General features: G+C 70.4%; 51 protein-coding genes and 1 pseudogene (2 of these 52 cut by a window edge). 18 read left to right on the top strand and 34 right to left on the bottom strand.

Translation table 11 applies throughout. The features are described 5' to 3' along the window. Together U5C87_RS14285 and moaA are read right to left on the bottom strand one after the other, a co-directional pair. Nucleotides 1–672, bottom strand: partial view of a carboxylesterase/lipase family protein gene (locus U5C87_RS14285; RefSeq protein ID WP_330473203.1) — the start only. It extends 801 nt beyond the left edge of the window; 672 of the gene's 1,473 nt are visible here — the first part of the coding sequence; its start codon is at nt 670–672; its stop codon lies off the left edge, out of view. A gap of 89 nt (nt 673–761) precedes the next feature. Continuing rightward, entirely contained in the window at nt 762–1,784 is a 1,023-nt protein-coding gene (gene moaA / locus U5C87_RS14280; protein ID WP_330473202.1) for a GTP 3',8-cyclase MoaA, read from the bottom strand. Between the two features lie 597 nt (nt 1,785–2,381). On the opposite strand from moaA, the gene U5C87_RS14275 reads away from it, so the two are divergent. Beyond that, complete coding sequence (locus U5C87_RS14275) at nt 2,382–3,326, top strand: cold-shock protein (protein ID WP_330473201.1); 945 nt, start codon at nt 2,382–2,384, stop codon at nt 3,324–3,326. A gap of 189 nt (nt 3,327–3,515) precedes the next feature. Beyond that, nucleotides 3,516–4,316, top strand: a complete 801-nt coding sequence (locus U5C87_RS14270; protein ID WP_330473200.1) for an SURF1 family cytochrome oxidase biogenesis protein — start codon at nt 3,516–3,518, stop codon at nt 4,314–4,316. Nucleotides 4,317–4,406: 90 nt separating this feature from the next. Here the strand turns inward: U5C87_RS14270 and U5C87_RS14265 are convergent, their stop codons facing one another. Then, a complete protein-coding gene (locus U5C87_RS14265) occupies nt 4,407–5,810 on the bottom strand; it encodes a wax ester/triacylglycerol synthase family O-acyltransferase (protein ID WP_330473199.1) in 1,404 nt (467 codons plus the stop codon). 183 nt (nt 5,811–5,993) lie between these two features. Here U5C87_RS14265 and U5C87_RS14260 point away from each other — a divergent pair, with 183 nt between their 5' ends. Next, on the top strand, nt 5,994–6,359 hold the full coding sequence (locus tag U5C87_RS14260) for a VOC family protein (protein WP_330473198.1): 366 nt from the start codon (nt 5,994–5,996) through the stop codon (nt 6,357–6,359). After that, nucleotides 6,356–6,895: a hypothetical protein gene (locus U5C87_RS14255; protein ID WP_330473197.1), complete on the top strand. Its 540-nt coding sequence runs from the start codon at nt 6,356–6,358 to the stop codon at nt 6,893–6,895. The genes U5C87_RS14260 and U5C87_RS14255 overlap by 4 nt, the downstream gene beginning before the upstream one ends. 46 nt (nt 6,896–6,941) lie before the next feature. Here the strand turns inward: U5C87_RS14255 and U5C87_RS14250 are convergent, their stop codons facing one another. The 7 genes from U5C87_RS14250 to U5C87_RS14220 form a co-directional block, all read right to left on the bottom strand. After that, a complete protein-coding gene (locus U5C87_RS14250; RefSeq protein ID WP_330473196.1) occupies nt 6,942–8,846 on the bottom strand; it encodes an ABC transporter ATP-binding protein in 1,905 nt (634 codons plus the stop codon). Nucleotides 8,847–8,933: 87 nt separating this feature from the next. After that, entirely contained in the window at nt 8,934–9,707 is a 774-nt protein-coding gene (locus U5C87_RS14245) for an enoyl-CoA hydratase/isomerase family protein (RefSeq protein WP_330473195.1), read from the bottom strand. A 42-nt stretch (nt 9,708–9,749) separates the two neighbouring features. After that, nucleotides 9,750–9,950 (bottom strand): hypothetical protein, encoded by a 201-nt coding sequence (locus U5C87_RS14240; protein ID WP_330473194.1) that lies wholly within the window; start codon nt 9,948–9,950, stop codon nt 9,750–9,752. A 90-nt stretch (nt 9,951–10,040) separates the two neighbouring features. Beyond that, the gene (locus U5C87_RS14235; protein ID WP_330473193.1) at nt 10,041–10,754 is read right to left on the bottom strand and encodes a hypothetical protein; all 714 of its coding nucleotides are present in this window, start codon (nt 10,752–10,754) and stop codon (nt 10,041–10,043) included. Nucleotides 10,755–10,789: 35 nt separating this feature from the next. Beyond that, entirely contained in the window at nt 10,790–12,388 is a 1,599-nt protein-coding gene (locus U5C87_RS14230) for an ABC-F family ATP-binding cassette domain-containing protein (RefSeq protein ID WP_330473192.1), read from the bottom strand. Between the two features lie 29 nt (nt 12,389–12,417). Then, the gene (locus tag U5C87_RS14225; protein ID WP_330473191.1) at nt 12,418–12,738 is read right to left on the bottom strand and encodes a hypothetical protein; all 321 of its coding nucleotides are present in this window, start codon (nt 12,736–12,738) and stop codon (nt 12,418–12,420) included. Further along, on the bottom strand, nt 12,735–13,922 hold the full coding sequence (locus U5C87_RS14220; RefSeq protein ID WP_330473190.1) for a DNA polymerase III subunit beta family protein: 1,188 nt from the start codon (nt 13,920–13,922) through the stop codon (nt 12,735–12,737). The genes U5C87_RS14225 and U5C87_RS14220 overlap by 4 nt, the downstream gene beginning before the upstream one ends. Before the next feature lie 6 nt (nt 13,923–13,928). Here U5C87_RS14220 and U5C87_RS14215 point away from each other — a divergent pair, with 6 nt between their 5' ends. From U5C87_RS14215 to uvrA, 5 genes are all read left to right on the top strand, one after another. Next, entirely contained in the window at nt 13,929–16,622 is a 2,694-nt protein-coding gene (locus U5C87_RS14215; protein ID WP_330473189.1) for an MGH1-like glycoside hydrolase domain-containing protein, read from the top strand. 122 nt (nt 16,623–16,744) lie between these two features. Then, a complete protein-coding gene (locus U5C87_RS14210) occupies nt 16,745–17,863 on the top strand; it encodes a lipid II:glycine glycyltransferase FemX (protein ID WP_330473188.1) in 1,119 nt (372 codons plus the stop codon). Between the two features lie 6 nt (nt 17,864–17,869). Continuing rightward, nucleotides 17,870–18,886 (top strand): alanine racemase, encoded by a 1,017-nt coding sequence (locus U5C87_RS14205; RefSeq protein ID WP_330473187.1) that lies wholly within the window; start codon nt 17,870–17,872, stop codon nt 18,884–18,886. A gap of 148 nt (nt 18,887–19,034) precedes the next feature. Further along, nucleotides 19,035–19,799 carry a GNAT family N-acetyltransferase gene (locus U5C87_RS14200; protein WP_330473186.1) on the top strand — a complete coding sequence of 255 codons (765 nt, stop codon included), beginning with the start codon at nt 19,035–19,037 and terminating at the stop codon, nt 19,797–19,799. Nucleotides 19,800–19,808: 9 nt separating this feature from the next. Then, the gene (uvrA, locus tag U5C87_RS14195; protein WP_330473185.1) at nt 19,809–22,298 is read left to right on the top strand and encodes an excinuclease ABC subunit UvrA; all 2,490 of its coding nucleotides are present in this window, start codon (nt 19,809–19,811) and stop codon (nt 22,296–22,298) included. 25 nt (nt 22,299–22,323) lie between these two features. Here the strand turns inward: uvrA and U5C87_RS14190 are convergent, their stop codons facing one another. Beyond that, nucleotides 22,324–23,223 carry a universal stress protein gene (locus U5C87_RS14190; protein WP_330473184.1) on the bottom strand — a complete coding sequence of 300 codons (900 nt, stop codon included), beginning with the start codon at nt 23,221–23,223 and terminating at the stop codon, nt 22,324–22,326. Nucleotides 23,224–23,226: 3 nt separating this feature from the next. Then, nucleotides 23,227–25,044: an amino acid permease gene (locus U5C87_RS14185; protein WP_330473183.1), complete on the bottom strand. Its 1,818-nt coding sequence runs from the start codon at nt 25,042–25,044 to the stop codon at nt 23,227–23,229. 355 nt (nt 25,045–25,399) lie between these two features. Here U5C87_RS14185 and U5C87_RS14180 point away from each other — a divergent pair, with 355 nt between their 5' ends. Further along, the gene (locus U5C87_RS14180; RefSeq protein ID WP_330473182.1) at nt 25,400–25,951 is read left to right on the top strand and encodes a phosphoribosyltransferase family protein; all 552 of its coding nucleotides are present in this window, start codon (nt 25,400–25,402) and stop codon (nt 25,949–25,951) included. Between the two features lie 34 nt (nt 25,952–25,985). On the opposite strand, the gene U5C87_RS14175 is transcribed toward U5C87_RS14180, so the two are convergent. The 5 genes and pseudogenes from U5C87_RS14175 to U5C87_RS14155 form a co-directional block, all read right to left on the bottom strand. Beyond that, nucleotides 25,986–26,561: a hypothetical protein gene (locus U5C87_RS14175; RefSeq protein ID WP_330473181.1), complete on the bottom strand. Its 576-nt coding sequence runs from the start codon at nt 26,559–26,561 to the stop codon at nt 25,986–25,988. Nucleotides 26,562–26,716: 155 nt separating this feature from the next. Then, a complete protein-coding gene (locus tag U5C87_RS14170; RefSeq protein WP_330473180.1) occupies nt 26,717–27,595 on the bottom strand; it encodes a restriction endonuclease in 879 nt (292 codons plus the stop codon). Between the two features lie 272 nt (nt 27,596–27,867). Beyond that, a pseudogene (locus U5C87_RS14165) lies at nt 27,868–29,125 on the bottom strand (IS256 family transposase). Nucleotides 29,126–29,651: 526 nt separating this feature from the next. Continuing rightward, entirely contained in the window at nt 29,652–30,323 is a 672-nt protein-coding gene (locus tag U5C87_RS14160; protein ID WP_330473179.1) for an alpha/beta hydrolase, read from the bottom strand. A 2,268-nt stretch (nt 30,324–32,591) separates the two neighbouring features. Beyond that, nucleotides 32,592–33,611 carry a hypothetical protein gene (locus U5C87_RS14155; protein ID WP_330473178.1) on the bottom strand — a complete coding sequence of 340 codons (1,020 nt, stop codon included), beginning with the start codon at nt 33,609–33,611 and terminating at the stop codon, nt 32,592–32,594. A 303-nt stretch (nt 33,612–33,914) separates the two neighbouring features. On the opposite strand from U5C87_RS14155, the gene U5C87_RS14150 reads away from it, so the two are divergent. Beyond that, nucleotides 33,915–34,721, top strand: coding sequence for a hypothetical protein (locus U5C87_RS14150; protein WP_330473177.1), 807 nt, complete (start codon nt 33,915–33,917; stop codon nt 34,719–34,721). Nucleotides 34,722–35,000: 279 nt separating this feature from the next. Here U5C87_RS14150 and U5C87_RS14145 read toward each other — a convergent pair whose 3' ends face one another. Together U5C87_RS14145 and U5C87_RS14140 are read right to left on the bottom strand one after the other, a co-directional pair. After that, entirely contained in the window at nt 35,001–35,783 is a 783-nt protein-coding gene (locus tag U5C87_RS14145) for an alpha/beta fold hydrolase (RefSeq protein ID WP_330473176.1), read from the bottom strand. Between the two features lie 260 nt (nt 35,784–36,043). After that, complete coding sequence (locus U5C87_RS14140) at nt 36,044–36,517, bottom strand: pyridoxamine 5'-phosphate oxidase family protein (protein ID WP_330473175.1); 474 nt, start codon at nt 36,515–36,517, stop codon at nt 36,044–36,046. A gap of 234 nt (nt 36,518–36,751) precedes the next feature. On the opposite strand from U5C87_RS14140, the gene U5C87_RS14135 reads away from it, so the two are divergent. Next, entirely contained in the window at nt 36,752–37,831 is a 1,080-nt protein-coding gene (locus U5C87_RS14135) for a DUF3048 domain-containing protein (RefSeq protein WP_330473174.1), read from the top strand. Between the two features lie 143 nt (nt 37,832–37,974). Here the strand turns inward: U5C87_RS14135 and U5C87_RS14130 are convergent, their stop codons facing one another. The 3 genes from U5C87_RS14130 to U5C87_RS14120 all read right to left on the bottom strand — a co-directional run bounded on the left by U5C87_RS14130 (nt 37,975) and on the right by U5C87_RS14120 (nt 41,364). After that, complete coding sequence (locus U5C87_RS14130; protein WP_330473173.1) at nt 37,975–39,462, bottom strand: discoidin domain-containing protein; 1,488 nt, start codon at nt 39,460–39,462, stop codon at nt 37,975–37,977. A 313-nt stretch (nt 39,463–39,775) separates the two neighbouring features. Next, entirely contained in the window at nt 39,776–40,561 is a 786-nt protein-coding gene (locus U5C87_RS14125; RefSeq protein WP_330473172.1) for an oxidoreductase, read from the bottom strand. A 2-nt stretch (nt 40,562–40,563) separates the two neighbouring features. After that, a complete protein-coding gene (locus U5C87_RS14120; protein ID WP_330473171.1) occupies nt 40,564–41,364 on the bottom strand; it encodes an alpha/beta hydrolase in 801 nt (266 codons plus the stop codon). A gap of 228 nt (nt 41,365–41,592) precedes the next feature. Between U5C87_RS14120 and U5C87_RS14115 the strand changes: the two genes are divergently transcribed. After that, on the top strand, nt 41,593–42,636 hold the full coding sequence (locus tag U5C87_RS14115) for a LysR family transcriptional regulator (RefSeq protein ID WP_330473170.1): 1,044 nt from the start codon (nt 41,593–41,595) through the stop codon (nt 42,634–42,636). Between the two features lie 7 nt (nt 42,637–42,643). On the opposite strand, the gene U5C87_RS14110 is transcribed toward U5C87_RS14115, so the two are convergent. Both U5C87_RS14110 and U5C87_RS14105 read right to left on the bottom strand, forming a co-directional pair. Beyond that, nucleotides 42,644–43,579 (bottom strand): hypothetical protein, encoded by a 936-nt coding sequence (locus U5C87_RS14110; protein ID WP_330473169.1) that lies wholly within the window; start codon nt 43,577–43,579, stop codon nt 42,644–42,646. A 145-nt stretch (nt 43,580–43,724) separates the two neighbouring features. Further along, nucleotides 43,725–44,978 carry an amidohydrolase gene (locus U5C87_RS14105; protein ID WP_330473168.1) on the bottom strand — a complete coding sequence of 418 codons (1,254 nt, stop codon included), beginning with the start codon at nt 44,976–44,978 and terminating at the stop codon, nt 43,725–43,727. 99 nt (nt 44,979–45,077) lie between these two features. Between U5C87_RS14105 and U5C87_RS14100 the strand changes: the two genes are divergently transcribed. Both U5C87_RS14100 and ypfJ read left to right on the top strand, forming a co-directional pair. Continuing rightward, nucleotides 45,078–46,034, top strand: a complete 957-nt coding sequence (locus U5C87_RS14100) for a helix-turn-helix transcriptional regulator (RefSeq protein ID WP_330473167.1) — start codon at nt 45,078–45,080, stop codon at nt 46,032–46,034. 174 nt (nt 46,035–46,208) lie between these two features. Beyond that, entirely contained in the window at nt 46,209–47,162 is a 954-nt protein-coding gene (gene ypfJ, locus U5C87_RS14095) for a KPN_02809 family neutral zinc metallopeptidase (RefSeq protein WP_330473166.1), read from the top strand. On the opposite strand, the gene U5C87_RS14090 is transcribed toward ypfJ, so the two are convergent. The 10 genes from U5C87_RS14090 to U5C87_RS14045 are packed head-to-tail and all read right to left on the bottom strand — an operon-like array spanning nt 47,155 to nt 55,956. After that, entirely contained in the window at nt 47,155–47,787 is a 633-nt protein-coding gene (locus U5C87_RS14090) for an acVLRF1 family peptidyl-tRNA hydrolase (RefSeq protein ID WP_330473165.1), read from the bottom strand. The genes ypfJ and U5C87_RS14090 overlap by 8 nt on opposite strands. Nucleotides 47,788–47,806: 19 nt before the next feature. Further along, nucleotides 47,807–48,133 carry a metal-sulfur cluster assembly factor gene (locus tag U5C87_RS14085; protein ID WP_030202221.1) on the bottom strand — a complete coding sequence of 109 codons (327 nt, stop codon included), beginning with the start codon at nt 48,131–48,133 and terminating at the stop codon, nt 47,807–47,809. Further along, nucleotides 48,130–48,612: a Fe-S cluster assembly sulfur transfer protein SufU gene (gene sufU, locus U5C87_RS14080; protein ID WP_330473164.1), complete on the bottom strand. Its 483-nt coding sequence runs from the start codon at nt 48,610–48,612 to the stop codon at nt 48,130–48,132. Before sufU ends, U5C87_RS14085 begins: the two co-directional genes overlap by 4 nt. Further along, nucleotides 48,612–49,916: a SufS family cysteine desulfurase gene (locus tag U5C87_RS14075; protein ID WP_330473163.1), complete on the bottom strand. Its 1,305-nt coding sequence runs from the start codon at nt 49,914–49,916 to the stop codon at nt 48,612–48,614. The genes sufU and U5C87_RS14075 overlap by 1 nt, the downstream gene beginning before the upstream one ends. Before the next feature lie 5 nt (nt 49,917–49,921). Beyond that, complete coding sequence (gene sufC, locus U5C87_RS14070; RefSeq protein WP_330473162.1) at nt 49,922–50,701, bottom strand: Fe-S cluster assembly ATPase SufC; 780 nt, start codon at nt 50,699–50,701, stop codon at nt 49,922–49,924. Nucleotides 50,702–50,704: 3 nt separating this feature from the next. Continuing rightward, entirely contained in the window at nt 50,705–52,006 is a 1,302-nt protein-coding gene (sufD, locus tag U5C87_RS14065) for a Fe-S cluster assembly protein SufD (protein ID WP_443082062.1), read from the bottom strand. Further along, nucleotides 52,006–53,427 carry a Fe-S cluster assembly protein SufB gene (sufB, locus tag U5C87_RS14060; protein ID WP_330473161.1) on the bottom strand — a complete coding sequence of 474 codons (1,422 nt, stop codon included), beginning with the start codon at nt 53,425–53,427 and terminating at the stop codon, nt 52,006–52,008. Before sufB ends, sufD begins: the two co-directional genes overlap by 1 nt. Continuing rightward, on the bottom strand, nt 53,424–54,272 hold the full coding sequence (locus tag U5C87_RS14055) for a helix-turn-helix transcriptional regulator (RefSeq protein WP_443082061.1): 849 nt from the start codon (nt 54,270–54,272) through the stop codon (nt 53,424–53,426). Before U5C87_RS14055 ends, sufB begins: the two co-directional genes overlap by 4 nt. Nucleotides 54,273–54,316: 44 nt before the next feature. Continuing rightward, on the bottom strand, nt 54,317–55,294 hold the full coding sequence (locus U5C87_RS14050; protein WP_330473160.1) for a CDP-alcohol phosphatidyltransferase family protein: 978 nt from the start codon (nt 55,292–55,294) through the stop codon (nt 54,317–54,319). Then, complete coding sequence (locus tag U5C87_RS14045; protein WP_330473159.1) at nt 55,291–55,956, bottom strand: phosphatidylserine decarboxylase; 666 nt, start codon at nt 55,954–55,956, stop codon at nt 55,291–55,293. Before U5C87_RS14045 ends, U5C87_RS14050 begins: the two co-directional genes overlap by 4 nt. Before the next feature lie 126 nt (nt 55,957–56,082). Here U5C87_RS14045 and U5C87_RS14040 point away from each other — a divergent pair, with 126 nt between their 5' ends. The 3 genes in view from U5C87_RS14040 to U5C87_RS14030 are tightly spaced (at most 58 nt apart) and all read left to right on the top strand, a layout consistent with a single transcriptional unit that may run on beyond the window. After that, nucleotides 56,083–56,793: an ABC transporter ATP-binding protein gene (locus U5C87_RS14040; RefSeq protein ID WP_330473158.1), complete on the top strand. Its 711-nt coding sequence runs from the start codon at nt 56,083–56,085 to the stop codon at nt 56,791–56,793. Then, on the top strand, nt 56,790–57,569 hold the full coding sequence (locus U5C87_RS14035) for an ABC transporter permease (RefSeq protein ID WP_330473157.1): 780 nt from the start codon (nt 56,790–56,792) through the stop codon (nt 57,567–57,569). The genes U5C87_RS14040 and U5C87_RS14035 overlap by 4 nt, the downstream gene beginning before the upstream one ends. Nucleotides 57,570–57,627: 58 nt before the next feature. Beyond that, on the top strand, nt 57,628–57,671 hold the beginning of the coding sequence (locus tag U5C87_RS14030) for a DUF2231 domain-containing protein (protein ID WP_330473156.1). 439 nt of this gene lie beyond the right edge of the window; 44 of the gene's 483 nt are visible here — the first part of the coding sequence; its start codon is at nt 57,628–57,630; its stop codon lies beyond the right edge, outside the window.

The raw sequence follows: 57,671 nt of genomic DNA, 5'->3' as shown, positions 1-57,671 counted from the left end.
CAGACGGGCGTCGTCGAGCGTGCAGACCGCCGTGCCGCCGCCGCTCTGGATGACGGCGCGCCGGAAAAGGCCCTCGGCGGCAGGCGACGCCATGAGGGTCGCGACGCTCATGCCCCCGGCGGACTCGCCGAAGACCGTCACGTCGTCGGGCGCCCCGCCGAAGGCTTCGACGTTGTCACGCACCCACTCCAGCGCCGCGATCTGGTCCCTCAGCCCGAGGTTGGTCGGAGCCCCGTCGAGCACGCCGAAGCCGGGCACGCCGACCCGGTAGTTGACGCCGACGACGACGATGCCGTCGCGGGCGAACGCCGCTCCGTCGTAGGTGGGCACCGAGTTGGCGCCGCGCACGAACGCCCCGCCGGGGATCCACACCATGACGGGCAGGCCGTCGGCGTCCTCCGGTGCCCAGACGCTGACGTTGAGGTAGTCGTCGCCGGGCGCCACCGAGCTCGGCAGGACGGCGTCCATGGGAGCCGGGTAGGGCGCCTGCGCCGCGGTGGGGCCGTGCTCGTGCGCCGGCCGCTCCCCCGCCCACGGGACGACGGGTTGCGGCGCCCGGTAGCGGTCCGCTCCCACGGCCGGCGCGGCATACGGGATGCCGAGGAAGGAGCTGACGCCGTCGCGGTTCACACCGCGGACCAGGCCACCTGAGACACGCACCACGGGGTCCATGGGCTCATCAAACCAGCCGGTCCCGCTGCGGGCGCTCACCGGGGTCAGGTGGGCGTGGTGCGGCGTCGTGGGGTCGGGGCTCGACCGCGTCAACCGCCGATGGCCGACATCGGGCGGTCCGGCTGGACGAAGTCCGGGTCGCCGATGCCGTGCCCGCGGCGCTTGCGCCACATCTCGCCGCGCATGAGGCCGAGGAGCTCCTCGTCGGTCGCACCCTCGCGCATCGGCCCGCGCAGGTCGGTCTCGGTCGTCGAGAAGAGGCAGTTGCGCACCTGGCCATCGGCCGTGAGGCGGGTGCGGTCGCAAGCGGCACAGAAGGGCGCGCTGACGCTCGCGATGATGCCGACGGTCTCGGGGCCTCCGTCGACGAGGAAGCGCTCGGCCGGGGCGCTGCCGCGGTCGGCGGCCGGCAGCGGGGTGAGCTCCCAGCGCTCGGACAACCGCTCACGGATCTCGTCGGCCGAGATCATCCGGTCCCGGTCCCAGGCGTGCTGCGCGTCGAGCGGCATCTGCTCGATGAAGCGCAGCTCGTAGCCACGCTCGAGGCACCAGGCGAGGACGTCGGCCACCGAGTCGTCGTTGATGCCGCGCATGGCGACGGCGTTGACCTTGACGGGGGTCAGGCCCGCGTCGGCCGCGGCCTTGAGGCCCGCCTCGACGTCGGCGAGCCGGTCACGACGGGTCAGCTGCGTGAACGTCTCGGAGTCGATCGTGTCGAGGCTGACGTTGACGCGGTCGAGTCCGGCCTCCTTGAGCCCGATGGCGACCCGCTCGAGGCCGACGCCGTTGGTCGTCATCGCGATCCTCGGCCGGGGCTCGAGAGCCGCGATGCCTGCGACGAGGTCGACGAGCGAGCGCCGCAGCAACGGCTCACCGCCCGTCAGGCGCACCTGGGTGACGCCGTCGCGGACGAAGAGCCCGATGATGCGCAGCATCTCCTCGTCGGTCAGCATCTCCGCCTTGGGCATCCACGGCAGGCCCTCGGCAGGCATGCAGTAGGTGCAGCGCAGGTTGCAGCGGTCGGTCACAGACACGCGGAGGTCGCGTGCCACCCGACCGAACTGGTCGGCCAGGCCGGCCGGTCGCACGCTCGGGTCGGGAAGGTGGGTCATGGTCCCCACTCTAGGCCGGGTCCTGCTGCAACCCGGGCGCTGGTGCCGCCGAATGCCATCGGGCCGGTCGACCGCGGTGAGGTGACGATCGGTGGGTCGGTCAGGCCGAGAGGTCGCCCATCGCCCATCAGGTGGCGGATCCATCCCCCGGCGGCCCCGTAGTGCCGGGATGCGAGCATGCAGGACAGGACCCTGGACCGGCTGTGACGAGGAGGCCCTGTGGCTGACGCGCTGGAAGGCGTAGCCCGTCGTGGCGACCGAGCGGCACGGCGATCTCTTCTCGCCGGTGCGGCGGCGTCCTCCCCGTCGGGGGCGCCTACGCCGTGGGCGTCGGTGGGCTGACACCGTCGACGCGGCTGCTCGGCCTGGTCGGCGTCGTGTCGCTCGGGCTCCTCGGCGCGGCTGTTGCGGCGAACCGGAACGCGGACACCGACCAGGGCTCACGCGCCACGGGGTGACCTGGCGCAGCCTCGACGGGGCCGCGACGGGCTCTGCACTTCGAGGGGCCGGGCTGCGTGCACCGTGGCCGGACGCAGGCCGCAGTCCCGTCGGGGACACTGGACGGACACCGACCGTAGCTTCGACAAGGAGTCTTCCGTGACCGAGGGAACCGTCCGCTGGTTCGATGCCGACCGAGGGTTCGGCTTCATCGCCCTCGGGCAGGAGGAAGAGGACCTGTACGTGCATGCGTCCGAGATCGTCAGCGACGACGGGACGAGGCTGCTCAGGGAGGGGCAGCTGGTCGAGTTCGAGATCGGCGAGGGCGACCGCGGCCCGCAGGCACGCCGCGTACGGGTCACGGCCGACCACTCCGCCGACACACCGCTCGGTGTGCTCGGCACGGTCTCCTGGTACGAGCCTGCCAAGGGGTACGGCTTCATCACGCCTGATGGCGACGGTGCCGAGATCTTCGTGCACAGCTCGGCCATCGTGGGTGGCAACGTGGTCTCGGAGGGGCAGCGGGTGGCATTCCTCGTCGTCGACGGCGAGAAGGGACCCCAGGCTGACCACCTGCTGCCCTTGGGAGCCCAGGCCGCCACGCAGACTGGGGCGTCCGACGGGGCGGACGGCACCGTGTCCTGGTACGACGCGGACAAGGGCTTCGGGTTCATCACGCCCGAGTCGGGCGGCCCCGACGTGTTCGTCCACGTCCGGGAGCTGGCCGACGGGCTCCCCGAGCTGATCGAGGGAGACCGCGTGACGTACGACGTCGTCGTGAGCGAGAAGGGCCCGCAGGCTCGCGATGTGCGCCTCGCGCGCAGCTCGACACCGCGGCGCGCACCCGCGAGGTCGGCGACCCGCGCGCGGCCGGGACACCGGGAGACATCCGACGTCCCGGCCCGCGGCGGGGAGGGAGTGGTCGCGCGCTACGACGCGGAGCGGGGGTTCGGCTTCATCGCCCCCGATGCGGGCGGCGCGGACCTGTTCGTGCACGTGTCGGTCCTCAGAGGCGCCGAGGCACTGCACGAGGGCGATCGGGTCCGTTACCAGGTGCGGCAGAGCGATCGAGGACCCCAGGCGGACCGCGTCGAACGGCTGTGAGCGGATCGGACGGTCGGCGAAGCCAGGTGCTCAGGCATCCCGGTCTCGCCGGACGCTCCAGCCGCGCTGCGCGTACTCCTCAGCGGCTCCTCGCCGGACGCATGAGTCCCGGTTGAGCGCATCTCGAGCAGGCGACGGCACTGGCGGCCCCGTCGTCCAGCGCGCCACCGGGCCGGGTACCGTCGATGCGTGGTTCGACTCTGGCTGACGCGGCGCTGGCTGCTCTGGACCCTCGTCGCGGTCCTCTTCGGGGTCGCCTGCTTCTACCTCGGCCTGTGGCAGTGGCACCGCCACGTCGAGCAGCGCACCAAGGTCGACGCCATCGCGCGCAACTACGGCGCGGCGCCGGTGCCCTTCTCGCCCTCCCTCGTGGAGTCGCCGCTGCCCGCCGAAGCCCAGTGGACGCGGGTCTCCCTGACGGGCAGGTATGCCGGGGGCACCGACCTGCTCGTGCGCAACCGGACGCTGGACGCGACGGTCGGTTTCGAGGTGCTGACCCCCATGCAGACCGGCGGGCTGACGCTGCTCGTCGACCGCGGGTGGGTGCCCAACGCCGCCGACGCCGAGACCAGCCCTTCGGTCGACCCCGCCCCGTCGGGCCTGGTGCAGGTCACCGGCTGGCTGCGCACCGGCGAGGTGAGCCTCGGCCGGGACCTGCCGAAGCCGCAGCTCGCGAGCATCAGCGTCGACGACGCGCGGGCCCAGGTGCCCTCGCTCAGTCAGGTGGACGCGTACGTCGTCCTCGGCGCGCAGCAGCCTGCGGTGGTCGCGGGCGAGCACCCGCTGCGCCTGCTCCCCAAGCCGGAGGAGGACCTCGGACCGCACCAGGCCTACGCGTACCAGTGGTGGCTCTTCATGCCGGGTGGCCTGGCCTTCATCTTCTTCGCGATCCGGCGCGAGGCGGCCGCGGGCCTGGCCGAGAACGGCGGAGTCGATGACGCGCCGGTACGCGCCAAGAAGGTCCGGATCTGGGACGAGGAGGACGCCTGAGCCGCCGGCGCCCGGTGTCGTCCACGTTCGGCCTCGTCCACCGGTCCCACGACCGGTTGACCCGCGACTGACCCGCGACTGACCCGGGGCTCACCCGGCTGACAGGCCGACCAGGACCTGGAGCTCGTCGGCCACCGCCGCGACGAGGCGGTCGGAGTCCGGGAGCGCCGCGACGTCCGCGGTGACCGCGACGGTGAGCCTTCCGGCATACGACGTCATGGCGGTGCACGAGCGGACCTCCTGCGCTGTCGGCACGTACGGCAGCATCGCGAGGACCCGCCGGCCGGCGAGGTACTGCACCCGCTCCGGTCCGGGCACGTTGGACGCCACGACGTTGACGCGCCCTTGCCCCGACCTGCCGTAGCGACGCGCGCCCCACGCGAAGAGCGGCGCCGGGATGTGGTCGGCCGTCCGGACCACGGCAGCCGTCGCCGCCGGGATGCCCCGCGCCTTCTGCTCGGCGGTCCGGGCCGCGACCGCCCGCAGGCGCGATGCGGGGTCCGGGACGTCGACGGGGAGCTCGACGAACATCGCGGACGTCAGGTTGCCGTCGGGGGCGCGACCGGCCACCGGGCCCGAGCGCCTGCTCGAGGGCCCGCTCGACACCGGGACGATCGCCCTGAGCACAACGCCCTCGACCGGGTCGCCACGCTCGGTGAGGTAGCGACGGTAGGCGCCCGCCAGGGCAGCGAGGTAGACGTCGTTGACGGTGCAGTGCGCCGTCAGTGCAGTGCGTCGCACCTCGGCGAGGTCGGCGTCCGCCCAGCCCCACCGTCGAGCGGCACCCAGCGGGCCCGCGAGCACGCTCGGCGGCAGGTCGGGCCGGAGCACCTGGGCGAGGCCGAGCCTCAGCTCGCGCAGCCGACGTCGGGCCCGTCCGGGCGAGACGACGGCTCCCACGACCATCCGGACGGCGCGCACGGGGAGCATGGCCAGCCAGGTCACGACGTCGGTCAGCACCACGGCCGCCGTCGCGTCGGGTCGCCTCGCGACGGCCGGAGCGACCGGCACGCGGAGCACCGGCTCGTCCGTCAGCAGCATCCGCACCAGGTCGGCCCCGGTGCGCCCGTCGACCATCGTGTGGTGCGCCTTGAGCACCAGCGCCCAGCGCCCGCCGGAGAGGCCGCCCACCTGCCACATCTCCCACAGCGGGCGATGCGCGTCGAGGGGGGCGGCCATGACCCGGACCACGAGGGCCGCGAGCTGCTCGTCGTCGCCGGGGCGCTCGAGCACCGCGTCGTGCAGGTGGGCACCGAGGTCGACCTCACCCGCGTCCACCCAGACGGGCCGGCCGAGCTCGAGCGGCATCCGCAGCACCCGTCGGCGGTGCAGGGACCCCTGGGCGAGGTTCGCCTCGACCTGCCGCCACAGCTCGTGGGGCTCGGGACAGGGGCCCTCGAGGACGAGGACCGTGCCGACGTGGAGGGTCTGCGTCGCGGTGTCCATCGGCAGGAAGATCGCGTCGAGAGCGCTGAGCCGGTGCACCCGGTCCACGCCTCCAGTCTCGCAGGCGTGGCGGCAGACGTCCGCCCATCCACCGGCGCCCGACCCACCCGTTCGCGACCGTGTCGTCGCCACGGGGCCGACCGACAGGTGAGAGGGTCGAGGTGCTGCCCGTCACCGACCTGTCGGGCCGACCTCGATGACGGCACCATCACCCCGCAAGGAGCCCCTGCCATGGACATGCGCCTGGAACTCGTCCCCCTCCCGTCGACCGACGTCGACGCGAGCCTGGCGTTCTACACCGACGGCATGGGATTCGGTCTCGACCACGACGTCGAGCCGGGCAACGGCATGCGTGTCGTGCAGCTGACTCCCCCGGGCTCTGGCTGCTCGATCGTCATCGGCGTCGGCATGAGCGCCCCGGACGCCCCCCGCGTGCAGAACCTCCACCTCGTCGTCGACGACATCGAGGCGGCCCGCCGGCTGCTCGTCGGCAACGGCGTCGACGTGTCACCGGTGCAGGACATGGGCGGGGTCAAGTACGCCCACCTCAGCGACCCGGACGGCAACACGTGGGCGCTCCAGCAGATCCCTCGGTGAGCACCGGACGGCTGCTCGTGCGTCCGACGCGCGCCGAGGAGGAGGCAGTGCTGCCGGGCGACGACCTCGTCGACGCGGACGTCGTCATGGACCGGGCCTTCACCCTGAGCGCTGCCCCAGAGCGGGTCTGGCCGTGGCTCGTCCAGCTCGGCAAGGACCGAGCCGGGTGGTACCTCCCCCGGGCCGTCGAACGGGCCCTCCCCCGCTCGCGCCGTGCCCTGCGCCGCCTCGACCCGGCGCTGCAGGGTCTCGGCGTCGGGGACGTCATCCCGGACTGGGGCGGCGCGGACGCCACCTTCACCGTCGTGTCGCTCGAGCCCGCGTCCCACCTGCTCTTCGGCTCGACACGGGGGCGGATGCAGCTGACGTGGTGCCTGCGGCTCCAGCCGGTCGGCACGGACCGGACGCGCCTGCACCTGCGGCTGCGGCTGGGGCCGGTGCGCCACCGGCGCCTGGCCGCCGTGGTGGGCGGCTTCGTCGACCTCCTGACGGTGGCCGGACTCGCCGCAGGTCTCGAGGAGCGCCTGACGCGCTGAGCCGGGCCGGCCGCCCATCCGTGAGCGAGCCGCACCCTCGGCGACCTCAGGGCGCGGTGGTGGCCCCCACGGTGGTCGACTCGAGCTCGGGGCGCTGGGGACGCTCGGCGGCCTGCTCGTCGAACTGGGTCGCGTGCAGGTCGGCGTAGAGGCCGCCCCGGGCGAGCAGCTCCGAGTGCCGACCCGTCTCGACGACTCGGCCGTGGTCGAGCACGACGATGAGGTCGGCCTGGCGGATCGTCGACAGGCGGTGCGCGATGACGATGGACGTGCGGCCCTCGAGCGCCGCGTCGAGGGCGCGCTGCACGGCGACCTCGGACTCGGAGTCGAGGTGGGCCGTTGCCTCGTCGAGCACGACGACGTCGGGGGCCTTGAGCAGCAGGCGCGCGATGGCGAGCCGCTGCTTCTCACCGCCGCTGAGCCGGTGGCCACGGTCGCCGACGACGGTGTCAAGGCCCTCGGGGAGCTCCGCGACGAGGTCGCTGATCTGGGCCGCGCGAAGGGCAGCATGGATCTGCTCGTCGGTCGCGTCGGGGCGGGCATAGAGCAGGTTGGCGCGGATCGTGTCGTGGAAGAGGTGCGCCTCCTGGGTCACGACACCGACGCGGTCGCGGAGGGAGGTCATGGTCACGTCGCGCAGGTCGCGGCCGCCGATGCGCACCGTGCCCTCGCTGGGGTCGTAGAGCCGGGACACGAGCGAGGTCAGCGTCGTCTTGCCGGCGCCCGAGGGACCGACGAGGGCGACGAGGTGGCCGGCCGGGGCGGTGACGTTGATGTCGTGGAGCACGACGCCACTGCCGCGCCGGTCGCCCGAGGCGACGGACTCGAGGGAGGCCAGCGAGACCTCGTCGGCCGAGGGGTAGCGGAATGCCACGTGGTCGAGCTCGACACCGAGCGGACCGTCGGGCAGGGGCACGGCGCCGGGGCGCTCCTTGACGAGGGGCTCGAGGTCGAGCACCTCGAAGACGCGCTCGAAGGAGATGAGCGCCGTCATGATGTCGACGCGGACGTTGGACAGCGACGTCAGCGGGCCGTAGAGGCGGCCGAGCAGGGCCGCGAGCGCCAGCAGCGTGCCGACCGACAGCGTGCCGCTCACGGCCATGACGCCGCCGAAGCCGTAGACCATGGCCGTGGCGAGCGCTGCGACGAGGGTGAGGGCGGCCATGAAGACCGTGCGGTTGAGGGCGATCTGGATGCCGATGTCGCGGACGCGACCGGCACGCTCGGCGTACTCGGCCTCCTCGCGCGCGGGCGTGCCGAAGAGCTTGACGAGCAGGGCGCCGGCGACGTTGAAGCGCTCGGTCATCCGGGTGCCCATGTCGGCGTTGAGCGTCATCTGCCGGTGCGAGAGGCTCGCGAGTCGCTTGCCCATCACCTTGGCCGGGATGAGGAAGAGCGGGACGAGCAGGAGTGAGCCCAGCGTCAGCTGCCACGACAGGGCGAGCATCGCGCCGACGACGAGCACGACCGACACGACGTTGGAGACGACGTTGGACAGCACCGACGTGAAGGCCTGCTGGGCGCCGACGACGTCGTTGTTGAGGCGCGAGACGAGCGAGCCCGTCTGAGCCCGGGTGAAGAAGGCGATCGGCTGGCGCAGGACGTGCCCGAAGACCTGGGTGCGGAGGTCGTTGATGAGGCCCTCGCCGATGCGCGAGGAGTACCACCGCGAGACCACGGTGAGGCCGGCGTCGACGATCGCGATGGCCGCGACGACGAGCGAGAGGCGCACGACCACGGACGAGTCCTTGGGGATGACGCCGTCGTCGACGAGGCTCTTGAGCAGCAGGGGCACGGTGACGACGAGCACCGAGTCGAGGACCACGACCGCGAGGAAGGCGATGATCGCCTTCCGGTAGGGCCCGGCATACGTCAGGACCCGTCGACGGGTGCCCGGAGCGAGGCTCCGGTCGGCCACCGACGAGTCACGCGACATCGATCGCATCGCCATCCACGGCTGCATGCCCACTGCACAGACCTCCTGTAGTCCCTTGATCCAACCGCGCGGGACCGACAGCGATTCCCCGGGCCGCCGATGTCAGGCCCCGGAGCCCCCGAGCATCGCCTGGAGCAGACCGGTCTGCGCCTCCCGCTCGCGGGCGAGCTGGGCGTCGCGGTCACCGGCCATGGCGCCGCGCAGCAGGGGCTTGAGTGCGCGCAGGGCCGCGTCGGGCGCTGCGAGGAGCGCCTCGACCAGCGACTCGGTCGCCTCGTCGAGGTCCGCCGCGGGCGCGAGCGCGCCGACGAGCCCCATGCCGTGCGCCTCGGGGGCCGAGATCTTGCGCCCGGTCGCGCAGATCTCGAGGGCCCGGGCGTAGCCGACGAGGTGGACGAGGGGCCCGGTGCCGCCGAGGTCGGGCACGAGCCCGAGGCTCGTCTCGCGCATTGCGAACCACGCGTCGAGCGCCGCGATCCGCAGGTCGGCGGCCAGGGCGAGCTGGAAGCCGGCGCCGATCGCGTATCCGTGCACCTGGGCGACGACGACGGCCGGGCAGTCGGCCCACGCCGTGAACCCGTCCTGGTAGGCCGCGATGCCGCGCTGGATGGCCTCCGCGCCTCCACTTGCGAGGTCGACGACGCTCTCCTCGCCGGGCACGCCCTCGGGCGTGAACATGGCGGTGTCGATGCCGGCCGAGAACGCGTCACCCGCCCCGCGGAGGACGACGACGCGTACGTCCTCGGGGACGGAGCGCGCCTCGTCGGCCAGCGCGGCCCACAGCGACGGGGTCTGCGCGTTGCGCTTCTCCGGGTGGTCGAGCGTGAGGGTGCGGACGGGGCCGTCGGTCTCGACGAGGAGGTGCGGATGCGTCATGCCCGCAGGCTACCCGCGGGTCACTCCACCGTCCCGCGGGACTCAGGCTGCCGCGGACACGCCCGCGCGGGTGGGCACGACGACGCGCAGGACGCCCCAGCCGGTGACGCACGCCGGCTGCACGAGCTCCACCCGGAAGACGCGCGCACAGTCCAGGCACGACCAGGCGGCGGTCGGGTCGGGGAACGGCGTCACGTCGTCGCCCGAGCAGAACGGGCAGCTGAGGTGGTGGTCGGCGGGCATGTCGTCCAGTGTCCCGACGTGCCCCACCAAATACAATAACCGTCCATTATGTGAGTCAACAGCAATGCTTATGTATACCGTGGGCGCACCTCAATGCCCCAGGGCACCCACCGCGCGTGCGACGACGAGGAGCGAGGTGAGCAGGGCCGCGGTCGCCTCGAGGCCCATGAGCGCCTTGGCCCGTGGCGTCAGGGGCATCGTGTCGGTCGGGCTGAAGGCGCTCGAGTTGGTGAGCGACACGTAGAGGTAGTCGATGAACTCGGGTCGCCAGTTGCTGCGCTCGCTCGAGCCGGCCGCGACCTCGACGACGGTGTCCTGGTTCTCGTCCTGGGAGAAGCGCCAGTCCGCCGGGGGCATCCGGTCCCGGGAGACGGTGTGCCGCGCCACCGGCCCGCCGCGGTCCAGCTCCCAGAAGAGCAGGCCGAAACCGATGACGTTGGTCAGCCACACCTGCATGCCGGCGAGCAGCAAGGGCATGCCGCCCGGCTCGGAGGAGGTCAGGGACCGCACGAGCATCGCCAGGGCCACGAGGTTGGTGGCGATGACGACGCAGGCGAGGGCGATGGAGAGGCCCCGCGACCACCGGGTCTGGCGGACGATGCGCCGCGGGTTGGTGACGAGCAGCGCGGCGAGCAGGACGAGCTCGACGGCCGGGATGGCGAGACGCGGACCGACGAGCAGGCTCTCCGGGAGGACGGCATACGCGAGCGCCGCCACGACGACGGCGAGGGCCGGCCACAGGCGCTTCTCCCCCGCGCTCGACCGCGTCTCGTGCCGGCGCCGTCGCGGCCTGCTGTCCGCCATGCCGTCACCGTACCCAGCGCGGGCGCGACGGGGGCTCAGGCGAGGGAGATGAGGTCCTTGTAGTCCGGGCCCCAGAGGTCCTCGACACCGTCGGGGAGCAGCAGGATGCGCTCGGGCTCGAGCGCGTCGACGGCGCCCTCGTCGTGGGTGACGAGCACGACGGCGCCCTCGTAGGTCTTGAGCGCGCCGAGGATCTCCTCGCGCGAGGCGGGGTCGAGGTTGTTGGTGGGCTCGTCGAGGAGCAGCACGTTGGCGGCCGAGACGACGAGCAGCGCCAGCGACAGGCGCGTCTTCTCGCCGCCGGAGAGCACGCCCGCCGGCTTCAGCACGTCGTCGCCGGAGAAGAGGAACGAGCCGAGCACCTTGCGCACCTCGGTCTCGCCGAGCTCGGGCGCGGCCGACTTCATGTTCTCGAGGACCGAGCGCGTGACGTCGAGGTTCTCGTGCTCCTGGGCGTAGTAGCCGAGGCGCAGGCCGTGGCCGGGCTCGACCTCGCCCGTGTCGGGGGTGTCGACGCCGGCGAGCATGCGCAGCAGCGTCGTCTTGCCGGCGCCGTTGAGGCCGAGCACGACGACCTTGCTGCCGCGGTCGATGGCGAGGTCGACATCGGTGAAGACCTCGAGCGAGCCGTAGGAGCGGGACAGGCCGGAGGCACGCAGCGGGGTCTTGCCGCAGGGGGCCGGCTTGGGGAAGCGCAGCTTGGCGACCTTGTCCTGGACGCGCTCGCCCTCGACGCCGGCGAGCAGGCGCTCGGCACGCTTGGCCATGTTCTGCGCAGCCGTGGCCTTGGTGGCCTTGGCGCGCATCTTGTCGGCCTGGGCGAGCAGGGCGCCGGCCTTCTTCTGGGCGTTCTGCAGCTCGCGGCGGCGGCGCTTCTCGTCGGTCTCGCGCGACTGGAGGTAGGTCTTCCAGTTGACGTTGTAGACATCGAGCGCCGAGCGGTTGGCGTCGAGGTGGTAGACCTTGTTGACGACGGCGTCGAGCATCTCGGCGTCGTGGCTGATGATGATGAGCCCGCCCTTGTAGGCGCGGAGGTACTCCCGCAGCCAGACGATCGAGTCGGCGTCGAGGTGGTTGGTCGGCTCGTCGAGCAGCAGGGTCTCGTTGCCGGAGAAGAGGATCCGCGAGAGCTCGACGCGGCGGCGCTGGCCACCGGAGAGCGTCTTCAGCGGCTGGCCGAGGATGCGCTCGTCGAGGCCGAGGGCGCTCGCGATGGCCGCGGCCTCGGACTCGGCGGCGTAGCCGCCCTGCGCCTCGAACTCGACCTCGAGCCGGGCGTACTTGCGCATGGCCTTGTCGCGCGTCTTCTCGTCGTCGCTGCCCATCCGGGTCTCGGCCTCGGACCGCTCGCGGACGATGGTGTCGAGGCCGCGCGCCGACAGGATGCGGTCGCGGGCGAGGATCTCGAGGTCGCCGGTGCGCGGGTCCTGCGGGAGGTAGCCGACGGCGCCGGTGCGGGTCACGGTGCCCGCGGCGGGCTGGCCCTCGCCGGCGAGCACCTTGGTCAGGGTCGTCTTGCCGGCACCGTTGCGGCCGACGAGGCCGATGCGGTCGCCGGAGTCGATCCTGAAGCTGGCATCCTCGACGAGCAGGCGCGCTCCTGCACGCAGCTCGATCCCGGTGGCGACGATCACGGCATTCCTCCTATCGGTGCCGCACTACGTCAGCGGCCGGACAACCCCACCAGTCTAGGAGCCGCGGAGGGGTGCTCTCGACGCGTCATCGCTTCGGCGGCCTCGTGGCACTGCGCACAGCTGCACGTGCGGGACGCGTGCATCGTGCCCGCGTTGCGCTGGGTGCCCGGCGCCCACAACGGCTCTGGTATGCCGTGTGGCGAGCTGTACGTCGGCAGCAGGGTCGGCGCGGGGTCGGGGTCGGCGCTCCCGGCCCGGCAGCAGCGGCACGAGGTGTAGCCGCCGTTGCCGGCCTCGTGCCAGGCGGACTGGTGACCGCATCCGCGGCAGAGGTGGACGAGCACGCTCACGGGCGCAGGCCGTCGGGGGCCACGGGCATGAGCACGGAGAAGCCGGCGCCGTCGCCGCGGATGGCGAGCGGCCGGTGCGGCCCGTCGAGCACGAGCGTCGGCCGCGTCCCGGCGACGGCGAGCGCCTCGTGCAGGAACGTCGGGTCGACGAGCACGTCGGCGACGGCCGCGTCGTGCGGCGGAGCGAGCTGCACGCGGCCGCCCGAGACGACGAGGCCCACGGACTCCGTCCCGATCGGCAGCTGTGACCGGAGCCCTTCGGCGTCGGCCGCGCCCCGGTCGGGGCCGCCACCGACGACGGCCCGGTAGTCAGGGAAGGAACCCGGCACCACGGCGGTCGCGAAGAGGTCGCGACCCACGCTCGCACCGACCTGCTCGGCGTCCACGTCGAGCTCCGCCTCGGTGTCAGCGGCGCCGGCCCGGCACGCGGCTGCAACGCGGTCGGCCCAGTCCACGGGGACGACGGCCACGAGCCGTTCGGCCGCCACCGCGGGCCCGACCGCCGAGGACCCGACGACCGGAGCCCAGCCGACCGCGAGCCGGTAGCGGTCGGAGGCGACGCAGCGCACCTCCCCGTCGCCCACCTCGACGAGCATCCCGGTCAGCACGCTGAGGTCGGGACCGCCCGGTGCACCGGCGACCGGCTCCCCCGGCGCCACCGCGAAGCGGACCGACCCGATCGCGGCCGCGAGCTCACTCGCCCGCACGGTGACCCGTCGCGACGCGCCGCCGGCCCGGTCACGCTCGGCGAGCAGCGCCAGGGTCCGGCGGATCTCCGCCCGGGCGTCGGCGAGCCCGTCGACGAGCCGCTGCTCGTGGGCGGCGACGACGTCAGCGGCGGCGCCCGACGCACCGCGGGCGTCCTCGTCGAGCACGAGCGCGACCTCGGCGAGCGGCATGCCGACCCGGCGCAGCGACGCGAGGAGGCGGGCGGCGCGGACCTGCGACACGGCATACCTCCGGTAGCCCGTCAGGGCGTCGACGTCGGCGGGCACGAGCACGCCCTCACGGTCGTAGAAGCGCAGGGCGCTCGCGGTCAGCCCGCTGCGGCGGGCGACCTCTCCGATGGTCAGCAGGCGGTCCGGCTCGTACGGGGCGGGGGCGGGTATGAGGAGAAGACTGGGCCCTCGACCGGGTCGAAGGTCAAGACCCGTAACGACGTCGACACATCGATGCAGCACCATGTCCCCATGAACAGCCCTCTGCCCCCGGGTGAACCGCTCAGTGCGGAGCACGCGCGGCTCATCGACTCCCCCAGCCACGACGCCCCGTGGCGCCTCTGGGGGCCCTACCTCTCCGGCCGGCAGTGGGGCACGGTCCGCGAGGACTACTCGGCCGAGGGCAACGCGTGGTCCGAGTTCCCCTTCGACCAGGCCGTGTCGCGCGCCTACCGGTGGGGCGAGGACGGGCTGGGCGGCATCAGCGACCGGTTCGGCTTCCTCAACTTCTCGGTGGCCCTGTGGAACGGCAGGGACCCGATCCTCAAGGAGCGCCTCTTCGGTCTGACGAACGAGGAGGGCAACCACGGCGAGGACGCCAAGGAGTACTGGTGGGCCCTCGACGGCACGCCGACCCACTCGTGGATGCAGTGGCTCTACCGCTACCCGCAGGCGGAGTTCCCCTACGAGCAGCTGCGCCGCGAGAACCGCGAGCGCACCCGTGACGAGAGGGAGTTCGAGCTCGGCGACACCGGCATCCTCGACGCGAACGAGTTCTTCGACGTCACGATGACGTATGCCAAGGCCGGGCCGGACGACATGTGCATCCGCATCTCGGCGACCAACCACGGGCCGGCCGCCGCGCCCCTGCACGTGCTCCCGACCGTGTGGCTGCGCAACACGTGGAGCTGGGGCATCGACGACCGCGTCACCGAGCTGCGCGAGATCCGCCGCAACGGCAGGCCGCCCCGCGGCTACCGGGCCGCCGAGGTGACCCACGGCTTCCTCGGCCGCTACGTCCTCGCCGCGTCCGGCTCACCGACGGCACTCTTCTGCGACAACGAGACCAACGCTCGGGCCGTCTTCGGCGAGGCAGCCCGCGCGAGCCACTCGCTCTACCCGAAGGACTCGATCAACGAGCGCGTCGTCCACGGCCGCCGGCACGCCGTCAACCCCGGTGGCTACGGCAGCAAGTGCTCGTTCTGGTACCGCTGGGACTCCGTCGAGCCCGGCGAGACCGTGAGCGTCGACCTGCGCCTCGCCCCGGGCGACCCGTCGCTCGAGTGGTTCGGCGAGCCGTTCGATCAGGTGCTCGGCGCCCGTGCGGCCGAGGCCGACGAGTTCTACGGCCACGTCATCGACGCCTCCCTCGACGAGGCGGACCGGCACGTCGCCCGCCGGGCGTACGCGGGGCTCCTCTGGGGCAAGCAGCTCTACCGCTACGACGTGCGCCAGTGGATGGCGGGCGACCCGTCCGGGCCCGCCGTCGCGGAGTCGCGCAGGCACGGACGCAACGAGCACTGGAAGCACCTCGCGCTCGCCGACGTCATCTCGATGCCCGACGAGTGGGAGTACCCGTGGTTCGCCGCGTGGGACCTCGCCTTCCACACCATCCCGCTCGCCCACGTCGATCCCGAGTTCGCCAAGGAGCAGCTGCTCCTCATGTGCCGCGAGTGGGCGATGGCCCCCAACGGCCAGCTGCCCGCCTACGAGTGGGAGTTCGGCGACGTCAACCCGCCGGTCCACGCGTGGGCGGCGTGGCACGTCTACCGGATCGACGGCTACCGGGACCGGGAGTTCCTCACGCGCGTCTTCACCAAGCTGCTGCTCAACTTCGCCTGGTGGGTCAATCGCAAGGACGCCAACGGCTCCAACCTCTTCGAGGGCGGCTTCCTCGGGATGGACAACATCGGGCTGTTCAACCGCTCGGCGCCCCTGCCGCCCGGCTTCCGCCTCGAGCAGTCCGACGCGACGAGCTGGATGGCCTTCTACTGCCAGCAGATGCTGAAGATCGCGCTCGAGCTGGCCCGCACCGACAAGGCGTGGGACGACGTCGCGACGAAGTTCCTCGAGCACTTCCTCTCCATCGCCCAGGCGATGCGCCACTTCGGCTCGAGCGACAAGAGCCTGTGGCACGAGGAGGACGGCTTCTACTACGACGTCCTCGTCCAGCCCGACGGCCGCGCGCCGCACATGCGGGTGCGCTCGATGGTCGGCCTGCTGCCGATCCTCGGCGCCACCGAGATCCCGTCGTGGGTCGTCGACGAGTGCCCCGACGTCACGAGCCGCTTCCAGTGGCTCCAGCAGCGCCGGCCCGAGCTCGTCAAGCCGCTCCTGGCGCGCGACGACGGCAAGATGCTGCTGACCCTCGTCCCGCCGAAACGGCTGCGCCGCATCCTCGAGCGGATGTTCGACACCGACGAGTTCCTGTCCGACTACGGCATCCGCTCGCTGTCGGCGGCCACCCGCCAGGCCGTCACGGCCACGGTCGGGCACGAGACCGTCTCGATCGAGTACGAGCCGGGCGAGTCGCGCACCGGCATGTTCGGCGGCAACTCCAACTGGCGCGGGCCGGTCTGGTTCCCCACCAACGTGCTGCTCGCCGACAAGCTGCGCACCTACGGCCGCTACTTCGGCGACGACTTCCGCATCGAGATCCCGACCGGCTCCGGCGACTGGCGCACCCTCGACGAGGCGGCCGACGTCATCGACGGTGGGCTGACGGCGCTCTTCCGTCCCGTCGACGGCCGCCGCCCGTCCGACGGCAAACGCATCGAGTCCTCGCCCGACCCGCTGTGGTCGGCGCACCCGACATTCTCCGAGTTCTTCGACGGAGACACCGGGGAGGGCCTCGGCGCCACGCACCAGACGGGCTGGACCGCCCTCGTCGCGCACCTGCTCAACCCGCGGCTGCCGCCCGACCCACGCACGATGGGCTGGGCGTGAGCGACACGGCATACGCCCTCGGTGACGTGCTCGGTGGGGCGCTCACGTCACCCGACGGCGTATGCCGCGTGGCGGGCGAGGCGTGTCGGGCGACCCGTCGCGCTCGGGTAGCGTGAGCCAGCGTGACCGCGCCCATCTCCGTCCGTGACATCACCGCCGCCGAGCACCTCGCCTGGCTGCGCACCCAGCCCTCGGCGAGCTTCCTGCAGACGCCGGCGTGGGCCGACGTCAAGAAGGAGTGGCGCTCCGAGTCGGTCGGTTGGTTCGAGGGCGAGCAGATGGTCGGCGCCGCGCTCGTGCTGCACCGCTCGCTGCCGCGGATCAAGCGGTCGCTCGCCTACGTGCCCGAGGGACCGTGCATCGACTGGTCCTCGCCGCGGCTCGTCGAGCTGCTGCGCGCGCTGCGCGACCACCTCAAGGCCAGGGGCGCCTTCGCGCTGCGGATCGGACCCCCGGTCGCGACCCACCGCTGGCACACCGCGACGATCAAGAGCGCCATCGCCGACCCGACCGTGCGCCGCTACGACGAGGCGACGCCCGACGTCGTCGAGCCGGTGGGGACGGCCGTCGTCGCGCAGCTGCAGCGGCTCGGTTTCAAGCACCTCAGCCCCGACGACGGCTTCGCCGCCGGGCAGCCCGAGTACGTCTTCCAGGTGCCGCTCGCGGGACGCACCGAGGCCGACGTGCTCGCCGGGATGAACCAGCTGTGGCGGCGCAACATCAAGAAGACCGTCAAGAACGGCGTCACGGTCCGCGTCGGTGACGCCTCGGACCTGCCGGCCTTCCACCGCACCTACGTCGAGACCGCCGAGCGTGACCGCTTCACACCGCGCGGGCTCGCGTACTTCGAGCAGATGTATGCCGCGCTGTCGGCCGAGGACCCCGAGCGGATCCGCGTCTACCTCGCCGAGCACGAGGGCGACGTCCTCGCGGCAACGGTCTTCATCCGGGTGGGCGAGCACGCGTGGTACTCCTACGGCGCCTCGACGGCCGCGAAGCGGGAGCTGCAGGGATCGACCGCCATCCAGTGGCGGATGATGCAGGACTCGCTGGCTGCGGGCGCGAGCGTCTACGACCTGCGCGGCATCACCAACACCGTCGACGAGGCCAACCCCCACATCGGCCTGATCCGCTTCAAGGTGGGCACCGGCGGTGAGGCCGTGCGGCTCGCCGGCGAGTGGGACCTGCCCCTGAATCGCTTGCTCTACAAGGCTTTCGACCTCTACATGAAGCGGCGGTGACCGATCGTGTCGTTCGTGCTCCACGTCGACGGTGAGCGCTGGCGCGCCGGTCACGACCGGTTCGTCGCCGACCACCCGGGCATCGTGCCCGTCATCAAGGGCAACGGCTACGGCTTCGGTCGTGACCTGCTCTGCGCGGAGGCCGCCCGTCTGGGCGTGCCGATGGTGGCGATCGGCGCCTACGCCGAGCTGCCCTCTGCCCTGGCGGCCTTCGGCGGCGACGTGCTCGTCATGGAGCCCTACCGCGCCGCGATCCACGCAGGACTGCCCGACCTCGCGAACCGGCGCGTCGTGCACACCGTGACGACCGAGTCCGACCTCTCGAGCCTGCGCGGCGTGCTGTCCGATGCGCGCGTCGTCGTCGAGGGGCTCACGTCGATGAACCGCTACGGCACGCCCGTCGCCGACGTGGCCACGCTCGCCGGAGCCGCGGACGCCGTCGGGGTGACGCTGCACCTGCCCCTCGGGACCGGTCACGTCGAGGAGATCACGCGCTTCATCGCCGCCGTGCCGGGAGAGCTGACCTGGTACGTCTCGCACGTGTCCGCGTCCGAGCTGTCCACTCTCGCAGCACGATTCCCCGAGCACGAGTTCCAGCCCCGCATCGGCACCGACCTCTGGTACGCCGACAAGGGCTCCTACGAGGTGCGGGCCCACGTCCTCGACGTGCGGCCCGTGGCCAAGGGCACCCGGGTCGGCTACCGCCAGCGCGCCGTCGCGGCCGGCCACATCGTCGTCGTCAGCGGTGGCACGTCCCACGGCGTCGCCATGGAGAGCCCGTCGTCGGCCGCGACCGCCCGCACGCGCGCCATCGCCGTCACCGAGGGGGTGCTTGAGGCCGCGCACCGCGTGCGGTCGCCCTACACCGTCTCGGGCGTCATGCCGCGCTTCGCCGAGCCCCCGCACATGCAGTGCAGCCTGCTCGTGCTGCCCGCCGGCGTCGCTCCACCGCGGGTGGGCGACGAGGTGCCGGTGCGCATGCGCCTGACCACGACGACCCCCGACGCCGTCGTCGTCGCTTGACCCGGCTCACCCGGACTGCTCGACCTGTGGACCGGCCTGGGCGGAGCGACCGGAGCGAACCGCCCGAACAGCCCGCCAGGCGCACCTCAGGCACCTGACTCCGGCCGATCCGACCGCACGGCATCGCCGAGCCGGGCACCATGGCGGGGTGCAGCTCACGACCTCGCGCCTAGCCGACCGCCCGGACCTCGCCGACGCCATGTGGGCCATGCCGAGCTCGTGGCCGGAGTTCATGCGGCACGACCCGATCGGCGGGCTCTACTACGGCAACGTCGAGACGCGCTTCGCCGAGTTCGTCGTCGTCGCGCAGGACGACGCGGGTGAGGTCGTCGCGGTCGCGCACTCGATCCTCTTCGTCCTCGGCGACGACGACCTGCCCGAGAACGGCTGGGACTTCGTCATCCGCAACGGCCTGCTGACGAGCCTCGAGGGCCGCGAGCCCGACACGGTCTCGGCGGTCGAGATCGCCGTGCGTCCCGACCACCAGGGGCGGGGCCTGTCCGGGCAGATGCTCGCGGCGATGCGCGAGAACGCGGCCCGGCTCGGATTCGCCACGCTCGTCGCGCCCGTGCGCCCCAACGGCAAGGTCGACGCGCACGAGCCGATGAGCACGTATGCCGTCCGGCTGCGTGACGACGGCCTGCCCGTCGACCCGTGGCTGAGGGTGCACGTCCGGGCGGGCGGGCGCGTCCACGCGGTGGCCCCGCGCTCGATGGTCGTGCCCGGCACCGTCGAGGAGTGGCGCGAGTGGACCGGGCTGCCGTTCGACCGCACCGGGCCGGTCGTCGTGCCGCGGGCGCTCACGCCGGTGCACTGCGACGTCGAGCACGGGGTCGCCGTCTACGTCGAGCCGAACGTCTGGGTCGTGCACGCGACCGGGGCCGATAGTGCTCACAGGCCCGGGAGCGACTAGACAGGTCAGGTGCACAGCGACCCGATCGACCACTTCGTCCACGTCCGCGGCGCCGCGGAGCACAACCTCAAGACGGTGGACGTCGACCTGCCGCGAGATGCGATGGTCGCGTTCACCGGCGTCTCCGGCTCGGGCAAGTCCTCGCTCGCCTTCGGGACCCTCTACGCCGAGGCGCAGCGCCGCTACTTCGAGTCGGTCGCGCCCTACGCCCGACGGCTGCTCCAGCAGGTCGGCGCGCCGCACGTGCAGGAGGTGACCGGGCTGCCCCCGGCCGTGGCCCTCCAGCAGCGTCGCGGCGCCCCGAGCTCGCGCTCGACCGTCGGCACCCTGACGACCCTGTCGAACCTGCTGCGCATGCTCTACTCCCGGGCCGGGAGCTATCCCGACGGCATGCAACGGCTCGAGGCGGAAGCCTTCTCCCCCAACACTGCTGCCGGTGCGTGCCCCGAGTGCCACGGCCTCGGCGAGGCGCACGACGTGGCCGAGGACCTCATGGTGCCGGACCCGTCGCTCACCGTCCGCGAGGGCGCCATCGCGGCGTGGCCGGGTGCCTGGCAGGGCAAGAACCTCGTGCTGGTCGCGCGCACGGTCGGGATCGACATCGACGTGCCGTGGCGCGACCTGCCGAAGAAGGACCGCGACTGGCTGCTCTACACAGACGAGCAGCCGCGCGTGCTCATCGACCGCAAGGGCGAGCCCGACGACTCGACGGGCCGCGACTACTACGGCACCTTCTGGAGCGCCCGCAAGCACATCCGCCACACGCTCGCCGACACCAAGAGCCAGATGATGCGCGACAAGGCGCTGCGCTTCGTCCGCACCACGCGGTGCCCGGCGTGCGGCGGCACGGGGCTGCGCGCGGACGCGCTCACCGTCACCTTCCGGGGGCTCAGCATCGCCGAGGCGAACGCGCTGTCGTTCACCGACCTGTCGGCGCACCTGCGTCCGGTCGCGGAGCTCACCGAGGCCGGCGCGGCGACGTCGTCGGCCACGTCGGGCGAGGCCACAGAGGTGGCGGTGCGCCTCTGTGCCGACCTCGTCGAGCGCATCGCGGTGCTGCTCGACCTCGGTCTCGGCTACCTCGCGCTGGGGCGCCGGTCGACGACGCTCTCCCCCGGCGAGGCGCAGCGCCTGCGCATCGCCACGCAGCTGCGCTCGGGGCTCTTCGGCGTCGTCTACGTGCTCGACGAGCCGTCGGCAGGCCTGCACCCGGCCGACGCCGAGCCGCTGCTCGACGTCCTCGATGCGTTGAAGCGCTCGGGCAACTCGCTCTTCGTCGTCGAGCACGACCTCGACATCGTGCGCCGCGCCGACTGGGTCGTCGACATCGGTCCGGGCGCCGGCGAGCAGGGCGGCGACGTGCTCTACTCCGGCCCGGTCGAGGGCCTGGAGCAGGTCGCGGAGTCGGTCACCAGCGCTCACCTCTTCGGCCGCGCCGAGGTGATGCAGCCGCACGGGCGCACGCCGCAGGGCTGGCTGCACCTGCGTGGCGTGAGCCGGCACAACCTCGACGGGCTCTCGGTCGACGTGCCGCTGTGCGTCCTCACCGCCGTGACCGGCGTCTCCGGGTCGGGCAAGTCGACGCTCGTGACGCAGGTGCTCGCGGAGCTCGTGCGCCGCCACCTCGGCCAGGCACCCGACGACGCCGAGGAGACCGAGCTCGAGATCGACGTGGACGACGCGACCGGGCTCGAGTCGTTCGACCGGCTCGTGCGGGTCGACCAGCGCCCGATCGGGCGCACGCCGCGCTCGAACCTCGCGACCTACACCGGCCTGTTCGACGCGGTGCGGAGGCTGTATGCCGCCACGCCCGAGGCGCGTGAGCGCGGCTACGGACCTGGGCGCTTCTCCTTCAACGTCGCCGAGGGCCGCTGCGAGACGTGCCAGGGCGAGGGGTTCGTCTCGGTCGAGCTGCTCTTCCTGCCCGGCACCTACGCGCCGTGCCCGACGTGCCACGGCGCGCGCTACAACGCCGAGACGCTCGAGATCACCTACGACGGCAAGTCGATCGCCGACGTGCTCGGCCTCACCGTCGACGAGGCGGCCGACTTCCTCGCGGACGTGCCGGCCGCCTCGCGCAGCCTGCTGACGCTGCGCGAGGTCGGCCTCGGCTACCTGCGCCTCGGCCAGCCCGCGACGGAGCTGAGCGGCGGTGAGGCGCAGCGGATCAAGCTCGCGACCGAGCTGCAGCGGGCCCGGCGCGGGCACGCGCTCTACCTCCTCGACGAGCCGACGTCGGGACTGCACGCGGCCGACGTCGCGCTGCTGCTCCGGCAGCTCCATGCGCTCGTCGACGCCGGCAACACCGTCGTGCTCGTCGAGCACCACCTCGACACGATCGCCAGCGCCGACTGGGTCATCGACCTGGGCCCGGGCGGCGACGACGAGGGCGGCCGCGTCGTCGCGGCAGGCACGCCCGAGCAGGTCGCCGCAGCCGAGGGCAGCGTGACCGCGCCGCACCTCGCCAAGCGTCTGGCGGCGCGGGCCGGAGGTCGGTGACGGCCGGAGTGCGCGGCGACGAGGGTCAGTGACGGCGGGGCGCCGGCACGAGGTAGACCGGCACGGGCGCCGACCGGACGATCTTCGAGGCGCGTGACCCGAGGAAGATCCGAGCGGCAGGTGCCGACGAGCTCGGGCCCACGACGAGCAGGTCGCCGTCGACCCACTCTACGTCCCAGATCGCGTGCGCCCACGACACGCCGTCGCCGACGACGAGCGAGCGCGACAGGCGGTCGGCGAGCCGGCCGGGGTCGAGCTGCTGCACCTGCTTCGTCAGGGCGTCCTTCATCCGCGTCACCCAGCGGTCGATGACGAGCTCGTCGGCGGACTCCTCGACGCCGCCGAAGAAGCGCTTCGGCGGACGCACCGCGAAGGTGACGACCCGCGTCGCGGCGCCGAGCGACTCGGCCAGTCGCGCGCCGGCGACCGCGACGTGGCCCCCGTCCTTCGAGCCGCCGTAGCCGATGCTGACCCGGCGGATCCGCGCCGACGGTCCTGCGCGGAAGCCGAGCGGGGCGAGCACGACGGGCAGCGGCGCGGAGTGGACGAGCCGGTCGGTGACGCTGCCGAGCGAGATCCGACCGAGCGGGCCCTTGCTCGACGAGCCGATGACGAGCGCGGACGCCTTGACGCGGGAGGCGAGCTCGAGGAGTCCCCCGGGGATGGACGACGCGCGGTGGACCTCGTACGACGCGACGACACCGGACGGCATACGTTCTCGGGCGGAGTCGAGCACCGTCTCGGCCCACTGCGTCAGCGGCGCGAGGTAGTCGCCGTCGACGAACTCGGGCGCGCCGGCGGCGTGCGGGGTCGTGACGACGACGGCGACGACGAGCGGCTCACCGGTCGAGCGGGAAAGCACGCTCGCGAGCTCGAGCGCGGAGGTGCCGCTGTCCCCCTCCGTGTAGGCGACGACGATCGGCATGGCTCAGACCGCACCGACGAGCGAGGCCGCCTCGACGTGGGTCACCGGGAGGCCGAGCTCCGCGGCGCGGTCCACCACCTCGAACCTCTGCCAGATCGACTCTGCCGCAGGGAGGGTCACGATGACGATCTGGTCGGGGTCGAACTCCTGCACCGCGGCACGTAGGGCCCGCAGCGGCCGCTGGTCGCCGACGGTGCCGGTGGCGTCGAGCTGGTGGGCGGTCAGTGTCTCGAGCGTGCGCTCGAGCCGGCGTTGCGCGGCCTCGGTCGTCGCGTCCTTGACGGACACGGCTCCGTGGGTCGCGGCGGTGCCGGTCTCGACCGGACTGGCCGGCACGCAGACGTAGTAGGTCGCCGCGCCCTGGGCGTCGATGCGCTGCAGCTCGGAGATGAGCTCGTCGGACTCGAGGGTCTGGTTGGCGAGGACGAGCACGCGGCGGGCCTCGCCGGTGTGCTCGGGAGCGACGCGGGCGGGCAGGCGCGCGATGCGGGCCCGGTTGATGAAGAAGAGGATCAGCACGATGCCGAACGAGACGAGGCTCAGCACGAGCTGGATGCGGACGTCGGCCGTCAGGCCCATCTGGATGAGCACGAGCACGATGCCGAGGGTCGTGATGACCGACAGCGTCGGGAAGAGCCACATCTTCACCTTGAGCGTCGAGGGGTCGGCGCGACGGCGCAGGATGATCTGCGAGATGGCGATGAGCAGGTAGACGAAGAGGATGACGGCGCCGGAGGAGTTGAGCAGGAACGAGAACACCGTGTCGGGCGAGACCGCCGCCATGATGACGGCCAGGAAGCCGACGACCGACGACGCGAGGATCGCGACCATCGGCACGCCACGCGAGTTGACCGACACCATCGAGGCCGGAGCCTCGCGGCGGGCGGCGAGGACGAAGAGCATGCGCGAGGCCGTGTAGAGGCCGGAGTTGAGGCACGACAGGACGGCGGTCAGGACGACGGCGTTCATCACGTGGTCGGCGTACGGGATCCCCATCTCCTGGAACGCCGCGACGTAGGGCGAGGCCTCGAGCGTCGAGGAGTTCCACGGCAGGATGACGGCGAGGAGGAAGATCGAGCCGACGAAGAAGATCGCGATGCGGGTGATGACCGAGTTGGCGGCCTTGCTCACGGCGCGCTCGGGGTCGTTCGACTCGGCGGCCGCGATCGTCGCGATCTCGGCGCCGACCATGGAGAAGATGACCGTGACCACGCCTGCGGTGACGGCGAGTCCGCCGTTCGGGAAGAAGCCGCCGTGCGCCGTGAGGTTGCTGAAGTCGAGGTCGGCGTTGGGCCAGATGCCGAAGACGAAGAGGCCGCCGCAGACGAGGAAGACGATGATCGCGCCGACCTTGATGCCGGCGAACCAGAACTCGAACTCGCCGAACGACGACACCGAGATGAGGTTGGTGCCGGTCATGAGGAGCATGAGCACGAGGCTCAGCACCCAGGTCGGCACGTCGGGCAGCCAGAAGTTGAGGACCTTGGCCCCCGCCACGGCCTCGAAGCCGACGACGATGACCCAGAAGTACCAGTAGAGCCAACCGACCGAGAAGCCCGCCCAGTCGCCCAGAGCCTTGCGGGAGTAGTCGGCGAACGAGCCGGTCGACGGGTTGGCCACCGCCATCTCGGCAAGCATCCGCATCACCATGATGATGAGGACGCCGCAGAGCGCGTAGGTGAGGAAGGCTCCCGGACCGGTGGCCTTGATGACGGTCCCCGACCCGACGAACAGGCCCGCGCCGATCACACCGCCCATGGCGATCATCGTCAGCTGGCGCTGGTTGAGGGCCTTCTTCAGCTCCGGACCGCCGCCAGACATCTCAGGCCTCCCCGTGGGAGGTGGACGGGCTCTGGGTCGGCACTTGACGAGACATAACGCATCCCTCTCGATCGGCTCGAAAGGGGTGAACTCCCTCCCGACGATCCTCCGAAAGTAGTAGCGGTCGGGTCCCCTGTCCACGCAGGGGTCGCGTCGGCTCGGCCCTCCCTCAGCCCGACAAGCACGGAGCAAAGGTGCGCGCCCACCACGCACCTGGTCGTTCACCCATCGAAGCGGGACGAGCCAATCCCGCTACGCGAAGACGCGTCACACCGCCGCCAAGCGTGCGGCAGATGTGTGACCGCCACAGTCACAAATGCAGGAACCATGACGGCCAACTCGGCATGCTGTCCCAGTGGACGATCTCCGGCGCGAACTCATCACGGCGTTCCGCTGGCGCTCGGACCCGCCCGTGTGGCCCGAGTCGCGCGCTTACTACGCCGACGACTCTGGATGGTTCGCATCCGCGACCATCGTCGCGCACCTCGGACCGGCACTGGCCGCTCTGCATGACGCTCAGCCGACAGTGGTGATGGGCACCGAGTCGAAGGGAATGGCGCTCGCAGCCTTGACGGCGGTACATCTTGGGATCGGCACCGCGCAGGTCCGCAAAGAGCCGGACCGAACCAGTCATACGGACGAGTGGTTTACACAGCGAACGATTCCGGACTACCGCGATCGAAACATGCTGATGGCGGTCCGGAAGTCCCAGGTCCGCGGCAGCGACCGCGTCCTGTTCGTCGATGACTGGGTTGACACTGGCGGGCAGATGATTGCCTGCCATCAACTAACCGTGCAGGCTGGCGCCTCGTGGCTCGGCGCCGCGGTCATCGTCGACGGCCTCGAGGACTCCGCGCACCGGCGCAAGTACGACGTTCGCAGCCTTCTCCACCTGCGAGATCTCTAGCGTCTATCCGCCGCGTGCCGGACGCAGTGGCGAGTTAGCCCTCATGCGATGCATGGTCGCCTGAACCAGACCTATTCTGTCCGAACGGCTCCCGGCGTTCTGTTTGCACCAGCCACACGTCGTAGTTCGCCACCACTTTGGGCACATCTCGAGCCGTGTCCCCCCAGTTCAAGATGCACCTTGCTACGTAGCCGAGGTAGTCGTCGGCATAGTCCTGCCACATGGCGTCAGGCTCGCCAAGATCCATGCGGTTGCTCTCCGGACGGATGTGGACAAGCGAGATACCACCGAAAACGGTTCCCGCTGCAGCCCTGACGCTGCGATCCACGTGCTGCCATTGACGGGGAAGACGATGCCCGTGTTTGTCGAAGGCAGCTGACCACGCCAGAAATGCGCTGGCCACCTCGTCCTTACTCGTCTTCTCGCGCCCGAACCAGCGGAGCAGCCGCTGTAGCTCCCTTAAGGGAGCGACCAGCTCGGTGGCGACAGTCAAGTCCCGTGCTCGCCGCTCTTTGTGTCGCTCCTGGCGGCCACCGAAGAGGTACCCCTGCCACCCAGTCAGAACCGCTAGGGCCGCTGCCCCCACCCACTCAATGGCCATTCCGTCCATAGGCAGATGATTACTTGGCGCACCGACAGACCTCCCACGCCGGGCGCAACAGCGTGCGTCACACCGCCGCCAAGCGTGTGACTTGGGCCTACCGTCGTCCCCACCGCTTAAGCTCGCCGCTTGGTAGCGGATGGAGCATTCTCTTCAAGCTCCAGCTAATGAGGGCCGACGTCAAAAACCCAATCTCGGTTGGCGCGAGCGGCGTCCTCATCGTCAGAGCCGAGTCGCAGCCAGGGTGTGACCGACTCAAAGTCTCCTCCACGTCTAGTCCACGCGAGTTGGAGCATGTCGATTATGTCTTGATAAACGAGCGCGTCGATTTGAAGCTTGCCGAGCCCCAACACCTCCCGTTGACCAACCACGCTCATCTCTGCCTGGGCTGGTTTTGACATCCAGTTTCTCGTTGTCACCAAGAGGGCCGACGGCTCTCCGCGCGCGATCATCGTTCCGGCCAACTCCCGCACGACCGACACAGACTCACCCCTGTTGCCTGTCTCCCGCCACTTGACCTGGACGATGGTTCGCGTGCCGTCGCTGGCCAGAACATATCCGTCTACGCCCCCGTCACGACGACCCCCGACGGGCCTAACCTCGCAATCGAAGGTTTCGCTAAGTAGGTCCATCATGAGCTTCTCCGCCCTGAACGGGTTCAGACCGCGCAGTCGATCCGGCATGGACGCCATGCTGCGCACGAGTTGATTGAGGGTCGCTTCATCTGGATCGATGAAATCTACGACGCCCCGGACGACCCGATTGCCCGCTGGACCCCCCACGCGCGTACCTCTGCCTGCCCAATAGCCGCACTCTCGACATAGAAGCAAAGTGCCGTCGTACCAGTGTTCGAGTTGGTCGAGCTCACCTCGACAGAACCGGCACTTCCGCGTGGCGATCGCCGTGATCGCCTCGGCCGTGAGGGTCCGGGCGGGTCCTCCGATTTGCTGCAGCGCCTGGCCGAGGTCTCCATCGGGGATCTCGCCGTCATCGTAATTCGAAAGTTCGCGCTCCTCGAAGATGGCGATCCGGTCGCTGCTCATCGGCCTAAGCTATCGAACCAACTTCCATCGAGCACTAGTTGTTGCGGCTCATGAGGTTGGTGACACGGTCGTGACATGAGGGCGGGTGGAATCGGCACATTCAACCCGGGCAGCAAGACAGGTGAGCAGCGCCGTGCCGAGATTGCCGATGGGCGTGCGCAGCTGAGTGGAAGCGAGGCCGCAGTCTTGAGGGTCGCTTCATGGTTGAGGGCGCACATTGCGGTCAAGTCCCGATGGGTGGTGTACGACGGTGATCCGTCGGGGTTGTTCGGTTAGAGGTTGATCGTGCCGGCGATCAGTTCGGCCTCCACCTCCTTCGGCTGGTCCCTTGTGGTGCGGTCGGTCACGACGGTGCGGGCGTTCTTGAGCGCGTCGATGCCGAGGTAGCGGCGTTGCTCGGCCCACTCGTCGTGCTGCTCGGCCAGGACGGCCCGACGAGCCGGATGACCGCTTCGCGGTTGGGGAAGATGCCCACGACGTCGGTGCGGCGGCGGATCTCCCGGTTGAGCCGCTCGTTCGGGTTGTTCGACCAGATCTGACGCCAGATCTCCTTCGGGAAGACGGTGAACGCGAGGATGTCGGCGCGGGCCAGCTCGAGGTGCTCGGCCACGGCGGGGAGCTTCTCGTACAGGCCCTCCAGGACCCGGTCGAACTGGGCGTGGACGGCCTCGGCGTCGGGTTGGTCGTACACGCTGTGCAGCAGCGCCCGGACCCACCCCCACTGGGACTTCGGGGTCACCGACATCAGGTTCGCGGCGTAGTGGGTGCGGCACCGTTGCCAGGACGCGGAGGGCAGGGTCGCCCCGATCGCCTCGACGAGGCCAGCGTGCGCATCCGAGGTGACGAGGGCGACCCCGGACAGCCCGCGGGCGGTCAGGTCAGGAAGAAGCCCAGCCAGCCGGGGCCGGATTCTGTTGTAGCGGTGTGGATCCCGAGGACCTCACGGTAACCGTCGGCGTTCACCCCGGTCGCCACCATCACCGCGACCTTGACCACCCGGCCGGCCTCGCGGACCTTCATCGTCAACGCGTCGGCCGCGACGAAGGTGTACGGCCCGTCATTCAACGGGCGGGTGCGGAACGCGGCGACCTGCTCGTCGAGGTCCTTGGCCATCACCGACACCTGCGACTTGGACAGGCCCGTGATCCCCAAGGACCGCACCAGCTTGTCCATCCGGCGGGTCGACACCCCGAGCAGGTAACAGGTCGCGACCACCGTCGTCAGGGCCGCCTCGGCGCGGCGGTGCCGCTCGAGCAGCCACTCCGGGAAGAAGGACCCCTCGCGCAGCTTCGGCACGGCGATGTCGAGGGTGCCGGCGCGGGTGTCGAGGTCGCGGTGGCGGTACCCGTTGCGGCTGTTGACCCGGTCCGCCGAGCGGGTGCCGTAGTCGGCGCCGCACACGCTGTCGGCCTGCGCGGACAGCAGGGCGTTGATGAACGTGGTCAGCAGCTCCCGCATCAAGTCAGGGCCGGCCTGGGCGAGCTGCTCGTGCAGGAAGCCGTCGGGGTCAATAATGGGGTTCGCGGTCATCGTCGTGTCCTTCTTCGAGTCGGTTGTGAGAGATCACTCGAAGGATCACAGCGGTGACCGCACCTACATCAGCAGGACACGCTCACCGGGATCGTCGTACACCAACGCTATGGACTCAACTCGCACAAAGGCTAGCCGTGGTGAGCGATAAGCAGTCGGCGAATTCCTCGCCGGACGACCTGCGCTGACAGCAGCCCACTCGCCTGCGTCCTTCCGCCGCGTCATGGGCGCGCAGCGCCTCAGCCTCTAGAGAACGTGCAAGTAAGCGTCCGGTTCTGCAGCCTGAACTAGCTCGCCGTCCAACCCTGCGTCAATGATCGCGCCCGCCACAGGGGTGCCCTCATAGCTCTGCCAGCACCACGTGCTGACGGCACGAGGGTGAAAGTGGGAACCCAGAACTTCCTCAACCCACCAAAGTGACCGACAGCGAATTCTCCCCGTGGGCACACAGCCATCTGCGAAGCGGCTACTTACCGGCCCACGTTCCCGCCACCTGATGGACCCAACTTCCGGAAGATCTCGTTGCTTACAGCCCCTGGGTCGCAGCCAGGATGGCGGTCGCGAGCTCACCGGGGTAACTCAGCGCGACAAGATGGCCGCCGGGGACGATGACAGGTTCGAGCCCAAGTCGTTCTCGGGCCAATTGCTGCTGGAACTCCACCGGAAAGAAGCGGTCGTCTCGTCCCGCGATGACAGTGACGTCCTCGGGCCAGGACGAGAAAGCGCACGGGTCCCGGAAGGGCCGCTGCGACTGCTCGCCTTTGGGTGTGACGCTGGCCAGAACCTGCGGCGGCACATCATGGAACAGGTAGCTTCCGGGATCGAACTCAGCCGGGTAGCCCAGCCGTGAGGCGTTGAGGGTCCGAGCTTCGACAGCGCCGGTATTCGCCCACCAGGCGCCCGGCGTCTCGCCGGGTCGAGGGATCATCGGGTTGACGAGAACGACCGCAACCGCCCGCAGTGCGTCCACCACCAATGGCGCGGTGAAGGCTCCAAGCGAGGCCGCGACGATAACGACATGCCGCACCGGGCCAACGACGTCAACGACCGCCTGCGCATAGTCCGACAGACCCTTGGTGTCGTCGTCGGCGGGCAGCTCGACGGGAATCGCTTCTTCCCCATCGGCGGTGAGCCGGGCCGCGACAAGGTGCCAGTACCACGCGCGGCCGCCGGCGCCTGGAATAAGAACGTATGCCATCCTGACTCCTCTGTCGTTGCCCAACCCACGATGGCACTCAGCCAAGGACAGGTCGACGCCTTCGCCTCATCGACCCCCGCACTCGTCATCGGCATGAACGCCAGTTGCTGGGCCCTGCGGCCGCCGGGATCACCGGCGGAAGATCAAGCGGGTGAACGTCGACTCGCGTTCACCAAGCAGCGATCACCGTATGCCGCTGTTCGGCACCTCCGGAGGTGATGCGTCTCTCCGCCGCGAGTGCAGGAAAGGCGGGACAACTTTTCGTTCGCTCCTCGGCGACTGCTGTTGCCCAACGGTGAGCCAGTCGGGTCGCCCCCTAGCTTGCGGGGAGGCGGAGCTACTGCCGAAGACAGGGCGAGACTCGAGACAGCAGTGCGATAATGCGTCGGTGAACCGGCGGCCAGAAGGTCGCCGGTCGCTCACAGGCTAGGGGGCATCCATGCGGTACTGGCTGTACAAGTGCAATATCGAGGGTGGCCCCGCCGGATACTGGGGCGACTGGCGAGGGATGGTTTTCAACAAGAAGGGTCCGGTGCAGTGGGGAGGGGACAAATCCACCCGATCGCCCGAAGTGTCCACCTACTTGGCAAGTGAAGTCTCCCCGGGGGATGTCGTCATCGCGTACCAGACGAATTTGCAGGCGGTCGTCGGATACTGCGTGATCTCCAGAGTCACAGGACCCCCCGGAGACCGGGAGCTGTGGCTCCAGCCTTTCGAGGTCGTAGACCCACCGTTCCGCATTCACGACCACAAGGGCGGTAGCCCCCTTGAGCGATCAGGGGCCGTGAACGGACGCGTAATGCTGCGCGAACTCGATCGAACTGAGATGGAGGCCCTCCTGGTCCTAGCTGGCAGCCCTCAACGGGTACTTCGGGGCCAACCTCGAGCCAACGGATGGAGGCCTCGCACTGCTCCCGCCGATGCCTACACCGATTAAGCACCGAGAGAAGACAAGTGGCGCATTGTGACTGGCCGTGTTCAGATCGGTTCGGGCGCGTCCCTCCGCCGCGTTGCGGCGCGATCGCATTGGACTTCCCATCGCGGCGGCGAGGACTCAGCGCACGCGCCTCTCTGACGAGGGCTACGCGGCGTCAGATGGCTGCACCCTGGAAGGCTCCAGTGGATGTGAGCATGGCCCCCCTCGTTTGCACAGCAGGCAGTTCGACCGGGAAACGAGTATGAGACTCGTCCACGCCCATTGTTAGCCAAGCAGTGCAATCGGCGTGCGGGAGGCGGCTCACAAGTTCTTCCTCGGCCAAGAGGATGCTAAAAGGCGGGAAGTGAACCGCAGCGGAGATGGTCGGCTCGGTACTCCCGTTCGTCAACACGGTGACACCTTGATGGCCGCCTTCCAGCCCGGGGCGTTGCACGCTTGGAGTAACCCCCAACAGGAAACGCATTGAGCCGACGGGCGACCAAGGCTGCCCGGTCCGCACAGCATCGACGAACTCGCGATGAGTCGTCAACAAGCCCTCAGCGAGTGCGGTCATGCCCGCAGCCGCGGCCCTGATGAATCGACCCGGCCGAACGTCCTGGAGTTCGCCCGCCAGGCCGCTACGCAATCCGAGATGATCTGAGCGCAGGATGGGGTGGACCACCTGGACAACCCACTTGAGGTACTCGTCGTCCCACGGGGAGGTCTGGCGCCGACAGGACTCGCAATGGCCCCAGAGCCTGAAGCCACCGTCTCGAGCACGATCAAAGACGAGACGATCGTCCTCCGACAAGACGCCGCGCTGAGCAGGTCGGTCGTTGAACGCTGACTTGGGCGGGACGTGGGTATCGGTCAATTCAGTAACTAGCCCACAAAGAGAACACGCCCCGTGGCGCTCGTGCGTGCGCCTACTTGTGGGCCTAAAACCTCTCATACAGACTCCCTACCATCCGCGTGGACCGGCCGCGACTGTACACAGTGACGCTCGTCTGGTGTCGGGAGGTCCAGCCCATTCCGGCTTGGGTTGCAGAGCGCGCCGGATACGTCATTCCGCCGCGTACTTCCCGTCAAGATCGGAGGGTCTGGTTTCCGACGCCCAAGACCGCGCGTGAGTTGGTGCAAGTAGCGCTGGGCGAGCGGACAAGTCTTGACGGCTAGCCGCATGCAGAGCACATTTATGGGGTGACTGACGATCGGACCCCGGGGGAAGTGACGAGCATGGCGTCAGCGCACTGCCCGGTCTGCGGTAAGGGGTACAACCGAGAGTTGCCATCCAAGTGCCCCGACTGCCGCGTCGAGCTCGTACGTGGGGCACCGGGGGACGGAAGCCGCTACTAGTTCGCGGCAATCTGGTCAGACTGATCCATGACTCGCAAGATTGTGCAGTACCCCCGTGCACTCGCTATCGCGGCACGATAAGCCGCGAACGCGAGCAGCAGGTTAGCCACCGGTGCGATCAGCCAGAGCGCCAACTCAGCGGCGAAGCCATGGGGCACGTTCCACGTAAGCGCCGGCCAGGCCGCAGCGAGCGCCATGGCTACGAAGACCAGAGTGCAGTACATGTCCAGCCGTGTTCGGAATTGGTCATGCTGCAGCTGAATACGAGAGTCGACGAACCTTCTTCTCCGCATTGCGAATGTGCCAACGTCCCCGCTGGCATTCTGGAGTCTGCTCTCAGTCGCGCGGAGTACATTGCCGAGCTTCGTCGGCATCACGAGTCCGTCCTCGGGGTACTCAAGAAGTGCAACTCGCAGCCGGTCGAACTTCGAGACGAGCACGGGGTCTCCGTAGTTCCTCCATGCGGTGTTGGCTCGAATCCGCTCGGATTTGGCATCTAGGTCGTCACGCTTAAGTTCGAGTAGGTCTGCTTCGATGGCGTCTACGACCTCTCTTGGTCGCTGGTCGAGGAGCATAGGGCCGCGGGCAGAGGCGAAGGCTGCCTCGCGAGCGGAGCGGAATCGAGTGCGAAGTGAGTTCTTGTGCTTCGTCCTGCAGCGGATCAACCCATGGTGAAGCCACCCCAGTAGCCAGCGACGCTGCCAGTAGCCCTCGAGTGCGCGGATCGCCTCAAAGGAAAACGACTGGGTCACCAAGGTAGCCAGGACGACAATGGGAATGGTAACGACGAGCAGGGTCACCGGGTCTGAGGTCAGAGCGACGACTGCCGTACCCACATCGAGGTCTGCTTGCCGCCCCAGCTCATACATCACAGCAAGCGACACAGTGAGGTACGCCGCGGGAAGCCAAGCGCTCAAGGAGAGCTGCTCCAAAATTCTCGCCAAGAAGGCCGACAGCTTTTCCGGCGGCGCAGTCAATCCTGGGCTCCCACCAGTTCCCTGCACTTCGTCAGGCACCCGCCAAGGCTCCAACATCCGCTGGACGCTGGCCACAAGGCGCGCCGGGCCACTACCTGTTCTCGCGCGGCAGGCAGTCTCCACCGACCGCCATCGCCATCGAGAATCCGCCCATCGTGCCCATCTACGGACCGGGCTCATTGTGTGCAGCCGACATGGAAATCGACGAACCGCCGCAGCTCGATAGGTAGGCCCCGATGCAAGTGCGTCTCTTCGCCGCCAGCGTCCTTGGTAGGAACGGGCTTCTAGGACCGTGCCAGAGGCACGCACGGCTTTCCCTACGCATCCTCTACCCTCGAGCGCATGCTCTTGCTTGACACCAACCTGCTGTCACCAGATTGGGTCCAGGAGCACGCTGCAAGTCATCTTGGCCCACTGTTCACTTCCTCGGTATCAGCGCAGGAACTTCTCGGGATGCAGAAGCCGGACAGCGAAGGGGCCTACCGGTACGCGCTGCCGGCACTCGACGAACGGGTGCATGGTCCTGGCCGCGGTATGCCCCCGGAACTGCTTGTGCGTTGGATGTCCGAACACGCAAAAAAGCGGCCAGTCTCCAAGCAGACCGATCGCTTGGTCGTGCCGAGATCCCGTCTTCAGCCTGAGTCGCTCGAACTTGGACACGTTGCGGTGGCAGCCGCGCACGAATGTGGTTACGACGGATTGCTCCGTGTCTACGCCTCCCGTGGGCTCCATCGACGGATGTTGAAGCCAGTCCTCGGCAAGTGGGAGTTCCTTCGCCGGGAGATCAACGGTGTGATTCCGCTGGATGACGAAATCGCTGCGCAAGCGGCAGCTCTCGCTGATCGCTTCGTCGACGCGAAGCTCCACGTCAAGGGGACGAAGCGAAACACCATGAACGACATGTTGGTGGCAGCAACGTCCCACATCACAGGGGTGCCCTTGGCAACGGACGACGCTCAATTGGGCCGGTTCTATCGGAGTCTCGGCTGGTCGGTGCAGGAGCGGGACTCCCTCATCTTGGCGACTCCGAGCCCGCTGGACCTTGCACCTGCAGAACCTCGGGCGCCGCGTGGGGAGTCGCGCGGGTTCATTAATCGCCCTGCGAATCTCCGAAAGCGCATTGACTATAACCGGCTTCCGTTGCGCTGAGCACTCGCGCTGCAGGCAAGCGATGTCGAGCATGCTGGCGCCCGGATCAGCGCCCAGGATGAGGCACCGCTCTAGCCGAAATCAGAACCTGCTCCCCCCGCTTGGCGATGCGTTGCACCATTGCTCCGGCAGGGTCGAGGTGAGTCATATCGCCGCCAGTCGGCGCACCCGAGCTGCGGGCCATGGATTCTCGCGAACGTCGCCGCGATCGCAGCCCGACGCAGTCTCGACCCTTCAGGGCGAGACCTGTGCTGCTGTCGGTCGGGGCAGGCGCGAACCTCAGTCGGTGTTCTCCAGGATCAGTCGGGTCGCTTCGTCCGGTGCATCCCATTGCGGAAAGTGACCGCACCGCTCGAACCAGTGCAACTCGGCATCGGGAAACAGCTCCGTGGCACGTGCGGCCTGTTTCGGGAGAGTCACCAGATCACGCCGCCCCCATCCGATCGTGACCCGGCCAGGCACGGTGCCCGCAGGGGCGCCTTGTTGCTTAGGCCCTTTCGTCAGGGCGTCCATCGCGGCGCCCGTCGACGGGGCGTCGGCCAGCCCGGCCACGTCCGGCGAGCAGGTCTCGCGCGAAAGCGCCCACGGTCGCGCCGACAACTGTGCCAACAGCAACGTCCGCCCCGCGGGCGTGCCGAGCAATGAGGGCAACATGCCGCGGAGCGCTCGGACCAAAGCGATCGAAGGCCGCAGCGTGGCGCCGAACACGGCAAGTTCGCGGTCGCTCCAGAAACCTCCTGGGTCCAATGCCACGGTGTCGCCGCCGACTCCCCGCCGAGCAAGCTCGAGCACAATCCGTCCGCCCATTGACTGGCCGGCCGTCGCGACCCCGTCCAAGCCCTGTTCGCGGATGAAGTCCGCGACGGAGTCGGACAGGGATGCGATAGAGACCTCACCGGTCGACGGCGGCGTGTCACCAAATCCCGGCAGGTCGACAGCGAAGACCTCCCGGTGCTCCGCAAGTTGCTCGATGATCGGAGCCCACGACCTCCATCCCGCGCCCAGACCGTGCACGAGCAACAGCGGTCGGCCGCGTCCCCGACGAATGCAATTGAGCGTCATTCCAACGACGCTATCTCAGGCGGATCCCGGCGTTGTTGAGGCAGTCGCGCCCATGGTGAGGACCGCTGGCATCGAGGCGCAGCCCACCACCCCGGCCGGACCGGCCGGAGCCGTCCCAAGCGCGCGGCCGGTACATCAGTCAAACCGTCATCCGAGCTGTGTCACATCGCCGCCTGCGGACGCAGCGGCAACGACAGGTCTAGCGTGCATGACGTTCCGAGGGAGACCAACGCGTTGCCGGGCTGCCTGAACGCGGTTTCTCACGGAAGAGGAATCTCGACCCTGGCCCCGTTGCCGAGGAGGTACGCCGATTCAGTCCGCGCGAGGTAGAGGCGTGGAAGTGCTGGCTCTTCGACTTGGGCGCGAGTCCAGGCCCCGCCACCGGCCGCCAAGGAAGCCTCGGAGAACACGTCAGCGACTTCGTCCAAGAGCGCTGACGGGACAGGCTCGGCACGAGCTGCGAACTGGAGCCCGTCACCGGTCCCAGCAGGCTGGGCGCTGTTGAAGATGCTGATGCCTACCTCGGGTCGCTGCAGCAGATTCCGCGAGTGCAGCGCCTCTGGCCTCGACAGCCAGATGAACTCGACCGCCAGCATCTCCCCTGACCGGGACCGCTGCCACGCGGTGTACCAGACGGTCGAGGACCAAGGCCTGCCGCTCGTGTCTGAAGTCGCAAGCGTGAGGTACTGGTTCTCCTCGAGCAACTTCCGAGCGCGCACGACGATTTCGTTCACCCAGAGATGGTCACACGAGATCGACCGCTACGCCGGCGAGGCGCACACAGAACGTGCGTCATAACGCAGCGAAGCGGCAGTGACTTTACGCGCAACAGGGCACAGTCCCAGCGCGGCGCACAAACACAAGGTATGTACGCCGGGTGCGCACCGAAGCCGGGTCCTTCGGCCCTGTCCGACCCGCGTTTCGCTTGCCGACACTGGTGGCGCAGGCAGCCGGCGGGAAGGTGCGCGATGGTCGGGAGTCAGAAGCGCCGCGTGATGGTCGGCGCCATCGTCGTGCTGGTCGCGCTGGTCGCTGCCGCCGTCGCCATCTTCGTCGCCGGCCGAGGCCAGGGCCCGACCCCCGCCGCTACGCCGATCCCGACGACCACCTCGCCCTCGCCCACCACGACGACGCTCCCGACGGCGCCTCTCACCGGCCTCCCGGTGACCAGAGGGATGAGCCTCGACCACCCCGCGGTGGCGATCAAGATCTCGGACGTGCGTCAGGCTCACCCCCAGATCGGTGTCGACAAGGCCGACATCGTCTTCACGGAGCCGATCGGTGTCGCCTACACCCGACTTCTCGCCGTCTTCCACTCCCAGCTCCCGGACCTGGTAGGACCCGTGCGCTCGGTGCGGCCTCCGGACGCGCCCCTGCTCTCGCCCCTGGAGCCCGTGTTCGGCAACACGATGGGCGCCCCATGGGTCGTCCGCTACGTCGACTCGGTCGGCCACCTGGACGACCTCGGCACGCTGCGCGTCCCCGGCTCAGGCGCCTACGTCCTGAACCGCAGCCGGCCACAACCCGATCACGTCTTCGCGAAGCCCCGGATCCTCCTGGCGCTCTCGAAGCTCACCGAGCCGCCAGCTCCGTACTTCTCGTATGCCGCTGACCTGGCCTCGGCCTCCGCGTCGAGTGCCGTCGGGGCGGGGACCTCGGCGGTGGTGCCGTACGGCGCTGACTTCACCATGACCTGGACGTACGACGCCGCGCGCAAGCGGTACCTGAGGTCCGAGCCCTGGGGTCCTCACGTGACGCTGGACGGCGTCCGGGTCAGCGCGACCAACGTGCTGGTGCTGAAGGTCCCCTCGTCGGTGGGAAAGATCGGCACCGGCTCGGGGGCCCCCGTGCCGATCCTCGAGCTCACCAACGGATCAGGCCGACTCGTGGCACTTGCCGGCGGGCACTCCGTCGCGGGCACCTGGTCGAAGGGGCCCGTCGACGGCACGTTCGTGCTGCGCACCGACAGTGGCCAGCCGCTGCTCCTCCCCCCGGGCAACACGTGGGTCGAGATGCCCGCTGCCGGAGCCAGCGTGACGATCCGCTGAGCCTGCGCCCAGCTCAGGTGAGCGGCCTGGGAACTGGATGGGCCGGCATACCTGCCCGTTCTCAACGCCAAGGCTGCGAGCCGCGCGTGCAGAACCTGCGTCGCACCACGATGCGGGTCTGACGCAAGGTCGCCCGATCGCACTCAGGGCTTCCAGGTTGCCACTCCCAGGACTGAGTCAGCCATCCCGAAGTACAGGAAGTAGGTGCCGCGGAACTCGACGAGACCCTCGCTGAAGACGACGTTGTTGACCTGACCGTTCTGCTCGTCGCCCGTCGACGGCGCGATGAAGGGCCGTTCGAGACGGGCGAGCGCGACCTTCGGGTTCGCAGGATCGATGAGCATCTGGCCACTCGAGTACGAGTTCTTCGCATAGCCACCGGCCCCGGTCGTCTGGCCGTTGTAGACGAGCAGGATCTTGCCGTCTCGGGTGAGGATGGGCGGCGGGCCCGGCTCCAGCCGCTGGTCCTCGAAGTCGAAGACCGGCCGCGCGACCACACCGTCGTCCTGGGTGGAGACGTCATACGTCGCGACATCGGTCCACCGCGTGCCGTCCGAGGAGGTCTGCACCCGGTAGACCAGAGCCGTGGCTGCCTCCCAGTAGACGGCTACCCGGTCCACGGTCGTGCTCTGTCCGAGGTCCACCGACAGCCACGAGTCCGCACGACCGCGGTCGCCCGCGGACACCGCCCAGCGAGTGGAGTAGTCACCGTCGACGGCATTCGTGGCCGGCAGGCTCTGCGACGACGCGGTGGCCGACTTCCCTCGTGCGAGGTTGGCGCCCGACGCTCCGTTACGGACCTCCATCTCGTAGACGGAGTAGCCGTATGCCGTCAGCGGAGTGACGCCGAGCAGGCGCACGTATCGTGCGGTGATCGGGTCGAACGTGACGTCGTCGACTCGAGCCACGGGGCCAGGCGGAGTCGGGCCGGTGTCGGCGATCTCCCAGTTGATGAGGTCTCGGGAGCGCGCCCAGTAGATCCAGGACTCGCCGAAGTACATCCAGTACCAGCCGTCGATGGGTGTCGCGAGGATGGCGCCCGACTTGCTCCAAGGAGCACGGGAGAGGTGGCCGAAGTCGCGGAAGTCCGGGAACAGCGGGCCGTGCTTGGTCCAGTTGACGAGGTCCTTGGACGTGGCCAGGCACAGCAGCGCGTGCTTGCCGTCGTAGCCGGTGTAGGTCAGGTAGTACGTGTCGCCGACGTGGACCACGCGTGGGTCCTCGCAGCCGCCGGGAGTCTCGTACGGCTCGGTGGGGACGAGCACCGGCTCGGGGCGCCGTTCGAAGGTGTAGCCGTCGCGGCTCCAGGCGAGGCCGATGCTCGAGACCTTGGCGGCGTTCTGCGCGCGGTAGAGCATGGCGACGCGGCCGCCGACGACCGTGGCGCACGGGTTGTAGAGGAACGCCGACTCCCAGTCGTGCGTGGGGTCGGGGCGCAGGATGGGATTGCCCGAGTACTTCTCGAACGGGCCTATCGGGAAGCTGACGTCCGTCTGGGGCCACTGACCCGGGGTGCGCCCCGACGAACGGCTGTCACCAGAGGTCGCGGCACGGGCATCCGGCGCGGCAAGGACGGCAGGTGCAGTGGCGGCTGCCGCTGCCGCTCCCGTGAGGAAACGGCGTCTGTCCACCGTGGATCCAGGCGTCCGATCTCTTTCGTCAGGCATGAGCACGGCCCTTCCTTGGTTGCAGGGAGCCACTTCCGAAAAGCCATGCAGCGAGAGGCTGTTCGGGACGGCCTACGTCAAGCACCGTCACGTGAGCGACGTGACGCGGTGACCTGCGCGACTCTGCTCGCGACACCACGAGGCGTCAATGAGCGCCCCAGATCATGTCTCGCCAGGACAAGGACCCGGACAAGCCCGGACCTGACCGATCGGCGGGCGTCGTTCATCGCGTATGCCGTGTCGCCGACTGGGTGGGCACGCCCAGCGCGTGCCTGGCTCAGGTCGTCGGGATGAGCCCACCGTCGATGGTGACGTCGGTCCCGGTGATGTTGCCGGCGACGTCGCTGGCGAGGAAGGCGACGAGCCTGGCCACCTCGTCAGGATGGGTGAAGCGGCCCGTCACCGAGTCGCGTGCCGCGGCTGCCGCCACCGACGACGGGTCACTCCCCTGCCGCGCCGCCACCGCGGCCGCGACCCCGTCGCTGCCGAGCCACAGGTCGGTCGAGACCGGACCCGGGCTGACGGTGTTGACGCGGATGCCCTGCGGACCGAGCTCCTTGGAGAGCGACTTGGAGAAGCTGCGCAGCGCCGCCTTGGCCGCGCTGTAGTCGATGACCGAGGGGTCGGCCAGCGTCGCGTTGACCGAGCACGTCGACACGATGGCGCCACGACCGCGAGCGAGCATGAGCGGCAAAGCAGCTCGCGTCGTGCGGACCGCCGCCATGAGGTTCAGCGTGTACGACGCGGTCCACTGCTCGTCCGTCACCGCCAGGAAGCCGTCCAGCCGCGGCGACACGGCCCCGACGTTGTTGACGAGGATGTCGAGGCGTCCCAGACCGGCAGCCGCGTCGACGACGTGCGCCGCGCCGTCCGGGTCGCCGAGGTCGGCGGCCACGAAGGTCACACTGCCCGAACGACTGAGTGCGTCGAGCTCGGCCGACGCGTCACGTGCGCCGGCGACGACCGACGCCCCCTCGTCGACGAGCACCCGTGTGATCGCGAGCCCGATGCCCTTGCTCGCTCCGGTGACGATGGCGACCTTCCCGGCCAGACCGAGGTCCATGGTCAGAGCCCGTGCTCGTCGAGCCAGCCCAGCACGGCCTTGGCGACCTCGGTCCACCCGGCGTCGATGGTGAGCGAGTGCCCCCTGCCCTCGAACTGGTGCAGCTCCGTCACGGCTGTCGAGCCGCGGTACTGCTTGAGGGTCGAGCGCGTCACGACGTCCGGGACCGTGTGGTCCTCGAGCCCGGAGACGAGCAGCAGCGGACCGCGAGTGCTGTTGTCGGTGTCGACCGCGGCCTCGGAGTGCAGCGAGAAGTTGGCGGCAGCCGCCTGGAAGAGGGGCTTGGCCGGCGACGGGATGGTCCACCTCTCGAAGAGCGCGTCGGACTCCTCCTCGCTGACCGCGTTGCCGAACCCGAAGCGGAACTCCTTGGCGGTCAAGGAGACCGCCCGGTTGCGGTTGGCCGGGTTCCCGAGGGCGGGCAGCCCGGCACGGAGCTGCGCGAGCGGCAGGGGCAGGACTCCCTTGATCTGCGCCGGGTCGATGGCGACGGCCGCGGCGGCCTTGCCCTGACCGAGCAGCTTCTCGGCGATGAGCCCTCCGAACGAGTGCCCGACGAGGACCGGCGCGTCGGGAAGTCCGTCGATGATTGCCGCGTAGTGGTCCGTGACGTCGTCGATGCCGAGGCCGGCGACGTCGTCCGCCCGCTCGCGGGCCGCCTGGACGGTGTCGGCCTCCCCCGGCCATCCCGGAGCGCTCGGCGCATAGCCTGCCTGGCGGAAGAGCTCGACCCACGGGTCCCAGCTCGTGGCGTGGAGCCAGAGACCGTGGATGAAGACGACGGGACGCTGCTGTGTGCTCATGGGGTGGCCTTTCTCCGGGGCCCGCGGGTGGAGCGGACCGTGGTGTCGCGGATGTCGCAGGGGGGGCGACCTCCCAAGGCTGGCGGTCCTGCCGACGCGGCGTCCAAGACCGTTTGGGCACCGATCGATAACCACGAGGAGTTCCGCTCGAGGGGCCGGGTCACTAGCGTGGAGAGCCCAGGCGGGCGACGGTCCCGACTGACCCACGACGCGCCGCAGGGAGACCTGATGGAGCTGGACCTTCGCCTGGTGCGCTACTTCGTCGCGGTCGCCGACGAGCTGCACTTCGGTCGGGCCGCCGCGCAGCTCTACCTGAGCCAGCCGGCCCTCTCACGGCAGATCCGCAAGCTCGAGGACCAGCTCGGCGAGACCCTCCTCGTGCGCGACAGCCGTCACGTCACCCTGACGGCTCGAGGCCAGCAGTTCCTCGAGGACTCCCGACGCCTGCTCGCGCTCGCCGAGAGCATGACCCAGCGCACGGCACAGCCAGGTGTCAGCACCGCGCACGTCTTCGAGCTCTCCACGAGCCGGATCGTCGCCGACGCCTTCACCCGCGCCGAGCCGGACATCCCCCTCCGAGAGCACGCGATGGACAGCATCACGCAGCTCAACGCCCTCCTGCACGGCCGGCTGGACGTCGCCATCCTCCGGGTCACGCCGCGGATGCTGCTCGCCCACCCTGCAGGCTGGCGCCACCGGCTGCTCCGGCTGGAGCCACTCGTCCTCATCGAGTCACCGGGTCACGTGCCCGACTCGGTCGGCACGGCCCCGACGGACGACCCCGCGACGAGCGACGCCCGGCACGGCGACGCCCCGGCCGCCTCGCTGCACGAGCGACCCCTGCACGTCTTCGCCGACCCACCGGACTCCGGGACCTACAGCGCCCACGGCCAGTACGTCACCGCTCTGGAGCACCGACTCGGTCTGCAGATGCAGTGGCTCGGCACCCCCGGGGCCTTCAGCCTCTGTGTCGGGCACGTGCAGCGCGGTCCGGTCGACGTGCGCTACCTCGAGTTCCTCAGCTACGCCGAGAAGTACGTCGCGGTCGGGATGAGGATGTCGTGGCCGCTGGAGATCCAGCCCTACTACCCGTGGTCCCTGGCGTGGCGCACCGACGACACGGCCCCCGCGACGACCCGCCTCATCGAGGTCGCCCTCGGCGTGGCCGACGAGCACGCCTGGCTCGACACCTCTCGCGACCCGGCTCGGGCTCCGGCGTGGATGCCGGACGACGACCCCGCCTGGCGCGAGCACGCCCCAGGGGGCGGATGACCGGCTCTCAGGGAGCCATGGCGGCATACCCCGCCGCGCTGTGGATCGCGATGCCGGCGTACGACGCATACGACGACGCTCCGACACTCACCGCGGCGAGCTGGGTCTCCATGGCGGCGCGCGACCACCCGAAGAAGGTCTGCTTCACGTCGACGGCCGTGTCGCCGAGGTAGGTCGTCTCCTGCCCGATGCGCACCGGCTTGCCGAGCGACGTGCCCGCGGCCAGCGCCGCAGCCGCGATGTCGAGCGTGCCGTCGGTGCCGGTGGCCGTGTTGCGGTAGGCCATCACCGTCACGCCTGCGGTGCGGCGCATGATCTCGCGGTCCAGGGTGGAGGCCCCGCCGCCGCTCGCCTGGGCGGGGATCTCGTTGAACCAGAAGGGGATGTCGGCCTCGATGGGCGACGTGCCGGCGTTGGCCTTGAGCTTGTCGAGGAGGGTCAGGTACTTTGCCACGACCGTCGACTGGCTCGTGGTCCACGCCGAGGTCGTGTAGGGCTCGACGTCGACGTGGATGCCGGTGAAGAGCCCGGTGTTGCGAGCGGGCTTGAGCCAGTAGGTGACGACCCAGCTCGGGTTGTCGACCCAGCCGGGGTCGCCGCCGAGGGCGTCGACGCGGATGCCGGCCGCCCGGGCCAGCTGCGAGAGCGTGCGCAGGTCGGGCAGCTGGGGCGAGCTCGCGACGTTCGGCGGCACGGCGACGAAGAGCTGGTCCACACCGGAGGCGACCGCGAGGTCGACGGTGGCCGCCGGGGTGCTCGTGTCCCACACCCACATCGCGCGGGTGTCCGCACCCGCTGTCGTCGAGGTCGACGCGGGCGCCGCTGCGGCTTTGGTCGAAGCGGCTGCGGCCGCCCCGGGCGCGAGGGCAAGGGCCACCGCGGTGGCCCCGGTCAGGGCGAGCAGCGAGGCGAGGACGCGGGCGCTGCGGGTGCTGGGGCGCATGAGGGACTCCGGGGCAGAGGACGGCTTGCGGTGCAATTGTCCGGAAGGCGCCAGTTGTCCGCAGGCTTTCCGCAAGATTGCCGCAAGCCCGACGTGTCACCTCGCCTGTGAAAGATGGCCGGGCGGTGCGCCTCGGCCGCTGCCGCTACCCGTGCCGGAGCCAGGACCGTGCCGCGCCGACGAGCGCCCGCACACCGATCTCGAGCGTCGGGTCGATGACCGGCGCGTAGAGCGGCGAGTGGTTGGACGGCAGCGACGCCAGCACAGCGCGGATGCCCTCGAGGTCGTGCGCCCCGGCGAAGGCGGTCGCGTCGGCGCCGCCGAGCAGCCAGAAGATGCACGGCGCCCCGGCCGCCTCGGCCAGCACCCCGACGTCCTCGCTCCCGGTGATCGGTCCGGGGTCCACGACGCGGCCCGGCCCGACGATCGCCTCGAGCGCCGGCCGGGTGCGCTCGACCCCTGCGGCGTCGTTGACGACGGCGGGCGCCTGCTCGATGGGCTCGATGAGCGGCGCCCGACGCGCTCCGGCCGTGGCGGCCTCGCCCTCGACGATCCGGCGGATGGCGGCGAGTGCCGTGTCGCGCACCCTCACGTCGTAGGTGCGCAGGTTGAGCAGCAGGACCGCCTCGTCGGGGATGATGTTCGACTTCCTGCCCGCCTGGACCGACCCCACGGTGAGCACCGCCGTCTCGGTGCCGGCGATCTCGCGCGAGACGACGGTCTGCAGCCGCAGCACCGTCGCGGCGGCCAGGACGACCGGGTCGACCGTGGCCTCCGGCCTCGACCCGTGGCCGCCCTCGCCGAAGAGCGTGATGCGCAGGCTGTCGGTGGCCGCGAAAGACGGGCTGGCCCGCAGGCCGATGGTGCCGGCGGGCAGCGGCGCGACGTGCTGCCCCAGCACGACGTCGGGGCGCGGCACCGTCCCGTAGAGGCCGTCCTCGACCATCGCCGCGGCGCCGCGGGCCACCTCCTCGGCCGGCTGGAGGACCGCGACGACGGTGCCCGTCCACGAGTCGTCGGCCGCGAGCACCGACAGCGCACCAAGGAGGCAGGTGACGTGCACGTCGTGACCACAGGCGTGCATGACGGGCACGTCGCGACCGTCGGGGTCGACGCCCCGGGCCGTCGACGCATACGCCAGTCCCGTCGCCTCGGCCACGGGCAGCCCGTCCATGTCGGCCCGCAGCAGCACGACGGGGCCCTCGCCGCGGCGCAGCACTCCCGTCACTCCCGTGCGGCCCACGCCCTCGGTCACGGTGAGCCCGAGCTCACGCAGCCAGGCAGCCGCGATGCCGGCCGTGCGGTGCTCCGCGAAGGACAGCTCGGGATGCGCGTGCAGGTCGCGGTAGACGTCCCGGAGCCGGGGCAGGAGGGTCTCTAGGCCGCTCGCGGTGTCCATGCGCTCGACAGTACCGACGCCGCACGCAGTCGCGCTCTCCGGACGTGTGCCGTCACCTCCGGGCGGTACGGTCGTGCCGTACGTCGTCCGGGGAGGTCAATGGTGCGCTACGACACGAGCCCGACCGCGCGGGCGCTGCTCGCTCTCGAGGCGATCCAGGACTCCCCCGGCATCACGGCCCAGCGCCTCGGTGACCACCTCGGGGTCACCGAGCGGGCAGCCCGGCGCTACGTCGCCATCCTGCGCGAGGCCGAGCTGCCCATCGAGTCGGTCACGGGCCCGCACGGGGGCTATCGCGTCGGCCGGGGCCTGCGTCTGCCGCCCCTGATGTTCACGGCCCCGGAGGCGCTCGGACTCGTCATGGCCGTCCTCGAGGGACACCGCGGAGCGGCCGACCCGACCGAGCTCGTCGGTGCCGCCCTGTCCAAGATCCTGCGGGCCCTCCCCCACCAGGTGGCCGAGCCGGTCCGGGCCGTCCGGCGCGTCACCGGCCCACCGCCGGACCCGAGCCTGCGGGTCGACCCGGCCCTCACCGCCCGGCTCGTCGAGGCCTGGACGTCGTCCCGGCGCGTGCGCCTCGACTACCGCCTCGAGGACGGCCGCGAGCGGCCCATGGACGTGGACCCGTGGGCGGTCGTCCTGCGCCACGGCCGCTGGTACCTCCTGTGCTGGTCGCACACGAGCGACGCGCAGCGGGCCCTCCGCATCGACCGGGTGCTGTCCGTCTTCGTCACCTCGCAGTCCTTCACGGCGCCCGAGGACCTCGACGCGCTGCGCACGCTCGAGGAGCACCTCTCGCAGGGTTGGCGACACGCGGTCGACGTGCTCCTGCGCGCCGACCTCGACGAGGCGTCCCGGTGGCTCCCGCGCAGCCTCGGGCGCCTCGAGGTGGTCGACGGCGGCATCCGGCTGCTCGCCACCACCGACGACCCCGACTGGTACGCCCGCCAGCTCGCCGTCACGCCGCTGTCCTTCGAGGTGGTCGGCTCGCCCGCCCTCGTCCAGGCCACCGAGGACCTCGCCGCCCGCCTCGTCAAGGCCGCCGGCAGATCCTGACCCGATCCGGAACGGCCGGCCATCGCTCGAGCGCCCCGAGCGGCCCGAGCGGGTACGTCACCGCCGGACCGCGAGGTCCGGCAGGTCCAGCAGCAGACGAACCGAGGTCCCCGCGCACTAGGGTGATCCCGACCGGACCGGGCAGTCCCCGGTCCCGACCCGAGGAGCGGCACGATGAGCTTCAACGACAACGCCCAGCTCGACACCTCGCAGGTGCAGAGCGGCGGCAGCGGTGGGGGCGGCGGAGGCGGAGGCTTCCCCGGCGGCATCCAGGTCGGTGGCGGCATCGGCGGCCTCATCCTGCTCGTGCTGATGCTCATCTTCGGCGGCGGCAAGATCCTCGGCGGCGGCGACTCCGGCAGCACCACCGGAGGTCTGCCCTCGCAGCAGCTCCAGAGCGACCAGGTCGCCGCGGCCGGCCAGGTCGACGAGAACCAGTTCTCCCAGTGCAAGACCGGGGCCGACGCCAACAAGAACGACGTGTGCCTCATCGTCGCGACGGTCAACAGCGTGCAGGACTACTGGTCCAAGACCCTGCCGAAGTACCAGATGAACTACGAGCCGGTGAAAACCGTGATCTACCAGGGCCAGACGCCCTCGGGCTGCGGCACCGCCAACTCGCAGGTGGGCCCGTTCTACTGCCCCCTCGACAAGAAGGTCTACGTCGACGCGAGCTTCTTCCAGGAGCTCCAGAGCAAGTTCGGCGCCGACGGCGGCCAGCTCGCCAAGGAGTACGTCATCGCCCACGAGTACGGCCACCACGTGCAGGACCTCCTCGGCCTGCTCAACCGGGCGCAGCAGGACCCCCAGGGTGCCAACTCCGGCGCCGTGCGCGTCGAGCTCATGGCCGACTGCCTCGCCGGCACGTGGGTCAAGCACGCGACCGAGACGACCGATGCCAACGGCACGCCGCTGCTCAAGGCCATCACCGAGAGCGACATCAAGTCGGCGCTCTCGGCCGCCTCGGCGGTGGGCGACGACCGCATCCAGGAGAAGATGCAGGGCCGGGTCACGCCGGAGAACTGGACCCACGGCTCGGCGCAGGCACGGATGAACTGGTTCTCGCAGGGCTACGAGACCGGTGACATCAACCAGTGCAACACCTTCGGCGTCGACACCGTCAGCTGAGCGCCCCCGAGCCTGACTCCGTCTCCGTGAGCTCGAGGCGGACGGCACGGCCACGCCGCAGCGCGGTCTCCAGCACGTCCCGCTTCGGGTCGGGCAGGTCGTAGAGCTCGCGCAGCGGCAGCCCGGCGAGCGCGCGCAACGCGCTCGCGTCGAGGACCTCACGCACGAGGGTGCGGTCACCGCCGACGACCAACGCGAGGGGTATGCCGTCCGCACCGGCCCGTGGGCTCTCGTCGTCCCCGAGCAGCACCCGCCGGGCGTGCCCGACGACGGCGTCGACGAGCTCGTCGGCCTGCTTGCCCCGGCGACGCGCGAAACGCTGCTGCGACCAGCCGCCGGCGGCCGTGCGGGACTGCACGTGGCGGGTGCCGACCTTGGACGCGTTGAACGAGCCCCCGAGAGCCAGGCCTACGGCATACCCACCCCGTCGCACGAGGATCACCCCGAGCGGCTCGTGGGCGAACGGCGTTGCCACGACGGTGGATCCGTCCGCGGCGCGTGCGGACACGACGACGCCGCCGGGAGTGGACTCCTCGGCGGCGTCGTAGGGGCCGTGTCGCTCGGCGAAGCCGGCCATCCAGCGGTCGAACCGCTCCGGGTCGACCTCGATGACGCGCGTCGTCACGAGCGCAAGTGCGGCTGGCTCAGAGGTTGAAGCCGAGGGCACGCAGCTGCTCGCGGCCGTCCTCGGTGATCTTGTCGGGGCCCCACGGCGGCATCCACACCCAGTTGATGCGGTGCGTCGTGACGAGGCCCTCGAGCGCCTGGGCGGTCTGGTCCTCGATGACGTCGGTGAGCGGGCAGGCCGCCGATGTCAGCGTCATGTCGATGACGGCGTGGGCCTGGGCGTCGACGGTGATGCCGTAGACGAGGCCGAGGTCGACGACGTTGATGCCGAGCTCGGGGTCGACCACGTCGCGCATGGCCTCCTCGACGTCGGCCACGTTGGGCGGGGTGGCGGTCTGGCTCATGACGAAGCTCCTTGCGGGGAGGGCGAACTCGTGGAAGAGATGTCGACGCCGGCTCGGGCGAGGGCGTCGGTGAAGGCGGTCCAGCCGAGGAGCGCGCACTTGACGCGCGCAGGGTACTTGGACACGCCGGCGAAGGCGACGCCGTCGCCGATGACGGTCTCGTCACCGGTGACCGTGCCGCGCGAGGTCAGCATGGCGCGCATGGCCTCGAAGGTCTCGAGGGCTTCGGACACCGGGTGGCCGATGACCTCCTCGGCGAGGACGGACGAGCTCGCGACGGAGATCGAGCAGCCCTGCGCCTCGTAGGAGATGTCGGTGACGACGGCGTCCGGACCCGTGCCGGTGACGTCGACCCGCAGGGTCACCTCGTCGCCGCACGTGGGGTTGATGTGGTGCACCTCGGCGTCGAACGGCTCACGCAGACCTGCGTGGTGGGGCCGCTTGGAGTGCTCGAGGATCAGCTCCTGGTAGAGGTCCATCAGCTCGCCTCCCGGTGGGTGTCGAGCCCGAAGATCGCGGGCACGCGGTCGAGGGCCGCGAGCAGCGCCTCGACGTCGGCGGGCGTGTTGTGGACGGCGAAGGACGCGCGGGTCGTCGCAGCGGCGCCGAGGGCGCGGTGCAGCGGCCACGCGCAGTGGTGGCCCACGCGCACGGCCACGCCGGCGTCGTCGAGCACCTGGCCGACGTCGTGGGCGTGCACGCCGTCCACGACGAACGCGACGGCGCCGCCCCGGGGCGCGCCGACCGCAGGGCCGACGACGCGGACCCACGGACGCTCGGCGAGGCTGCGCTGGAGCAGGTCGACGAGCGATGCCTCGTGGGCGTGGATGCGCTCGATGCCGATCGCCTCGATCCACCGCACCGCGGCCGCGAGGCCCACGGCCTGTGCGGCGTTGGGCACGCCGGCCTCGAACTTCTGCGGAGCCGGCGCATACGTGGAGCGCTCCATGGTGACGAGCTCGATCATCGACCCGCCCGTGAGGAACGGCGGCATGACCTCGAGCAGCTCGGCACGACCCCAGAGGACGCCGACCCCCATCGGGCCGTACATCTTGTGGCCGCTGAAGGCGATGAAGTCCGCCCCGAGCGTCGCCACGTCGACCGCGAGGTGCGGCACCGACTGGCAGGCGTCGACGACGACGAGAGCCCCGACGGTGTGTGCCCGCTCGGCGAGCTCGGTGACGGGGTTGACCGTGCCGAGCACGTTGGAGACGTGCGTGAACGCGAAGACCTTGGTGCGCTCGGTGAGCAGGTCGTCGAGCCCGGAGAGGTCGAGCGCGCCGTCGGCACCGACCGGCACCCAGCGCAGGGTCGCGCCCGTGCGACGGGCGAGCTCCTGCCACGGGACGAGGTTGGCGTGGTGCTCCATCTCGGTCACGAGGATCTCGTCACCGGGACCGAGCACGAAGCGCTCGTCCTTGGGCTCGTCGGTCGGGGCCGCGTTGGAGAACGCGTAGGCGACGAGGTTGAGCGCCTCGGTGGCGTTCTTCGTGAAGACGACCTCGTGGGCGGGAGCCCCGATGAACGACGCGACGGTCGCGCGGGCCGCCTCGAAGTCGTCGGTCGCCTCCTCGGCGAGCTGGTGCGCGCCGCGGTGGACGGCGGCGTTGTGCTGCTCGTAGAACGCCCGCTCGGCGTCGAGGACCGGCGTCGGCTTGTGCGACGTCGCCCCCGAGTCGAGGTAGACGAGCGGCCTGCCGTCACGCACCGTGCGCGTCAGGATGGGGAAGTCACCGCGGATCGCGGTGAGCTCCCCGTCCGTGAACGGCAGGACGTCGCCCATCCGGCTCAGGCCTGGACCGGCTCGGCCGCGGAGGCCCCGGCGAGGTAGCGGTCGTAGCCCTCGTCCTCGAGGCGGTCGGCCAGCTCGGGGCCGCCCTGCTCGACGACCTTGCCGTCGACGAAGACGTGGACGAAGTCGGGCTTGATGTAGCGCAGGATGCGCGTGTAGTGCGTGATGAGCAGCACGCCGAGGTCGCTCGAGTCCTTGGCGCGGTTGACGCCCTCGGAGACGATCTTGAGCGCGTCGACGTCGAGGCCGGAGTCGGTCTCGTCGAGGATGGCCACCTTGGGCTTGAGCAGCTCCATCTGGAGGATCTCGTGGCGCTTCTTCTCGCCACCGGAGAAGCCCTCGTTGACGTTGCGCTCGGCGAACACGGGGTCCATGCGCAGGTTGCCCATGGCCTCCTTGACGTCCTTGACCCACGTGCGCAGCTTGGGCGCCTCGCCGTCGATGGCCGTCTTGGCGGTGCGCAGGAAGTTGCTGACCGTCACGCCGGGGACCTCGACGGGGTACTGCATCGCGAGGAAGAGGCCCGCGCGGGCGCGCTCGTCGACGCTCATCGCGAGGACGTCCTCGCGGTCGAGCGTCACGGTGCCGCCGGTGACGGTGTACTTGGGGTGGCCGGCGATGCTGTAGGCCAGCGTCGACTTGCCGGAGCCGTTGGGCCCCATGATCGCGTGGGTCTCCCCCGACTTCACGGTGAGGTCGACCCCGCGCAGGATCTCCTTGGGGCCGTCCTCGGTCTCGACCGAGACCGTCAGTCCCTTGATCTCGAGCGTGCTCATGGGTCAGTTCTCCTTGTTGGTGCTGGGGATGCTGGGGGTCTGCTGGGTGGGAGCCGCGTATGCCGTCGAGGCGAGCTCCTCCTCGATCGCCGCGGTGATCTCGTCGCGCAGGTCGGCGAGCGGGATCTCCCGGATGATGTCGGCGAAGAAGCCGCGCACGACGAGGCGCTTGGCCTCGTCCTCGCTGATGCCGCGCGACTGGAGGTAGAACAGCTGCAGGTCGTCGAAACGGCCTGTCGCAGAGGCGTGCCCGGCCCCCTCGATCTCGCCGGTCTCGATCTCGAGGTTGGGCACCGAGTCGGCGCGGGCGCCGTCGGTGAGCACGAGGTTGCGGTTGAGCTCGTAGGTGTCGGTGCCCTCGGCCTCGGCCCGGATGAGCACGTCGCCGACCCACACCGTGCGGGCGGTCTCGCCCTGGAGCGCGCCCTTGTAGGTGACGCGGCTCTTGCAGTGCGGCGCGTTGTGGTCGATGTACGAGCGGTGCTCGAGGTGCTGGCCCGCGTCGGCGAAGTAGACGCCGAGGAGGGTCGCGTCGCCGCCGGGGCCGGCGTAGCGCACGTTGGCGTTGACGCGGACGACCTCGCCGCCGAGCGTCACCGACAGGTGCTTGTAGCGGGCGTCACGGCCGACGAGCGCGTCGTGCTGCGCCAGGTGCTGGGCGTCGTCGGCCCAGCGCTGGACGGAGACGACCGTCAGGTCGGAGCCGTCGTCGGTGACGACGGAGACGAGCTGGGAGTAGCGGGCCGAGCCGGTGTGCTCGACGACGACGGTCGCCTTGGAGAAGCGGCCGGCACGTACGACGAGGTGGCCGTGCACGGGCTCGCCGCCCTGGCCGACGAGGGAGAGGCGCACCGGCTCGTCGAGCTCGGCCTCGGCCGGGATGTCGAGGAGCAGGGCGCCGTCGGCGGCAGCGCCGGCGACGACGGCCGCGCGGTCCTGCGGCGGGAGGATGCCGAGCCCCTGGGCCTCGGCGGACGTGATCGTCGAGGTGGTCACGCCCTGCGGCAGCTTCGAGCTCGACTCGAGCCGGCCGGTCGCGCCGTCGGCCAGCAGGGCCGCGAGCTTCTTGACCGGCGTGAAGCGCCAGTCCTCCTCGCGCCCGCCGGGCACGGGGAAGTCGCCGACGTCGAAGGACGCCGTGCGCTCGGCCCGCGACTGGTCGGGCACGAAGGCCGCGGCCGAGTCGGTGTGGGCTGCTGCGCCGGGGAGGGTTGCGGTGGGGGCGGCGTCGGGCACCGTGGTCTCGCTCTGCTGGGTCTCGGTGGTGTCGGGCGTGTCGGTGGTCGTGTCAGCCAGAAGGCTCATCAGCCGACGGCTCCTTCCATCTGCAGCTCGATGAGGCGGTTGAGCTCGAGGGCGTACTCCATCGGCAGCTCGCGCGCGATGGGCTCGATGAAGCCGCGCACGATCATCGCCATCGCCTCGTCCTCGGCCATGCCGCGCGACATGAGGTAGAAGAGCTGGTCCTCGGACACCTTCGAGACCGTGGCCTCGTGACCCATCGAGACGTCGTCCTCGCGGATGTCGACGTAGGGGTAGGTGTCGGAGCGGCTGATCGTGTCGACGAGCAGGGCGTCGCAGCGCACCGTCGAGGCCGAGTGTGAGGCGCCCTCGAGCACCTGCACGAGGCCGCGGTAGCTCGCGCGTCCGCCGCCGCGGGCGACCGACTTGCTGATGATCGAGCTCTTGGTGTTGGGCGCCGCGTGGACCATCTTGGAGCCGGTGTCCTGGTGCTGGCCCTCGCCGGCGAAGGCGATCGAGAGCGTCTCGCCCTTGGCGTGCTCGCCCATGAGGAAGACGGCGGGGTACTTCATCGTCACCTTGGAGCCGATGTTGCCGTCGACCCACTCCATCGTCGCGCCAGCCTCGCACGTCGCGCGCTTCGTCACGAGGTTGTAGACGTTGTTGGACCAGTTCTGGATCGTCGTGTAGCGCACGCGGGCGTTCTTCTTGACGATGATCTCGACGACGGCCGAGTGCAGCGAGTCCGACTTGTAGATCGGCGCGGTGCAGCCCTCGACGTAGTGCACGTAGGAGTCCTCGTCGGCGATGATCAGCGTCCGCTCGAACTGGCCCATGTTCTCGGTGTTGATGCGGAAGTACGCCTGGAGCGGGATGTCGACGTGGACACCCTTGGGCACGTAGATGAACGAGCCACCCGACCACACGGCGGTGTTGAGCGCGGCGAACTTGTTGTCGCCCGCGGGGATGACCGTCGCGAAGTGCTCGCGGAAGAGGTCCTCATGCTCCTTCAGGGCCGTGTCGGTGTCGAGGAAGATGACGCCCTGGGCCTCGAGGTCCTCACGGATCTGGTGGTAGACGACCTCGGACTCGTACTGGGCGGCGACACCCGAGACGAGGCGCTGCTTCTCGGCCTCGGGGATGCCCAGGCGGTCGTAGGTGTTCTTGATGTCCTCGGGCAGGTCGTCCCAGGTGGCGGCCTGCTTCTCGGTGGACTTCACGAAGTACTTGATGTTCTGGAAGTCGATGCCGGTGAGGTCCGAGCCCCAGGCCGGCATGGGCTTCTTGCCGAAGAGGCTCAGGCTCTTCAGGCGCAGCTTGGTCATCCACTCGGGCTCGTTCTTGCGGGCCGAGATGTCGCGCACGACGTCCTCGTTGAGCCCACGACGCGCCGTGGCACCGGCCACGTCGCTGTCGGCCCAGCCGTACTCATAGGTGCCGATGCCCTTGAGGCCGGGGTTCAGCTCTTCGATGTGCGTGGTCATGAGGAACCTTCCTTGACGTGCGTGAGCGTGTCGATGGTGCTCGAGGTGGTGCTCGTGCTGGCGTTGGCTCGGAGCGGCGCAGCCTCCGGGTCAACACCGGGGAGCTGCGTGGTCTTCCGGGGGCGAGTGGCGATCCCACCGGTCGGGACGAACGTGGTGCAGACGTGGTGGCCACCCGCGAGGGTGGCGAGGCGCTGGACGTGCACGCCGAGCAGGCGCGAGAACGCGTCGGTCTCGGCCTCGCAGAAGGCCGGGAACTCGGCCGCGACGTGCTGGACCGGGCAGTGACCCTGGCACAGCTGGACGCCGGTGAGTCCCCCGGCCCCCACGGGGCGGGCCGTGGCCGCGAAGCCGTCCTCGCTCAGGGCCTCGACGAGCGCCTCGGCGCGAGCGGCAGGCGCGTCGCCCGCGGCGGCGAGGCGGGCGGCATACCGCTCCTCGAGGGCCGCGACGCGGCTGCGCGCGAAGTCGCCCACGGCCGCCGGACCCGCGTGGGCCTCGAGGTAGCGGAGCACCTCGACCGCGAGCGAGTCGTAGTCGGCCTCGAGGGCGCTGTGCCCCGCGTCGGAGACGACGTAGGCGCGAGCGGGGCGCCCGCGCCCGCGACGGCCACCGGTGGGCTCGTGCGGGACGACCGCGCCCTGCTCGACGAGGGCGTCGAGGTGGCGGCGGACCGCGGCCGGAGTCAGGTCGAGGTGGCGGCCGAGCTCGGCCGCCGTTATGGGCCCGTCGGCGGAGACCATGTGGAGCACCCGCGAGCGCGTGCGCGACTCGAGCGGCGAGACGTGCTGGACGTCCTCGCCGTCCTTCGTCTCACGCGGTGCGTGCTCTCCGATAAACACCACACCATTGTGACGTAAATGGGCCTCCTACTCCAGTTAGGAGGTCCTTACCGGCAGCCCCGCCCGTCGAGGTCGTCGTCGACGTCGAGGTCGTCGCCGTCGTCGTCCCGGTCGTCGTCCCGGTCGTCCACGTCGTCCTCGGACTCCGGCGGCATGATCACCGACGGCATCCGGGTGCGCGGAGGGGCGACGGCTTCGTCGCCGAACCAGCGTCGGCGCAGGGGCGCCGTGACCCAGCCCAGCGGGCAGGTGAGCACGTAGCCGTAGGCGAGCGCCATCCCCGTCGCGCCGGGGAAGAGCGCGAGCCCCAGGGCGATGAGGATGCCGAGCGGCACCGTGATCCGCAGGTGCCGCGGCGAGAGGAGGTCACGGAAGGAGCGGAAGCGGAACGAGGAGGCCATGAGCGCGGCCGGCACGACGCCGGCAGCGACCGGGACGAGCGGCGCCCAGTCGTAGAGCGGGTCGCCGATGGCGAGCACGGTGGAGATGACGACGCCCGCCGCGCCGGGGCTCGCGAGGCCGACGAAGTAGCGCTTGTCGGCGAGCGGGTCGATGGTGACGTTGAAGCGGGCGAGCCGGTAGGCCGCGCAGGCCAGCCAGAACATCGCGCCCGCCCACGCCCAGACGGGGTAGGCCGGCAGCGCCCACGTGTAGACGAGGACGGCCGGCGCGATCCCGAAGGAGATGAGGTCGGCGAGCGAGTCGAACTGCAGGCCGAAGGGCGTGATCGCCCCGACCGCGCGAGCCACGGCGCCGTCGCAGATGTCGAGGACGATCGAGATGCCCACGAGGACGGCAGCCGTGCGGAAGTGGCCCTGGAACGACAGCAGCACCGAGGAGAAGCCGCAGAGCATGTTGCCGAGCGTGAAGAGGCTGGGCAGCGTGGCCCGGGCGCGCACGCGCGGGTTGAGCCGGTCGAGGGGGATGACACGGGCTCCGGTCGCCGAGACGAGCCGGATGCGGCGGCTGACGCGGTCGCGCCGGCGGGGACGCTCGTCGGCGGACGCGGACGGGTCGCTGCTCACGTCTGGTCCGCCGCGGGGAACCGACCGAGGACCGTCTCTCCCCCGATGGCGCGCTTGCCCTTGGAGACCTCGAGCTGCACCTCCGGCGGCACGAAGACGTCCATGCGGGAGCCGAACTTCATCAGCCCCATGCGCGCGCCGGTGGGGACCTGGTCGCCCGGCTCGATGCGCGTGACGATGCGGCGCGCGAGCTGGCCCACGAGCTGGCGGTAGACGACGCGCCGCGCGCGCCCGTCGACGACCCGCTCGACGATGATCTCGCTGCGCTCGTTCTTCGTGGCGCTCTCGGCGCGGTAGGCCGCGAGGAACCGTCCGGGGGTGTGGGTGACGTCGATGACACGGCCGCCGTAGGGCGAGCGGTTCATGTGGACGTCGAGCAGCGACAGGAAGATGCTGACCTGCTGCCACTCACCGGGGGGCGCGATGCCCGGCTGCGGCTCCCCCACGTGCATGACGATGCCGTCGGCCGGCGCGAGCACGACGTCGGGGTCCGACACCGGCGTGTGGTCCGGCGTCCGGTCGGGGTCGCGGAAGAAGAGCGTCACCCCTACGGTCAGCAGGCCGAGGGCGGCGGTCGTGCGCGGTCGGCGGGCCAGCGCGGCGATCACCGTCGGCACGGCGGCCATGGCGGTGAAGGGCTTGGCGGCTGGGTCGATCTTCACGGGTGGGGTTCTCCGTCAGGGTCGAGTGGAAGCGGGCGGGCGGAGCGGGGACGGCGGAGGGGTACGCCGGTGGCGACCGAGGTGCGGTGACCGGGGTCGTCGGGTCCGAGCCTAGACTCATGAGCCATGACCGATGCGGTGACACTGTCCGACCTCCACCGCACCTTCGGTCCGGTCGCGGCGCTCGACGGGCTGACGTGGACGGCGCCCGCCGGACGCATCACCGCGGTGCTCGGTCCCAACGGAGCGGGCAAGACGACCGCGATCGAGTGCGCCGTCGGGCTCGGCCGTCCCGACCGCGGCGAGGTCCGCGTCCTCGGCACCGACCCCTGGCAGGCCAGCGCAGACCACAGGGCCCGCGTCGGGGTCATGCTCCAGGCGGGCGGGCTGCCCAACGGCACCAAGCCGCTGCGCCTGCTCCACCACCTGGCCCGGCTCTACGCCGAGCCCGTCGACGTCGACGCGGTGGCACGTCGCCTCGGTGTGGCGGACTTCGCGTCCACGACGGTGCGGCGCCTCTCGGGCGGCCAGAAGCAGCGCCTCGCGCTCGCGGCGTCGCTGCTGGGTCGCCCCGAGGCGCTCTTCCTCGACGAACCCGCGGCGGGCCTCGACCCCCACGGGCGCCTCGACGTGTGGAACCTCGTGGCCGAGCAGCGCGACGCCGGCACCACCGTCATCGTGACGACCCACTCCTTCGAGGAGGCCGAGCGGCTCGCCGACCACCTCGTCATCATGAACGCCGGACGCACCGTCGCGGAGGGTGCGCCCGGTGACGTGACCGGCGGGCGCTCCCTCGAGGACGTCTACTTCAGCCTGACCCGCAAGGGAGCCGCGTGACCACCCCGACCACGCCCCGCACCTCGACCACCTCGCGCGCGGCCACCCCGCGCCGGCGCGTCCTCGCCCAGGCGGCGTTCGAGGTCGGCAGCCTGCTGCGCAACGGCGAACAGCTGCTCGTCTCCCTCGTCCTGCCCGCCATGGCGCTCGTCGGCCTCAGCCTGACGAGCTCGCCGTCGCTCGGTCCGGGCACCCGCATCGACGTCGCGACTCCGGGGGTCATCGGCCTCTGCGTCATCTCCGCAGCCTTCACCGCACAGGCCATCTCGACCGGCTTCGACCGGCGCTACGCGGTACTGCGCTACCTCGGCGTCACGCCGCTGGGGCGCTCCGGTCTCGTGGCCGCCAAGGTGCTCGCCACGCTCGCCGTCGAGGTCGTCCAGGTCGGCGTCATCGCAGCGCTGGGTCTCGTCCTCGGCTGGCGACCGGACGTCTCCGGGATCGCGTATGCCGTGCTCTTCGTCGTCGTCGGCACGTGGGCCTTCGTGGCGCTGGCCCTCCTGCTCGCCGGCACCCTGCGCGCCGAGGCGGTGCTCGCGATCGCCAACCTCGTCTGGGTGCTGCTGCTCGGGCTGGGCGGTGTCATCGTGCCGCGCACCGAGCTTCCCGCCGGCGTGTCGCACGTCGCGGCGTACCTGCCCTCCGCGGGCCTCGCCGACGGGCTCCGGTCGGCGCTCGTCGACGGGCAGCTGAACCTCGCCGCCCTCGGCGTCGTCCTCGCGTGGGGAGTGGTCGCCACGGCCCTCGCGGCGCGGCTCTTCCGTTTCGACGACTGAACGCACGAGACTGGCCGCACCGCACGACATCCGCTGTCCCGAACGGCCTGGAGGCGACGTGTTCGACTACATCTTCGGACTGCCGATGCACGCCCTCGTCAT

Origin of the sequence: Terrabacter sp. C0L_2 (genome assembly GCF_036352015.1) — a bacterium.
GTDB classification, from domain to species: Bacteria; Actinomycetota; Actinomycetes; order Actinomycetales; family Dermatophilaceae; genus Terrabacter; species Terrabacter tumescens.
Note: the sequence above shows the minus strand (reverse complement) of the source record. Positions and strands in the feature narration are given on the sequence as shown.

Coding starts and splice junctions, on each gene's coding strand:
- U5C87_RS14170 (WP_330473180.1), bottom strand. CDS start 27,595: ATGAGCAGCGACCGGATCGCCATCTTCGAGGAGCGCGAACTTTCGAAT.
- U5C87_RS14105 (WP_330473168.1), bottom strand. CDS start 44,978: ATGGACACCGCGAGCGGCCTAGAGACCCTCCTGCCCCGGCTCCGGGAC.
- U5C87_RS14115 (WP_330473170.1), top strand. CDS start 41,593: ATGGAGCTGGACCTTCGCCTGGTGCGCTACTTCGTCGCGGTCGCCGAC.
- U5C87_RS14250 (WP_330473196.1), bottom strand. CDS start 8,846: ATGGCGATGCGATCGATGTCGCGTGACTCGTCGGTGGCCGACCGGAGC.
- U5C87_RS14185 (WP_330473183.1), bottom strand. CDS start 25,044: ATGTCTGGCGGCGGTCCGGAGCTGAAGAAGGCCCTCAACCAGCGCCAG.
- U5C87_RS14075 (WP_330473163.1), bottom strand. CDS start 49,916: ATGGGCGACGTCCTGCCGTTCACGGACGGGGAGCTCACCGCGATCCGC.
- sufC (WP_330473162.1), bottom strand. CDS start 50,701: ATGAGCACGCTCGAGATCAAGGGACTGACGGTCTCGGTCGAGACCGAG.
- U5C87_RS14260 (WP_330473198.1), top strand. CDS start 5,994: ATGGACATGCGCCTGGAACTCGTCCCCCTCCCGTCGACCGACGTCGAC.
- U5C87_RS14220 (WP_330473190.1), bottom strand. CDS start 13,922: ATGGTGCTGCATCGATGTGTCGACGTCGTTACGGGTCTTGACCTTCGA.
- sufB (WP_330473161.1), bottom strand. CDS start 53,427: ATGACCACGCACATCGAAGAGCTGAACCCCGGCCTCAAGGGCATCGGC.
- U5C87_RS14040 (WP_330473158.1), top strand. CDS start 56,083: ATGACCGATGCGGTGACACTGTCCGACCTCCACCGCACCTTCGGTCCG.
- ypfJ (WP_330473166.1), top strand. CDS start 46,209: ATGAGCTTCAACGACAACGCCCAGCTCGACACCTCGCAGGTGCAGAGC.
- U5C87_RS14175 (WP_330473181.1), bottom strand. CDS start 26,561: ATGGACGGAATGGCCATTGAGTGGGTGGGGGCAGCGGCCCTAGCGGTT.
- U5C87_RS14240 (WP_330473194.1), bottom strand. CDS start 9,950: ATGCCCGCCGACCACCACCTCAGCTGCCCGTTCTGCTCGGGCGACGAC.
- U5C87_RS14085 (WP_030202221.1), bottom strand. CDS start 48,133: ATGAGCCAGACCGCCACCCCGCCCAACGTGGCCGACGTCGAGGAGGCC.
- U5C87_RS14120 (WP_330473171.1), bottom strand. CDS start 41,364: ATGAGCACACAGCAGCGTCCCGTCGTCTTCATCCACGGTCTCTGGCTC.
- U5C87_RS14135 (WP_330473174.1), top strand. CDS start 36,752: ATGGTCGGGAGTCAGAAGCGCCGCGTGATGGTCGGCGCCATCGTCGTG.
- U5C87_RS14245 (WP_330473195.1), bottom strand. CDS start 9,707: ATGACGCATCCGCACCTCCTCGTCGAGACCGACGGCCCCGTCCGCACC.
- sufD (WP_443082062.1), bottom strand. CDS start 52,006: ATGAGCCTTCTGGCTGACACGACCACCGACACGCCCGACACCACCGAG.
- sufU (WP_330473164.1), bottom strand. CDS start 48,612: ATGGACCTCTACCAGGAGCTGATCCTCGAGCACTCCAAGCGGCCCCAC.
- moaA (WP_330473202.1), bottom strand. CDS start 1,784: ATGACCCACCTTCCCGACCCGAGCGTGCGACCGGCCGGCCTGGCCGAC.
- U5C87_RS14235 (WP_330473193.1), bottom strand. CDS start 10,754: ATGGCGGACAGCAGGCCGCGACGGCGCCGGCACGAGACGCGGTCGAGC.
- U5C87_RS14190 (WP_330473184.1), bottom strand. CDS start 23,223: ATGCCGATCGTCGTCGCCTACACGGAGGGGGACAGCGGCACCTCCGCG.
- U5C87_RS14160 (WP_330473179.1), bottom strand. CDS start 30,323: ATGGCATACGTTCTTATTCCAGGCGCCGGCGGCCGCGCGTGGTACTGG.
- U5C87_RS14125 (WP_330473172.1), bottom strand. CDS start 40,561: ATGGACCTCGGTCTGGCCGGGAAGGTCGCCATCGTCACCGGAGCGAGC.
- U5C87_RS14150 (WP_330473177.1), top strand. CDS start 33,915: ATGCTCTTGCTTGACACCAACCTGCTGTCACCAGATTGGGTCCAGGAG.
- U5C87_RS14145 (WP_330473176.1), bottom strand. CDS start 35,783: ATGACGCTCAATTGCATTCGTCGGGGACGCGGCCGACCGCTGTTGCTC.
- U5C87_RS14100 (WP_330473167.1), top strand. CDS start 45,078: ATGGTGCGCTACGACACGAGCCCGACCGCGCGGGCGCTGCTCGCTCTC.
- U5C87_RS14215 (WP_330473189.1), top strand. CDS start 13,929: ATGAACAGCCCTCTGCCCCCGGGTGAACCGCTCAGTGCGGAGCACGCG.
- U5C87_RS14110 (WP_330473169.1), bottom strand. CDS start 43,579: ATGCGCCCCAGCACCCGCAGCGCCCGCGTCCTCGCCTCGCTGCTCGCC.